Annotated in this window: 59 protein-coding genes and 1 tRNA gene (2 of these 60 only partly in view); 38 read left to right on the forward strand and 22 right to left on the reverse strand. The window is 61.3% G+C overall.

The features are described from left to right. Positions 1-291, forward strand: the 3' end of a protein-coding gene (gene mgtE, locus HX814_RS04025; RefSeq protein ID WP_003214265.1) for a magnesium transporter. The gene continues 1,152 nt to the left of window position 1, outside the view; the window shows 291 of its 1,443 coding nt (coding positions 1,153-1,443); its start codon lies beyond the left edge, outside the window; it ends in the stop codon at positions 289-291. A gap of 104 nt (positions 292-395) precedes the next feature. On the opposite strand, the gene HX814_RS04030 is transcribed toward mgtE, so the two are convergent. From HX814_RS04030 to HX814_RS04040, 3 genes are all read right to left on the reverse strand, one after another. Continuing rightward, a complete protein-coding gene (locus HX814_RS04030; protein ID WP_003175643.1) occupies positions 396-722 on the reverse strand; it encodes an Arc family DNA-binding protein in 327 nt (108 codons plus the stop codon). A 434-nt stretch (positions 723-1,156) separates the two neighbouring features. Next, a complete protein-coding gene (locus tag HX814_RS04035) occupies positions 1,157-1,336 on the reverse strand; it encodes a PA3371 family protein (RefSeq protein WP_003214263.1) in 180 nt (59 codons plus the stop codon). A 20-nt stretch (positions 1,337-1,356) separates the two neighbouring features. Further along, positions 1,357-1,584 (reverse strand): hypothetical protein, encoded by a 228-nt coding sequence (locus HX814_RS04040; RefSeq protein WP_102604982.1) that lies wholly within the window; start codon positions 1,582-1,584, stop codon positions 1,357-1,359. A gap of 336 nt (positions 1,585-1,920) precedes the next feature. Here HX814_RS04040 and HX814_RS04045 point away from each other — a divergent pair. Next, a tRNA-Arg gene (locus HX814_RS04045) sits at positions 1,921-1,997 on the forward strand. A 342-nt stretch (positions 1,998-2,339) separates the two neighbouring features. Beyond that, positions 2,340-3,722, forward strand: coding sequence for an MFS transporter (locus HX814_RS04050; RefSeq protein ID WP_003214260.1), 1,383 nt, complete (start codon positions 2,340-2,342; stop codon positions 3,720-3,722). A gap of 60 nt (positions 3,723-3,782) precedes the next feature. On the opposite strand, the gene HX814_RS04055 is transcribed toward HX814_RS04050, so the two are convergent. From HX814_RS04055 to flgA, 4 genes are all read right to left on the reverse strand, one after another. Beyond that, positions 3,783-4,532 carry a flagellar brake protein gene (locus tag HX814_RS04055; RefSeq protein WP_003214258.1) on the reverse strand — a complete coding sequence of 250 codons (750 nt, stop codon included), beginning with the start codon at positions 4,530-4,532 and terminating at the stop codon, positions 3,783-3,785. A gap of 95 nt (positions 4,533-4,627) precedes the next feature. Then, positions 4,628-5,095: a flagellar protein FlgN gene (gene flgN / locus HX814_RS04060; RefSeq protein ID WP_003214256.1), complete on the reverse strand. Its 468-nt coding sequence runs from the start codon at positions 5,093-5,095 to the stop codon at positions 4,628-4,630. Positions 5,096-5,143: 48 nt separating this feature from the next. Further along, a complete protein-coding gene (gene flgM, locus HX814_RS04065) occupies positions 5,144-5,467 on the reverse strand; it encodes a flagellar biosynthesis anti-sigma factor FlgM (RefSeq protein WP_003214254.1) in 324 nt (107 codons plus the stop codon). A gap of 142 nt (positions 5,468-5,609) precedes the next feature. Next, on the reverse strand, positions 5,610-6,374 hold the full coding sequence (gene flgA / locus HX814_RS04070; protein WP_032899382.1) for a flagellar basal body P-ring formation chaperone FlgA: 765 nt from the start codon (positions 6,372-6,374) through the stop codon (positions 5,610-5,612). Positions 6,375-6,454: 80 nt separating this feature from the next. On the opposite strand from flgA, the gene HX814_RS04075 reads away from it, so the two are divergent. The 6 genes from HX814_RS04075 to flgE all read left to right on the forward strand — a co-directional run bounded on the left by HX814_RS04075 (position 6,455) and on the right by flgE (position 11,455). Continuing rightward, a complete protein-coding gene (locus HX814_RS04075; protein ID WP_003214250.1) occupies positions 6,455-7,387 on the forward strand; it encodes a chemotaxis protein CheV in 933 nt (310 codons plus the stop codon). A 43-nt stretch (positions 7,388-7,430) separates the two neighbouring features. Further along, positions 7,431-8,258, forward strand: coding sequence for a protein-glutamate O-methyltransferase CheR (gene cheR, locus HX814_RS04080; RefSeq protein ID WP_177008427.1), 828 nt, complete (start codon positions 7,431-7,433; stop codon positions 8,256-8,258). A gap of 234 nt (positions 8,259-8,492) precedes the next feature. Beyond that, a complete protein-coding gene (gene flgB, locus HX814_RS04085) occupies positions 8,493-8,900 on the forward strand; it encodes a flagellar basal body rod protein FlgB (RefSeq protein WP_003214246.1) in 408 nt (135 codons plus the stop codon). A gap of 3 nt (positions 8,901-8,903) precedes the next feature. Then, the gene (gene flgC / locus HX814_RS04090; protein ID WP_003214244.1) at positions 8,904-9,356 is read left to right on the forward strand and encodes a flagellar basal body rod protein FlgC; all 453 of its coding nucleotides are present in this window, start codon (positions 8,904-8,906) and stop codon (positions 9,354-9,356) included. A gap of 16 nt (positions 9,357-9,372) precedes the next feature. Continuing rightward, complete coding sequence (flgD, locus tag HX814_RS04095; RefSeq protein ID WP_177008426.1) at positions 9,373-10,101, forward strand: flagellar hook assembly protein FlgD; 729 nt, start codon at positions 9,373-9,375, stop codon at positions 10,099-10,101. Positions 10,102-10,132: 31 nt separating this feature from the next. Continuing rightward, the gene (flgE, locus tag HX814_RS04100) at positions 10,133-11,455 is read left to right on the forward strand and encodes a flagellar hook protein FlgE (protein WP_003214240.1); all 1,323 of its coding nucleotides are present in this window, start codon (positions 10,133-10,135) and stop codon (positions 11,453-11,455) included. A 363-nt stretch (positions 11,456-11,818) separates the two neighbouring features. Here the strand turns inward: flgE and HX814_RS04105 are convergent, their stop codons facing one another. Next, positions 11,819-14,716, reverse strand: coding sequence for a ribonucleoside-diphosphate reductase subunit alpha (locus tag HX814_RS04105; protein ID WP_008435294.1), 2,898 nt, complete (start codon positions 14,714-14,716; stop codon positions 11,819-11,821). A gap of 804 nt (positions 14,717-15,520) precedes the next feature. Between HX814_RS04105 and HX814_RS04110 the strand changes: the two genes are divergently transcribed. Further along, complete coding sequence (locus HX814_RS04110) at positions 15,521-16,246, forward strand: response regulator (RefSeq protein WP_087692787.1); 726 nt, start codon at positions 15,521-15,523, stop codon at positions 16,244-16,246. Continuing rightward, the gene (locus HX814_RS04115; RefSeq protein WP_003214234.1) at positions 16,243-17,853 is read left to right on the forward strand and encodes an ATP-binding protein; all 1,611 of its coding nucleotides are present in this window, start codon (positions 16,243-16,245) and stop codon (positions 17,851-17,853) included. The genes HX814_RS04110 and HX814_RS04115 overlap by 4 nt, the downstream gene beginning before the upstream one ends. Here HX814_RS04115 and HX814_RS04120 read toward each other — a convergent pair. After that, on the reverse strand, positions 17,850-18,566 hold the full coding sequence (locus HX814_RS04120; protein WP_003214232.1) for a 4'-phosphopantetheinyl transferase: 717 nt from the start codon (positions 18,564-18,566) through the stop codon (positions 17,850-17,852). The two genes, HX814_RS04115 and HX814_RS04120, sit on opposite strands and share 4 nt — an antisense overlap. A gap of 180 nt (positions 18,567-18,746) precedes the next feature. Between HX814_RS04120 and HX814_RS04125 the strand changes: the two genes are divergently transcribed. The 3 genes from HX814_RS04125 to HX814_RS04135 are packed head-to-tail and all read left to right on the forward strand — an operon-like array spanning position 18,747 to position 21,094. Continuing rightward, positions 18,747-19,055 (forward strand): hypothetical protein, encoded by a 309-nt coding sequence (locus HX814_RS04125; protein ID WP_003214230.1) that lies wholly within the window; start codon positions 18,747-18,749, stop codon positions 19,053-19,055. 18 nt (positions 19,056-19,073) lie between these two features. Next, complete coding sequence (locus HX814_RS04130; protein WP_003214228.1) at positions 19,074-19,751, forward strand: response regulator transcription factor; 678 nt, start codon at positions 19,074-19,076, stop codon at positions 19,749-19,751. After that, on the forward strand, positions 19,748-21,094 hold the full coding sequence (locus tag HX814_RS04135) for an ATP-binding protein (RefSeq protein ID WP_023659245.1): 1,347 nt from the start codon (positions 19,748-19,750) through the stop codon (positions 21,092-21,094). The genes HX814_RS04130 and HX814_RS04135 overlap by 4 nt, the downstream gene beginning before the upstream one ends. A 129-nt stretch (positions 21,095-21,223) precedes the next feature. Here HX814_RS04135 and HX814_RS04140 read toward each other — a convergent pair whose 3' ends face one another. Next, positions 21,224-22,222 carry an AraC family transcriptional regulator gene (locus HX814_RS04140; RefSeq protein ID WP_003214223.1) on the reverse strand — a complete coding sequence of 333 codons (999 nt, stop codon included), beginning with the start codon at positions 22,220-22,222 and terminating at the stop codon, positions 21,224-21,226. Positions 22,223-22,559: 337 nt separating this feature from the next. Between HX814_RS04140 and HX814_RS04145 the strand changes: the two genes are divergently transcribed. Continuing rightward, positions 22,560-23,894 carry a dicarboxylate/amino acid:cation symporter gene (locus tag HX814_RS04145; RefSeq protein WP_008435307.1) on the forward strand — a complete coding sequence of 445 codons (1,335 nt, stop codon included), beginning with the start codon at positions 22,560-22,562 and terminating at the stop codon, positions 23,892-23,894. A gap of 149 nt (positions 23,895-24,043) precedes the next feature. Then, the gene (locus HX814_RS04150; protein WP_177008425.1) at positions 24,044-25,225 is read left to right on the forward strand and encodes a CaiB/BaiF CoA-transferase family protein; all 1,182 of its coding nucleotides are present in this window, start codon (positions 24,044-24,046) and stop codon (positions 25,223-25,225) included. A 123-nt stretch (positions 25,226-25,348) separates the two neighbouring features. Here HX814_RS04150 and HX814_RS04155 read toward each other — a convergent pair whose 3' ends face one another. Together HX814_RS04155 and HX814_RS04160 are read right to left on the reverse strand one after the other, a co-directional pair. Beyond that, entirely contained in the window at positions 25,349-25,843 is a 495-nt protein-coding gene (locus HX814_RS04155; RefSeq protein ID WP_004371405.1) for a SprT family zinc-dependent metalloprotease, read from the reverse strand. 128 nt (positions 25,844-25,971) lie between these two features. Beyond that, positions 25,972-26,574: a Yip1 family protein gene (locus HX814_RS04160; protein WP_004371402.1), complete on the reverse strand. Its 603-nt coding sequence runs from the start codon at positions 26,572-26,574 to the stop codon at positions 25,972-25,974. A gap of 362 nt (positions 26,575-26,936) precedes the next feature. On the opposite strand from HX814_RS04160, the gene ttcA reads away from it, so the two are divergent. Continuing rightward, the gene (gene ttcA / locus HX814_RS04165) at positions 26,937-27,761 is read left to right on the forward strand and encodes a tRNA 2-thiocytidine(32) synthetase TtcA (protein WP_008435321.1); all 825 of its coding nucleotides are present in this window, start codon (positions 26,937-26,939) and stop codon (positions 27,759-27,761) included. Positions 27,762-27,828: 67 nt separating this feature from the next. After that, positions 27,829-28,500: a DNA-3-methyladenine glycosylase I gene (locus tag HX814_RS04170; RefSeq protein WP_177008424.1), complete on the forward strand. Its 672-nt coding sequence runs from the start codon at positions 27,829-27,831 to the stop codon at positions 28,498-28,500. Between the two features lie 107 nt (positions 28,501-28,607). On the opposite strand, the gene HX814_RS04175 is transcribed toward HX814_RS04170, so the two are convergent. The 3 genes from HX814_RS04175 to arsC are packed head-to-tail and all read right to left on the reverse strand — an operon-like array spanning position 28,608 to position 29,975. Then, entirely contained in the window at positions 28,608-29,027 is a 420-nt protein-coding gene (locus HX814_RS04175) for a DUF2069 domain-containing protein (RefSeq protein ID WP_102604978.1), read from the reverse strand. Further along, positions 29,011-29,625, reverse strand: a complete 615-nt coding sequence (gene wrbA, locus HX814_RS04180) for an NAD(P)H:quinone oxidoreductase (protein ID WP_004371390.1) — start codon at positions 29,623-29,625, stop codon at positions 29,011-29,013. Before wrbA ends, HX814_RS04175 begins: the two co-directional genes overlap by 17 nt. Further along, entirely contained in the window at positions 29,622-29,975 is a 354-nt protein-coding gene (arsC, locus tag HX814_RS04185) for an arsenate reductase (glutaredoxin) (RefSeq protein ID WP_008435325.1), read from the reverse strand. The genes wrbA and arsC overlap by 4 nt, the downstream gene beginning before the upstream one ends. A gap of 115 nt (positions 29,976-30,090) precedes the next feature. On the opposite strand from arsC, the gene HX814_RS04190 reads away from it, so the two are divergent. Continuing rightward, positions 30,091-30,552, forward strand: coding sequence for a TlpA disulfide reductase family protein (locus tag HX814_RS04190; RefSeq protein WP_004371382.1), 462 nt, complete (start codon positions 30,091-30,093; stop codon positions 30,550-30,552). Positions 30,553-30,670: 118 nt separating this feature from the next. On the opposite strand, the gene HX814_RS04195 is transcribed toward HX814_RS04190, so the two are convergent. From HX814_RS04195 to HX814_RS04210, 4 genes are all read right to left on the reverse strand, one after another. Continuing rightward, positions 30,671-31,075, reverse strand: a complete 405-nt coding sequence (locus HX814_RS04195) for an META domain-containing protein (protein WP_004371380.1) — start codon at positions 31,073-31,075, stop codon at positions 30,671-30,673. After that, on the reverse strand, positions 31,072-31,512 hold the full coding sequence (locus HX814_RS04200) for a hypothetical protein (protein ID WP_004371378.1): 441 nt from the start codon (positions 31,510-31,512) through the stop codon (positions 31,072-31,074). The genes HX814_RS04195 and HX814_RS04200 overlap by 4 nt, the downstream gene beginning before the upstream one ends. Positions 31,513-31,583: 71 nt before the next feature. Beyond that, positions 31,584-32,573 carry a 2-hydroxyacid dehydrogenase gene (locus tag HX814_RS04205; RefSeq protein ID WP_177008423.1) on the reverse strand — a complete coding sequence of 330 codons (990 nt, stop codon included), beginning with the start codon at positions 32,571-32,573 and terminating at the stop codon, positions 31,584-31,586. Between the two features lie 215 nt (positions 32,574-32,788). Further along, positions 32,789-35,542 carry a response regulator gene (locus tag HX814_RS04210; RefSeq protein WP_008434994.1) on the reverse strand — a complete coding sequence of 918 codons (2,754 nt, stop codon included), beginning with the start codon at positions 35,540-35,542 and terminating at the stop codon, positions 32,789-32,791. A 206-nt stretch (positions 35,543-35,748) separates the two neighbouring features. On the opposite strand from HX814_RS04210, the gene HX814_RS04215 reads away from it, so the two are divergent. Together HX814_RS04215 and HX814_RS04220 are read left to right on the forward strand one after the other, a co-directional pair. Continuing rightward, positions 35,749-36,477, forward strand: coding sequence for a response regulator transcription factor (locus HX814_RS04215; protein WP_004371371.1), 729 nt, complete (start codon positions 35,749-35,751; stop codon positions 36,475-36,477). Beyond that, a complete protein-coding gene (locus tag HX814_RS04220; protein WP_004371369.1) occupies positions 36,464-37,834 on the forward strand; it encodes a sensor histidine kinase in 1,371 nt (456 codons plus the stop codon). Before HX814_RS04215 ends, HX814_RS04220 begins: the two co-directional genes overlap by 14 nt. 3 nt (positions 37,835-37,837) lie before the next feature. Here HX814_RS04220 and HX814_RS04225 read toward each other — a convergent pair whose 3' ends face one another. After that, complete coding sequence (locus tag HX814_RS04225; protein ID WP_004371367.1) at positions 37,838-38,353, reverse strand: DUF2062 domain-containing protein; 516 nt, start codon at positions 38,351-38,353, stop codon at positions 37,838-37,840. A 147-nt stretch (positions 38,354-38,500) separates the two neighbouring features. Here HX814_RS04225 and HX814_RS04230 point away from each other — a divergent pair, with 147 nt between their 5' ends. Genes HX814_RS04230 through HX814_RS04280 form a run of 11 tightly spaced genes read left to right on the forward strand, consistent with a single transcriptional unit; the run spans position 38,501 to position 47,066 of the window. Further along, the gene (locus tag HX814_RS04230; protein ID WP_177008483.1) at positions 38,501-40,792 is read left to right on the forward strand and encodes a DNA internalization-related competence protein ComEC/Rec2; all 2,292 of its coding nucleotides are present in this window, start codon (positions 38,501-38,503) and stop codon (positions 40,790-40,792) included. A gap of 31 nt (positions 40,793-40,823) precedes the next feature. Next, positions 40,824-41,459 carry a MotA/TolQ/ExbB proton channel family protein gene (locus tag HX814_RS04235; RefSeq protein WP_004371363.1) on the forward strand — a complete coding sequence of 212 codons (636 nt, stop codon included), beginning with the start codon at positions 40,824-40,826 and terminating at the stop codon, positions 41,457-41,459. Then, positions 41,456-41,884: a biopolymer transporter ExbD gene (locus HX814_RS04240; RefSeq protein WP_004371361.1), complete on the forward strand. Its 429-nt coding sequence runs from the start codon at positions 41,456-41,458 to the stop codon at positions 41,882-41,884. Before HX814_RS04235 ends, HX814_RS04240 begins: the two co-directional genes overlap by 4 nt. Next, a complete protein-coding gene (gene lpxK / locus HX814_RS04245) occupies positions 41,884-42,894 on the forward strand; it encodes a tetraacyldisaccharide 4'-kinase (RefSeq protein WP_177008421.1) in 1,011 nt (336 codons plus the stop codon). Before HX814_RS04240 ends, lpxK begins: the two co-directional genes overlap by 1 nt. Positions 42,895-42,918: 24 nt before the next feature. Next, positions 42,919-43,104, forward strand: coding sequence for a Trm112 family protein (locus HX814_RS04250; protein WP_003174668.1), 186 nt, complete (start codon positions 42,919-42,921; stop codon positions 43,102-43,104). Then, the gene (gene kdsB, locus HX814_RS04255; RefSeq protein WP_008434982.1) at positions 43,101-43,865 is read left to right on the forward strand and encodes a 3-deoxy-manno-octulosonate cytidylyltransferase; all 765 of its coding nucleotides are present in this window, start codon (positions 43,101-43,103) and stop codon (positions 43,863-43,865) included. The genes HX814_RS04250 and kdsB overlap by 4 nt, the downstream gene beginning before the upstream one ends. Further along, entirely contained in the window at positions 43,865-44,329 is a 465-nt protein-coding gene (locus HX814_RS04260) for a low molecular weight protein-tyrosine-phosphatase (protein WP_004371338.1), read from the forward strand. The genes kdsB and HX814_RS04260 overlap by 1 nt, the downstream gene beginning before the upstream one ends. Continuing rightward, on the forward strand, positions 44,326-45,345 hold the full coding sequence (murB, locus tag HX814_RS04265) for a UDP-N-acetylmuramate dehydrogenase (protein ID WP_004371335.1): 1,020 nt from the start codon (positions 44,326-44,328) through the stop codon (positions 45,343-45,345). Before HX814_RS04260 ends, murB begins: the two co-directional genes overlap by 4 nt. 7 nt (positions 45,346-45,352) lie before the next feature. Next, a complete protein-coding gene (locus tag HX814_RS04270) occupies positions 45,353-45,496 on the forward strand; it encodes a hypothetical protein (RefSeq protein ID WP_177008420.1) in 144 nt (47 codons plus the stop codon). Further along, entirely contained in the window at positions 45,496-46,482 is a 987-nt protein-coding gene (locus HX814_RS04275) for an XdhC family protein (protein WP_008434978.1), read from the forward strand. The genes HX814_RS04270 and HX814_RS04275 overlap by 1 nt, the downstream gene beginning before the upstream one ends. Continuing rightward, positions 46,479-47,066, forward strand: coding sequence for a nucleotidyltransferase family protein (locus HX814_RS04280; RefSeq protein ID WP_177008419.1), 588 nt, complete (start codon positions 46,479-46,481; stop codon positions 47,064-47,066). Before HX814_RS04275 ends, HX814_RS04280 begins: the two co-directional genes overlap by 4 nt. Positions 47,067-47,133: 67 nt before the next feature. On the opposite strand, the gene rne is transcribed toward HX814_RS04280, so the two are convergent. Then, entirely contained in the window at positions 47,134-50,397 is a 3,264-nt protein-coding gene (rne, locus tag HX814_RS04285; protein WP_177008418.1) for a ribonuclease E, read from the reverse strand. A gap of 738 nt (positions 50,398-51,135) precedes the next feature. Between rne and rluC the strand changes: the two genes are divergently transcribed. From rluC to HX814_RS04300, 3 genes are read left to right on the forward strand one after another with little or no spacing between them, the layout of a single operon-like run. Further along, positions 51,136-52,095, forward strand: coding sequence for a 23S rRNA pseudouridine(955/2504/2580) synthase RluC (rluC, locus tag HX814_RS04290; RefSeq protein ID WP_004371325.1), 960 nt, complete (start codon positions 51,136-51,138; stop codon positions 52,093-52,095). Then, positions 52,082-52,744 (forward strand): HAD-IA family hydrolase, encoded by a 663-nt coding sequence (locus HX814_RS04295; RefSeq protein ID WP_177008417.1) that lies wholly within the window; start codon positions 52,082-52,084, stop codon positions 52,742-52,744. Before rluC ends, HX814_RS04295 begins: the two co-directional genes overlap by 14 nt. A 21-nt stretch (positions 52,745-52,765) precedes the next feature. Continuing rightward, the gene (locus HX814_RS04300; RefSeq protein WP_177008416.1) at positions 52,766-53,758 is read left to right on the forward strand and encodes a S49 family peptidase; all 993 of its coding nucleotides are present in this window, start codon (positions 52,766-52,768) and stop codon (positions 53,756-53,758) included. A 128-nt stretch (positions 53,759-53,886) separates the two neighbouring features. Here the strand turns inward: HX814_RS04300 and HX814_RS04305 are convergent, their stop codons facing one another. Further along, positions 53,887-54,465 (reverse strand): nucleoside triphosphate pyrophosphatase, encoded by a 579-nt coding sequence (locus HX814_RS04305; RefSeq protein ID WP_177008415.1) that lies wholly within the window; start codon positions 54,463-54,465, stop codon positions 53,887-53,889. A 105-nt stretch (positions 54,466-54,570) separates the two neighbouring features. On the opposite strand from HX814_RS04305, the gene HX814_RS04310 reads away from it, so the two are divergent. The 3 genes in view from HX814_RS04310 to plsX are tightly spaced (at most 13 nt apart) and all read left to right on the forward strand, a layout consistent with a single transcriptional unit that may run on beyond the window. Then, positions 54,571-55,098, forward strand: coding sequence for a YceD family protein (locus tag HX814_RS04310; RefSeq protein WP_004371317.1), 528 nt, complete (start codon positions 54,571-54,573; stop codon positions 55,096-55,098). 13 nt (positions 55,099-55,111) lie between these two features. Continuing rightward, on the forward strand, positions 55,112-55,294 hold the full coding sequence (rpmF, locus tag HX814_RS04315) for a 50S ribosomal protein L32 (RefSeq protein ID WP_004371305.1): 183 nt from the start codon (positions 55,112-55,114) through the stop codon (positions 55,292-55,294). Between the two features lie 4 nt (positions 55,295-55,298). After that, positions 55,299-55,470, forward strand: the beginning of a protein-coding gene (plsX, locus tag HX814_RS04320) for a phosphate acyltransferase PlsX (protein WP_080673274.1). It continues 839 nt past the right edge of the window; only the first 172 of its 1,011 coding nucleotides appear in the window; it begins with the start codon at positions 55,299-55,301; the stop codon falls past the right edge of the window.

Below are 55,470 nucleotides of genomic sequence, written 5' to 3' on the forward strand. Positions count from 1 at the left end.
CGTTTGATGCGCAAGGAGCTTGCGGTCGCGCTGATCAACGGCCTGGTGTGGGGCGGTGTCATCGGTATCGTGGCGTACCTGCTGTATGGCAGCTGGTCGCTCGGCGTGGTCATGACGGCGGCCATGACGCTTAACCTGCTGCTGGCAGCGTTGATGGGGGTTCTGATTCCAATGACCCTGGTGCGCCTTGGACGAGACCCGGCGATGGGCGCCAGTGTGATGATCACGGCCATGACCGACAGTGGCGGCTTCTTCATCTTCCTGGGCCTGGCAACCATCTTCCTGCTTTGATTCCTTCCATGGATCGGGGGGCATTTGCCCCTTGATCCTTTCCTGACCAAATCCCGGGCAAAAAAAAGCCAGCGCATGGCTGGCTTTCAGCTTTCAGTTGCCAATCAGTTGGCTTCTGCAGCTGCCTCAACGTCGTGGGCGATCAGCGAGACGAGAGCATTTTGCTGGCGGTGGGAGAGCTGACGAAAACGCTGCAGCAGTTCGCGTTCGTGCAGTGACAGCTCGGGGCTGTCCAGGCGCATGCTCAGCTCGTCGCCCAGCGCACCTTCCTGAATCAGGCTTTGTTCCAGGCGTGCGATGATTTCGGAGTTCATGCTGCGGTGATGATTGCGAGCCACCTCGGCAATGCGTTCCCGCATTCCGTCTGGCAGACGTACGACGAACTTGTCAGCCGTACGGCTGGAATAAATTGCCTGTTTCAATGGGCGCATATATTTAACCGGTTAGTTCAGGGGAGCGGTTTTTGGAATTGGCCGCAAGATGCATGTTAGGACAAGGTTTGCTGCCAAATGTTCAACCTGAATTGCAAAGAGGCCGCATCATGCCTCAGATTTGCCAGTTCCTTGGCGTCAATTCTGTGACAAATATTGAACCGGCTACCGGCTTTATGCCAGTACTCATTTCAAAATTTGCGGACTGGTTGGAAAACTTTCCGCGGACGCACCCAAATGAGTGTTGAGCCCGCAGACCCTGGGCGCAAAAGGCTTTTCGGGCGCACATCCTATAGCAATATGGCCTTTTGCCCTTAACTTTAAGATTAGTGGCAAATTGCCAATTTACGAATGCGGAGCGACATATGGTCGGCTGTCCGGACGGACAAGCCGAGGCGTGGCAGCGATTTTAGCGAGGGCGACGAGCGGGGGATTCAGCGCAGTACGGGATCGAATTTGATGCGGCGACCAATGAAGACTGCCAATACCCACAGGCTGCCAAACACGCCGGCGGCGACGAAGGAGACTGTCTGTACGTCTTGCGACAATACGTTCAGGCCGAGGCCGGCGGCGGCCAGTGCCAGGGTCAGAAACAGCCAGGCGGACTTGTTCATGGAATGCTCCGGTAAGCGGTTCAGAAAACCCAGTGTTCAGCGGCAGGAGCAGCTTGAGTGCCCTGGGTCAGTTGCAGTGGGGATTGCATGTTCGGCTTCATGACAGCCAGTTGCGGGCGCTGTTGCAGGTGATGGGGAATCGCCTGGCTGACCTGCGCGGCGTCGTCGGAAGTGGTGGACTGAAAATGGAACATCACCAGCGCAGCCAGTGCAACGGTATTGAGGGCTAGTAGAAGTGCGCTGTTCATGTGCATGTTCTCCGCAGATGGCTGGGCCGGACTGTATTTGTAGGATAAAGGATTGCAGGTGTCGTGCCAGTCTTTAATTGACAATAAATCCTTTAAAATCAAACATTTATATAGTGTCCAGATTGCCATGCTGTTGCAATTTGCAATGATGGCATTTTGGGGGAGTGCATTTTGCACGATGGTCCGAACCGTCCGTAATCGTTGAGCGGAATACCACCGGCTGTCACTGGCATGGGCCTACACTCAAAAAGCCAACGGACGACATGACAAAATTCACCTGCGCCGTTAACATGCACGCCGTCCGTCGCCGTGCCCATCGCCGGTTGGCTGTCATTAGTCCCAGTAGCTCAATTGGATAGAGCATCCCCCTCCTAAGGGGAAGGTTGGCCGTTCGAACCGGCCCTGGGACACCACTTCACCGTTGCTGCCCAAGCGGCCTCGACGCCCGCAAGCCCCGATCAGATTTATCTGGCGGGGCTTTTTTGTGGCCGGGCGTTTGAGTGCGGCAGTCTTTTCAAACACCAACCGAACCTTGCCCGCGTTTGAGGTTCACACGGGAGGCAAGAGCGGGGCGGCGCAAGTATTCGTCTGCATCCTGTACCTCGCGGGTGACTGGCGAGCGTCTGACACGTAGCCAATTGGCATGAGCAAAATATTCCCCGGCAACCGCATGTTTTGGCTGTCCGGACCCGACGACCCGGGACTATCATTCCGGTAGTCCTGACACCCACAGCAAGGAGCCGCTCGGAACGCCGATGCGCCAGATCTGGAAACCTTTTCGAGCCCTTTATTTTGCTTCCCTGATGATGCTGATCGGCTCTGGCCTGCTCAGTACTTACCTGGCCTTGCGCCTGGCGGCAGATCACGTCGACAGCCTGTGGGTCGGTGCGTTGATGGCCGCCAACTATTTTGGCCTGGTGTTGGGGGGCAAGATCGGTCACCGCCTGATTGGCCGCGTCGGGCATATCCGGGCCTACGCCACCTGTGCCGGGATCGTCGGCGCGGCGGTGTTGGGCCACGGGCTGATCAACTGGCTGCCAGCCTGGATTGTGCTGCGGATGATTGTCGGCCTGGGCATGATGTGCCAGTACATGGTCATCGAGAGCTGGCTTAACGAACAGGCTGAAGCCAAGCAACGCGGTGCGGTGTTCAGCGGCTATATGATCGCCTCGTACCTGGGCCTGGTGCTGGGCCAGTTGATCCTTGTGATGCACCCGCAGTTGGGGCTTGAGTTGCTGATGCTGGTCGCGCTGTGTTTTGCGCTGTGCCTGGTGCCGGTGGCCATGACTCGCCGCATTCACCCGGCGCCGCTGCATCCGGCGCCGATGGAGCCGCGCTTCTTTATCAAGCGGGTGCCGCAGTCCCTCAGTACGGTGTTGGGGGCCGGGCTGATCGTCGGTTCGTTCTACGGTTTGGCGCCGCTGTACGCGTCTCAGCAAGGGCTGACCACCGAGCAGGTCGGCCTGTTCATGGGTAGCTGCATTTTCGCCGGGCTGCTGGTGCAGTGGCCATTGGGCTGGCTGTCCGATCGATATGACCGCGCGCTGTTGATTCGCTGTTTCGCCTTGTGCCTGGCGGTGGCCGCGTTGCCGTTGGCGATCATGACCCAGGTACCACTGGAAGTGCTGTTCGTCGCGGGCTTTCTCTGTTCCCTGGTGCAGTTCTGCCTGTACCCGCTGGCTGTGGCGTTTTCCAACGACCACGTCGAGGGTGATCGCCGGGTGTCGCTCACTGCGATGTTGCTGGTGACCTACGGCATCGGCGCCAGTGTCGGCCCGCTGTTGGCCGGTGTGGTGATGAAGCTGTTCGGCAGCCATATGCTGTATGCGTTTTTCAGCGTGTGCGCATTGATCCTGGTGTGGCGCATCCGGCCCAAGGCGGTCACCAACCTGCATCAGGTGGACGACGCACCGCTGCATCACGTGGCGATGCCCGACAGCATGTCCAGTTCGCCCCTGGTAGCATGCCTCGATCCGCGAGTGGACGAACAGGTGGTGCAGGACCAGATGCAGACCGCCGTTGTGGATCCCGAGCCGGAAGTCGATCCCGAACTGGATCAGCCGGAGCCTGTCACCGAGCCACCAGAGCATCCGGACCCGGATGATCACCCCCACGACTTGAGCAGGGCGCGCCCCTGAAAGCAAAAACGGGCAGCCCCCTTGAGGGACTGCCCGTTTTTTTGTCGCGACCTTTATTGTTTAAAGGTCGTCGTCCTTGTCAAACCGGCGCGCTTCACGCTGCAGTTGATACACAAACCGCTCGACCTGGCGCTGCACCAGCCCGCTCATGTTATGAAAGCGTAGGCCGGCGAAGGTGGTGTTGATCCTTTCTTCGAAGTGCAGGTAACGCAGTTCTACCGAGGTGGTCATGCTGCCAAAGGGTAGCGCGGCGATAAATCGGTCGTAGACCTGGCCCAGTTGCAGGCGCTCGGAAATATCCCCTTCGAAGCGCAATTTGCAGCCGGTGGCGGAAATATCCAGCAACTTGCCGCTGATGGGGGCCTTGAGTTTGTCGCCGCCCAGTTCGACGCTCACCAGTTGCGCCAGCTTCAGCGCCGCGCGGAAGGCGTTGCGACGCTGATGGTAAATCACCTCGCCAGGCATGCTGCCGCGGTAAATACGGTGGCCGCCGGCTTCATCGAGGGTCAGGGTGCCGTTGCTTTCCCAGGCTACCCGCACCCCCTCGTGAAAACCTTCGATCCGGAAAGCTTCGCCATTCTCGAGGTAGCGTTCGCCGTCGCGCGGGACCATTTCGTCCAGGGCCAGTGTCTTGCTGTCCCGGTCGATTTCCACCAGGTAGCTTTGAAACCGCTGGTTGCGTTCATGGAAGGTGATGATCAGCGGATCATGGCTTTCTTGCAGCATCCGCAAGGTGCCAGCGATTTCCAGCGGCGTGGTGAGTACCTTGGGTGGCTGCGGAGCATCTTCCGCGTTAAGGGTGTTGAACACGGTTCTTCCATCTCCAGACAAAATACGACTACACGCAAGTGCTGTCATTTTGCCAGTATGTGGCGCGACTTGGATAGGGCGCGCTCAAACTGGTTTCAGGCTTGGCTGCGGGTGCTTGGCTTGGCCAGGCGTGAGGTGGAGCCTTGAGCGTTGTAGAGAGCCGGAGGCTCGCCGCCGTGGAGGATACGCAACTGATTGGCGGTCGTGGCTTGCTGAAGCTGGATGGCCTGGCCGTTGAGGAGGTTGGTTTCCTGGCACAGGGTCAGCAACTGGTTGAGTTCTTTGCTCTGGGCCAGCAACTGGTCGCCCACCGTGGAGTGGCTGGCGAGTTGTTCCAGGCCCTTGTGGTCGGCCGTGAGGCCCAGGCTGATCAGAATCTGGCTGCGCTTCTTGCCGTGCTGTTCCAGCAGGACGATCAGCGATTGCTTGCGCGCCAGGATTTCTTCCAGCATGCGCATGTCCCGGCCGTACAGGGCCAGTGATTCTTCTCGAAGGAGCTCCAGCAGCTGCTGTGCGGGAGGCAGGTCTTCAATGATCAGTTGTAGCAAGTTTTCGTCGTGCATGGCTGGCCTTGGGGTTTAAGCGTCCAAAAGCCTGGCGCAGGCCTTTGCCTAGCGCTCGGCTTCGAAGTTAAGCAGTTTGCTGGCTACACGGTTGCTGTCGACCTTATAGCTGCCATCGGCAATCGCCTGTTTCAATTCGGCCACACGGGCTTTATTGACAACTGGCTGATCGCTCAGCGAGTCAGTGACCTTCTGCAACTGTTGAGCCTCATTGCTCAGGTGTACCGATTCCCCGCTTTGGCTCGCACCGGCCTGTTCTGTCTTGGCAGGCAGAGGCTGGGACTTGGCTTCAACGCTGTCTTTGGCACCGTTGGTGCGCGAAGAACCTGGCGTTGGCAGGGCGTTATTCAAACGACTGAAATCGATGACCATGTTAAAAAAACCTCTGGGTATTTGGACGCTTGCCATGTTTTCGGCCATACCCGGACAAACTTTAGGCTCGATTGACAATAAACCTATGCGCGATGCCGCTTTGCGCACAGTGTAGGAAAAGCTGGCGTCCGATGCCAGTGATCTATAAAGCCACCTCAACCTGCCCCGGCGCAGTCACCCGGGCCTTGATCACGCGGTTGGAATTCAGGTTCTTGACGCGAATCTGTTCACTCATGCCGCCGTTGGACAGGGCTTCCCCCGGCATTTTTACATTCAGGCCACCGCTGCTGGCGGAAATCACCACCTGGTCACCTTTGCGCACGACTTCGGCCTGCTCGAGATGGACCAGGGTAATCACCTGGTCGGCGACCATTGGTCGGGTAAGTTTCTGCCCGAGTGCCTGGTCAAGGGACGTGAGGTAGCTCTGGGTGATCATGCTGATGTCGCGCTCGCGCATCGCGACGTCATCATAACCAATGATTCCGGTACGTTTCAGCGGGCGCGTCACCACCACCACTTCGCGAAACAGTTTGACCTGGGCGGGCACGAACACCGTCCAGGGCGAGGCGCCTTCGCAGCGCACTTTCACGGTCACGCGCCCGATGGGCTGGGCGGGGCTTTCCAGGGAAGCTGTCAATTCTCTGTCGCACATGGGCATGCGCAGGCGCGGATCCAGCTGGTTGACCTGGATTTCGTAGCGGCCCGGTGTCTGCGTCGTGGCCAGATAATCTTCTACAGTGAACTCAAGAAAGCCTTGAGTGACGCCGATAAGCAGATCAGGCAAGGTGACGTTATCGGCGCGGGCCGGCTGGCCCGTAGCCAAGGCAAGCAACGCCATCGAGACGCAGAGCAATCTGCGGTACTGTGGGGATCGGAGGCGTCGGGAAACTGTCGTTTTGATGTCCATGGCCAATAAAAAAGCAAAGCTCGTGCCGTTTAGTGTTGGGTACGCGTCGTACCCCTAAGTTTTAGCGTAGGAGTCTGGGCATGGCCGGTGTAATGGATTCAGTGAACCAGCGCACACAGCTGGTGGGGCAGAATCGCCTGGAGTTGCTGTTGTTCCGTCTGGACGGCAAGCAGCTGTACGGGATTAATGTCTTCAAGGTTCGCGAAGTGCTGCAGTGTCCCAAGCTGACAATAATGCCCAAGTCCAGCCCGGTGGTTTGCGGTGTGGCGAACATTCGTGGCGCGACCATCCCGATTCTTGACCTGGCAATGGCCACCGGTTCGGCGGGGTTGCAGGACCGCGAGAGCCCGTTCGTGATCATTACCGAGTACAACACCAAGACCCAGGGTTTCCTGGTGCGCTCGGTGGAGCGCATCGTCAACATGAACTGGGAAGAGATCCATCCGCCGCCCAAGGGCACCGGTCGCGATCACTACCTCACGGCGGTGACGCGGGTCGACAACCAGTTGGTGGAAATCATCGACGTGGAGAAAATCCTCGCCGAAGTGGCCCCGACCTCGGAGGCGATATCGGTGGGTGTGGTAGACGCCGAAACCGCGCACAAGGCGATCTCGCTGCGGGTGCTGACGGTGGACGACTCTTCGGTTGCGCGCAAGCAGGTGTCCCGTTGCCTGCAGACCGTTGGGGTCGAAGTGGTCGCGCTCAATGACGGTCGCCAGGCCCTGGATTACCTGCGCAAGCTGGTGGATGAGGGCAAGAAGCCGGAAGAAGAATTCCTGATGATGATCTCCGACATCGAGATGCCGGAAATGGACGGCTACACCCTCACGGCCGAGATACGCAACGACCCGCGCATGCAAAAACTACATATCATCCTGCATACTTCGTTGTCGGGTGTATTCAATCAGGCGATGGTCAAGAAGGTCGGTGCCGATGACTTCCTGGCCAAATTCCGCCCTGATGACCTGGCATCCCGGGTAGTCGACCGGATCAAGGCAGCAGATCACGGCTAGGGGCCTTTTCCCTGGCGGTCACACGATTTAAGAGGCGGTATCATTGTCTACGGGTAATTTGGATTTCGAACAGTTCCGGGTCTTCCTGGAAAAGGCCTGTGGCATATTGCTCGGTGAAAACAAGCAGTACCTGGTATCCAGCCGTCTCAACAAACTGATGGAGCAGCAAGGCATCAAGTCCCTCGGCGAGTTGGTGCAACGGATCCAGGGCCAGCCACGCAGCGGGCTCAAGGAGATGGTGGTCGACGCCATGACCACCAACGAAACCTTGTGGTTTCGCGATACCTATCCGTTTGAAGTGCTCAAGAACAAGGTGCTGCCCGAGGCGATCAAGGCCGCTCCCGGCCAGCGCCTGCGCATCTGGTCGGCCGCCTGTTCGTCGGGACAGGAACCGTATTCGATTTCGATGTCCATCGACGAGTTCGAGCGGACCAACATGGGCCAGTTGAAAGCCGGGGCGCAAATCGTGGCCACGGATTTGTCCGGCACCATGCTCACCAACTGCAAGACCGGCGAGTACGACAGCCTGGCGCTGGGGCGCGGGTTGTCCCAGGAGCGCTTGCAGCGTTTCTTCGATCCCAAGGGAGCAGGGCGTTGGGCGGTCAAGGCGCCGATCAAGAGCCGGGTGGAGTTTCGTTCGTTCAACCTGCTGGACAGTTATGCCAGCCTGGGCAAGTTCGACATGGTGTTTTGCCGCAACGTGCTGATCTACTTCTCGGCCGAGGTGAAGAAAGACATTCTGTTGCGCATCCACGGCACCCTCAAGCGTGGCGGTTATCTGTTCCTGGGGGCGTCCGAGGCGCTGAACGGTTTGCCGGATCATTACCAGATGGTGCAGTGCAGTCCTGGAATCATTTACCAGGCCAAGTGACGAGTGCTTGGACAAAAAGGGAGGCCTGCACAGGCCTCCCTTTTTTTATGGCCGCAAAGCGGCAAGCCCTCATTGCCGCTTTACTGGCGTTTCGCGGAAACCCTTTGCCGCTTTTCTGGCATTGCCGCCGGCAATTCCCTCGCAAACCCTTGATTTACGGGGCTCAAGCAACTTGGCATGGCCCTTGCTAAATCCTTGTTACGAAAAGCAGGTCAGCCCCTAAAGGTTTCCGCCATGAGCATCAGCTTCGATAAAGCGCTCGGTATCCACGAACAAGCACTGGGCTTTCGCGCCCAGCGTGCCGAAGTCCTGGCCAACAACATCGCCAACGCCGACACCCCGAACTACAAGGCTCGGGACCTGGACTTCTCTGCCGTGCTCGCCGCCCAGCAAGACAAGACCAAGAACGGCACCTTCGCCCTGAACATGACCAACAGCCGTCATATCGAGGCGCAAGGCCTGGGCAATGGTGACGAGTCGCTGCTGTATCGCACGCCGATGCAACCGTCGATCGACCAGAACACCGTGGACGCCCAGTTGGAGCAATCGGCCTACGCCGAGAACTCAGTGAACTTCCAGGCCAGCTTCACCCTGCTCAACAGCAAATTCAAAGGGCTGATGTCAGCCCTGCGTGGAGAATAAGCCATGTCCCTCGCCAGTGTTTTCAATATTGCCGGTAGTGGCATGAGTGCGCAGACCACGCGCCTCAACACCGTCGCCAGTAACATCGCCAACGCCGAGACCGTGTCTTCGAGCATTGACCAGACCTACCGCGCCCGGCACCCGGTGTTCGCCACCATGTTCCAGGGCGGCCAGGGCGGCCAGAGTGGCAGCGGCGATTCGCTGTTCCAGAACCAGGATGCCGCAGGCCAGGGCGTGCAGGTGCTCGGTGTGGTCGAAGACCAGAGCAACCTCGAAGCCCGCTACGAGCCGAACCACCCTGCCGCGAACGAAAAAGGGTACGTGTACTACCCCAACGTCAACGTGGTCGAGGAAATGGCCGACATGATTTCCGCCAGCCGCTCGTTCCAGACCAACGCGGAAATGATGAACACCGCCAAAACCATGATGCAGAAGGTCCTGACCCTGGGTCAGTGATAAGGGGCGCCAAATAATGGCCATTGTTGATACCAGTTCGACGAACACGGCAGTCCAGGACCTTTTTAATTCCAAGGTCAAGACGGCGACAGATAACACCAGCGTCGGTGACGCCGCCAAGTCGGCGACGGGCAACCAGGCGATGGGCAAGGACGCGTTCCTGCAATTGCTGGTGACCCAGCTGAAAAACCAGGACCCGCTGTCGCCCCAGGACAATGGCGCGTTCGTCGCACAGTTGGCGCAGTTCAGCAGTCTGGAAGGCATCAACAACCTGAATGACTCGGTGAATGCGATTTCCAGCAACTTCAGCTCCTCCCAGGCGCTGCAGGCTTCGTCGCTGGTGGGGCGTTCGGTCATCACCCAGACCGACAAGGCGATGGTGGATACCAGCAAGAGCATGACCGGTTCCGTGGCGGTGACGGCGGCGACGGGCAACGTCTCCGTCAAGATCACCGACAAGGATGGCAACGTCGTTCGCACCATCGACATGGGCGCCCAGAGCGCCGGCAACTCCAGCTTCGTCTGGGACGGCAAGACCGATGCGGGTGAGACGGCGCCACCCGGCACCTACACCTTCAATGCCACCACCAAGAATGACAAGGGTGACTCGGTGGCCCTCGCCACCTCGCTGCCGGCAACGGTGACCAGCGTAACCCTGGGCACGAACGGCGCTGAAATGGTGCTGAACCTGGCGGGCGGCCTGGGCAGTATCAAGCTGTCGCAAATTCAGACTATCGGTACATAGAGCCGGCTAAATACGGCAAAAGGAGAGAACAATGTCTTTTAACATCGGCCTTAGCGGCCTCTATGCGGCCAACAAACAACTGGACGTGACGGGCAACAACATCGCCAACGTCGCGACCACCGGCTTCAAGTCGTCCCGTGCGGAATTCGCGGATATCTACGCGGCTTCCAAGCTGGGTACCGGCCAGAACAGCATCGGCAATGGCGTGAACCTGGCGGCCGTGTCCCAGCAGTTCACCCAGGGTGACGTCAACAACAGCGGCGGCACGCTCGACATGGCGATCCAGGGCGGCGGCTTCTTCGTGCAGAAGGGCAGCGACGGTTCGCTGGAATACACCCGCAACGGTGCGTTCCGGGCCGACAAGGACGGCTACATCACCAACAACACCGGCACCTCGCGCCTGCAAGGCTACGCAGCGGATGCCGATGGCAACATCCAGAAGGGCGGCTTGACCGACCTGCAGCTCAACCTGTCGTACCTGCCGCCGAAGGCTTCGAGCAAGGTGGATTCCACCAGTAACCTGAACTCCTCCGAGACGGCGATCGACCAGACGGCGCACCCGTTTGATCCGACCAAATCGGACAGCTTCACCACTCAATATTCCACCACGCTGTACGATACGCAGGGCAACGCGCATCCGATGGTGCAGTACCTGGTGAAGACCGACTCCAACACCTGGAAGTCCTACACCCTGATCGATGGGCGCAACCCTGACGGCTCGCCGATCAGCGGCACCGGTACTGACGTGAAAGCGCCAGTCGCCTCGACGCTGTCGTTTGACACCTCCGGCAAGCTGACCGGGATCGTTACCCCGCCAGCCACCGCTTCCAATACCACCCTGACCATTTCCGACTGGAAGCCGGGCGGCCTGGTCAATGGTGTCTGGACGCCTAACGGTGCGGCCGCCAACGCAGACGGCGTGGCCGTCAACATGGGGAACATCACCCAGTACAACTCCGCCACCTACCGCAACCCGCCGACCACCGATGGCTACGCCACCGGGCAAATCACCGGGCTGAAAATCGACGGCAGCGGCGTACTGTTCGCCACGTTCAGCAACCAGCAGAGCAAGGCCATCGGCCAGATCTCCCTGGCCAGCTTCAACAACGAGCAGGGCCTGCAGCCAGCCGGCGGCACCACCTGGAAAGAAACCTTCGCGTCGGGCCAGCCGGGTTTTGATACCCCGCAAGTCGGTACCCTGGGTTCGATCGTGGCCAACTCCCTGGAGAACTCCAACGTCAACCTGACCAACGAGCTGGTGGACCTGATCAAGGCCCAGAGCAACTATCAGGCGAACGCCAAGACCATCTCCACCCAAAGCACCATCATGCAGACCATCATTCAGATGACCTGATGTTGTCGCTTTAACTCGCTTTACCGAAAAGCCCCTCGCGTGAGGGGCTTTTTTTTGGACGTTCAGATAACGCCTATAGGCGGGGGCGTCACAGGCGGATACACGACTGTCGGAACGGTACAAGGCCAGCCGGGCGATATCTGGAGCGGATTCAGTCAGGGCTCCGGCGGCAACTGCATCACTGTTTCAGCGATAACGTCGCCATGATGCACGTCGGCCAGAAGCCCACCGATGTTTTCAAAGAGGTGAAATACCTGCGCGAATCGCGACGGTGTTGTTCCAGGCAAAAGAAAACCCCCGATACGCCGTAGGCCTATCGGGGGTTTTTCAACCTTGGGTGGTTAGACCCAGGGTGTGCTCAGCTTATTGGCAAGCTTCGCAATCCGGCTCGTCGATCGCGCAGGCTTTAGGCACTGGCGCCGGGCCGGCAGGTGCGGCGAGAACCGAATCATCACCGTGGTTGCCGCCGCTGGAAACAGCGTTCAGCTTGCCGGTGTTGATGGTCGACTTCTCGGTGCTGGTGGCAGCCAGGGCACGGAGGTAGTAAGTGGTTTTCAGGCCACGGTACCAGGCCATGCGGTAGGTCACGTCGAGCTTCTTGCCCGATGCGCCGGCGATGTACAGGTTCAGCGACTGAGCCTGGTCGATCCACTTCTGGCGACGGCTGGCGGCGTCGACGATCCACTTGGTGTCCACTTCGAAGGCAGTCGCGTAGAGCTCTTTGAGTTCTTGCGGGATGCGCTCGATCTGCTGCACCGAACCGTCGTAGTACTTCAGGTCGTTGATCATGACCGAGTCCCACAGGCCGCGGGCTTTCAGGTCGCGAACCAGGTACGGGTTGATCACGGTGAATTCGCCCGACAGGTTCGATTTCACATACAGGTTCTGGTAGGTCGGTTCGATCGACTGCGACACGCCAGTGATGTTGGCGATGGTGGCGGTCGGTGCGATGGCCATGATGTTGGAGTTACGAATGCCTTTCTGCACACGGGCACGTACCGGCGCCCAGTCCAGGGATTCGTTCAGGTCAACGTCGATGTACTTCTGGCCACGTTGCTCGATCAGGATCTGTTGCGAATCCAGCGGCAGGATGCCTTTGGACCACAGCGAACCCTGGAACGTCTCGTAGGCTCCACGCTCGTCGGCCAGGTCGCAGGAAGCCTGGATCGCGTAGTAGCTGACCGCTTCCATGGACTTGTCGGCGAACTCGACTGCAGCGTCCGAACCGTAAGGAATGTGCTGCAGGTACAGCGCGTCCTGGAAGCCCATGATGCCCAGACCGACCGGACGGTGCTTGAAGTTGGAGTTCTGCGCCTGGGGTACCGAGTAGTAGTTGATGTCGATAACGTTATCGAGCATGCGAACGGCGGTGTTCACGGTGCGTTCCAGCTTGGCGGTGTCCAGCTTGCCGTTGACGATGTGGTTCGGCAGGTTGATCGAGCCCAGGTTGCAAACGGCGATCTCGTCCTTGTTGGTGTTCAAGGTGATCTCGGTGCACAGGTTCGAGCTGTGGACCACGCCCACGTGCTGCTGCGGGCTGCGCAGGTTGCACGGGTCTTTGAAGGTCAGCCATGGGTGGCCGGTTTCAAACAGCATGGAGAGCATTTTGCGCCACAGGTCTTTGGCCTGGATGGTCTTGAACAGCTTGACCTTGCCCGGGTATTCGGTGAGGGCTTCGTAGTACTCGTAGCGCTCTTCGAAAGCCTTGCCGGTCAGGTCGTGCAGGTCCGGTACTTCGGATGGCGAGAACAGGGTCCACTTGCCGTCATCGAAGACGCGCTTCATGAACAGGTCAGGGATCCAGTTGGCGGTGTTCATGTCGTGGGTACGACGACGGTCATCACCGGTGTTCTTGCGCAGCTCGATGAACTCTTCGATGTCCATGTGCCAGGTTTCCAGGTAGGCACATACAGCGCCCTTGCGCTTGCCACCCTGGTTCACGGCTACGGCGGTGTCGTTCACTACTTTGAGGAACGGTACAACGCCCTGGGACTTGCCGTTGGTGCCCTTGATGTACGAACCCAGCGCACGCACCGGGGTCCAGTCGTTACCCAGGCCGCCAGCGAATTTGGACAGCATGGCGTTGTCGTGGATCGCGTGGTAGATGCCCGACAGGTCATCCGGCACGGTGGTCAGGTAGCAGCTGGACAGCTGTGGACGCAGGGTACCGGCGTTGAACAGGGTCGGGGTCGACGACATGTAGTCGAAGGACGACAACAGGTTGTAGAACTCGATGGCACGGTCTTCTTTCTGCTTCTCTTCGATCGCCAGGCCCATGGCCACGCGCATGAAGAACACTTGCGGCAGTTCGAAGCGGATCCCGTCCTTGTGGATGAAGTAACGGTCGTACAGGGTTTGCAGGCCCAGGTAAGTGAACTGCTGGTCGCGCTCGTGGTTGATCGCCTTGCCGAGTTTTTCCAGGTCGAAGGTGGCCAGGATCGGGTTCAGCAATTCGAATTCGATACCCTTGGCGATGTAGGCCGGCAGGGCCTTGGCGTACAGGTCGGCCATCTCGTGGTGGGTGGCGCTGTCGGCGACTTTCAGGAAGCCCAGGCCTTCGGCACGCAGGGTGTCCATCAGCAGGCGCGCGGTGACGAACGAGTAGTTCGGCTCACGCTCGACCAGGGTACGGGCGGTCATCACCAGTGCGGTGTTGACGTCGGTCAGGGCCACGCCGTCGTACAGGTTCTTCAGGGTTTCGCGCTGGATCAGGTCGCCATCGACTTCTTCCAGGCCTTCGCAGGCCTCGGTGATGATGGTGTTCAGGCGGCCCAGGTCCAGCGGTGCAAACGTACCGTCGGCCAGGGTGATGCGGATCGACGGGTGAGCTTGTACGGCAGCTTCTTCGGCCGGGGAACGTACGGCACGTTCCTTGGCGCGCGAGTCACGGTAGATCACGTAGTCGCGGGCGACTTTCTGCTCGCCGGCACGCATCAGGGCCAGTTCGACCTGGTCCTGGATTTCTTCGATGTGAATGGTGCCGCCCGATGGCATGCGACGCTTGAAGGTTGCGGTGACCTGTTCGGTCAGGCGGGCAACGGTGTCGTGGATGCGCGACGAGGCAGCAGCGGTGCCGCCTTCAACTGCAAGAAACGCTTTGGTGATCGCGACGGTGATTTTGTCATCGGTGTAAGGAACGACAGTGCCGTTACGCTTGATCACGCGCAATTGGCCGGGCGCGGTGGCGGACAGATCCAGGTTTGAATCAGCGGCCTGCGGCACGGAGCCCTGCGGGTTCTCGCGAGTTGTGTCGGTTTGCATGGGGGGTTGTCTCCACATTCTATATTTATTTGGGCACCATCACGGTGCCCACCGTTCCGTCCTGAAGCACTTACAACAGGCCAGGGGCCTGGCATAACAACTTCGGGACAGGAGGAAGGGAGCTGTTCGCGCCGCTTCCATGCCGAAGTCTTCGGTTACAAGCCTTGGGGCTCTTTACCGTATTCCTGGTGGGTGACAGTTTCGTACTGCAACACCCGTACCGTTTTCGCCTGATCGGGGCAGAAAGCGGCTGCCATCCGCGTGCGCGGTTTGGTCTTCTGAAAAAGGCTTAAGTTCACCAAACAGGAGCAAGAAAGAGCTTGAGTTTCTTGTCTGATTTGTGTTTGGTCTTTTCGCTGAAAACCCTACATGTAGGGTTTTTTTGGCGACGACCTACAAGATAATGCGTTTTGGGGGGCTTAGCAACGGACTACCTGTGGATAACGCTGTGGGTAAAATGTGTATGAAACGTGGAATGGCCGTGTAGGCCGCAGTACTGCTGCATTGCGCCGTTTGTCACCGAATATTCCGAGGTAAAAACAACCGGTTGGATTTTTGCGGGCGCGAACCCTATCACAAAAAAACACGATGTCCGAACGCATTTGCGCGCTTGTGGCAGAGGGCCGGCCCGTTGCTACAATCGGCGGTTATCCATACAGTTTATGCCTCGCCTACATGACAACTGTAGGAGCGGGCTTGCCCGCGAAGGACGTCAACGATGACGCTGGAAACCTGAATAAGCGCGGCGCCCTCGAGTTTTCTCGGGCAAACCCGCCCCTACAATAATTAGAACCGAGGTAACGCATGGAGCAAGAAGCCTGGCAGGTATTGATTGTCGAGGACGACGAGCGACTGGCCGAGTTGACCCGTGACTACCTGGAGAGCAACGGCTTGCGGGTGTCGGTGGAAGGCAATGGCGCCCTCGCGGCGGCGCGGATCATCGCCGAGCAGCCGGACCTGGTGATCCTCGACCTGATGTTGCCCGGTGAAGACGGCCTGAGCATTTGCCGCAAGGTGCGCGAGCGCTACGACGGGGTGATCCTGATGCTCACCGCGCGCACCGACGACATGGACCAGGTGCTGGGCCTGGACATGGGCGCCGACGATTACGTGTGCAAACCCGTGCGTCCACGCCTGTTGCTGGCACGCATCCAGGCCCTGCTGCGGCGCAGCGAAAGCGTCGAGCCGGCACTCCCCGAAAAACAGCGGCGCCTGCAATTCGGCCCGCTGGTGGTGGACAACGCCCTGCGTGAAGCCTGGCTGCATGAGGGCGGCATCGAACTGACCAGCGCCGAATTCGACCTGCTGTGGCTGCTGGTGGTGAATGCCGGGCGGATCCTGTCCCGGGAAGAAATCTTCACCGCCTTGCGCGGTATTGGCTATGACGGCCAGGACCGCTCCATCGACGTGCGCATCTCGCGCATCCGCCCGAAAATCGGCGACGACCCGATTCACCCACGCCTGATCAAGACCATTCGCAGCAAAGGCTACCTGTTCGTCCCCGAAGCTGCGGCTGACCTGACGCCGTGAACTCAATCTTCCTGCGCATCTACGGCGGCATGTGCGCGGCGCTGATTCTGGTGGCGTTGCTCGGCGTACTGGCCTTGCACCTGCTCAATGAAGTGCGCAGCGGCCAGTACCGCGAGCGCCTGGCCCACGGCACCTTCGCGCTGATGGGCGACAACCTGCAACCCATGAGTGCCATCGAGCGCCGCCGTGCCCTGGCAGTGTGGGAGCGCTTGCTGGGTATCCCGCTGCAATTGCAGACCGTGGCCGAGGCGCACCTGGACCTGACCCAGCGTAGCCGTCTGCAACGCGGCCAGGTGTTGGTGGAGCAAACCGGGCCTCACGCGGCCAGGGTGCTGCGCTTGGTCAGTGACCAGGAGCAACTGTTGCTGACCGGTGAAGTGCAGCAAATCAGCGAACAACTGGCCCGTGCGACGATCTACCTGCTGGCCGATGAACTGGTGCGTTTCCCGGTGGCGGAGCAACCGCAGAAACTCGCAGACCTGAAGGAAGCCAAGGGCTTCGGTTTCGAGATGCACCTGGTGATGCTCAATCAGGCTGATATGGACGAAGACCAGCGCCGCCGCGTGTCCGAAGGCGATACCGTGATGGCCCTGGGCAAGGGTGGGGATTCGATCCGGGTATTTGCCGGCATGGTCGGCACGCCGTGGGTCCTGGAAATCGGCCCGCTGTATCAGATGAATCCGTACCCGGCGCAATGGCTGATCCTGATTGCGCTGATCAGCCTGACCTTGATCGGTTTGATCGTCTATCTATTGGTGCGCCAGCTGGAGCGGCGTCTGAGTGGCCTGGAAGCCGCCGCCACGCGCATTGCCAAAGGCAGCCTGGAAGTGCGGGTGCCGGCCCGCGGTGCCGATTCGGTGGGGCGCCTGGCGGCAGCGTTCAATGGCATGGCCGAGCACCTGCAACGCCTGTTGGCAATTCAGCGCGAACTGGTGCGGGCGGTGTCCCACGAACTGCGCACTCCGGTGGCGCGCCTGCGGTTCGGCCTGGAGATGATCGGCGACGCGGCCACGCCTGAAGCGCGGCGCAAGTATATGGAGGGCATGGACAGCGACATCCAGGACCTTGATGGCCTGGTGGACGAAATGCTCACCTATGCGCGGCTGGAACAGGGGGCGCCGGCACTGAATTTCCAGCGGGTCGACCTCAATGCGTTGCTGGATCAGGTGATTGATGAACTGTCACCGCTGCGCCCGGAAATCAACGTGGCGCGGGGCATCTGCCTGTCCTCGGCACATTGGGACGATGCATGGGTGGAGGCCGAGCCGCGTTACCTGCACCGTGCCCTGCAAAACCTGGTGAGCAACGCCATGCGCCACGCCCAGGGGCAGGTGCTGATCAGTTACCAGGTGGGCCAGGTGCGTTGCCGCATCGACGTGGAAGACGACGGGCCGGGCGTACCGGAAAGTGCCTGGGAGCGGATTTTCACGCCGTTCCTGCGCCTGGATGACAGCCGGACCCGCGCGTCGGGTGGGCACGGCCTGGGGTTATCCATTGTGCGGCGGATCATCTATTGGCACGGCGGCCGGGCGTTGATCAGCAAGAGCAACAATTTGGGTGGCGCATGTTTCAGCCTGAGTTGGCCACGGGATCAGGAGAAGGTCTAGGCCTGGACGGCCACCAGGCTCAACAACTGCCCCTCATCCACCGCAAACTGCGCCTCCAGTTCCTTGCCATGGCACCATTCTGCGGACAAGTCCGTCAGCAACCGCAGCCGCGCATGGCCGGTATCCGACCACTCCAGCAACTCGGCATGCTCAAAATAAAAGCGCTTCTGCACGATCGGGTAGAGCGCCTTGAACAGGCTCTCTTTCGCCGAAAACGTCAGCGTCACCAGTTGCGCAACCTGCTCCCGCGGCCCGGCGGCCATGCGCAGCAATTCATCCGGTGTGAGGATCTCCCCGGCCAGGCGTTCCGCCCGCTCCAGGGCCAGCAGGTTCTCCAGGTCCATCCCCAGCCCGCGCCACTGTGACTTGTGGGCGACGATGGCCGCTGCATGGCCGGTGCTGTGGGTGATCGAACCACTGATGTGCGCGGGCCAGACCGGCGCGCGGTCCTCGCCGATCGCCGGTACGCAATCCAGCCCGTCCAGCTGTTGCAGGGCCGCGCGGGCGCACAGGCGACCGGCCAGGAACTCCGCCTGCCGCTTGGCCACCGAACGCTGGATGCTCGCGGGTGGCGGCACGGCGCTGCGCTGGAAATCGCCGATGGCCAGCAGGGCCGGGTCAAAACGGGTGCTCAGCAAGACCGTGCCGGGCAAGGCATCGGGCAACGGCCAATGGGCGTCAAGTGGGGTGCAGCAGGCGGGTAGGGAATTCATGCCGGGTATTTTGCCGAGTTGCAGGGCCGCTGGATAGCCTGCGGCCGGGGATACGTAAATAACTCTTTACACAGTAGCCGGCCTCGGTTCAGCCCAGGTTCAGAGAGTGTTCAGGGGGAGTTCAGGGGCGTCTGCGTAGTCTGGCCCCGTACCCAAAGCCCAAGCGTATGAGGTAGCACCATGACTGCGATCAAGAAGCTGATGTTGGCCTTAACCATGCTCAGCGCCACCGCTGGCGTCCAGGCCTCTGATTCGAGTTTCGCGGGTTTCTCCAAGGAGAAGAGCAAAAAGCCCTACAGCCTTCTCCAGCGGGTGAGCTTCGAGGATGCCGGTGAACAGGCGGCTCCATGGGGCCAGTCCCTGGGCCAGCACACCCCGCAGTCAGACTACCGCGTGGGCAACGAAAACCTGTCAGGTCACTTCAACGGCAGTAAATTGCGCCAGCAAGACCTGCAGGGCCGCTATGATATACCCCAGTTGGAAAGTTGATTTGCCTTGGAGAGCTTTATGAAATTGCTGGTTGTCGAAGATGAGGCGTTGCTGCGCCATCACCTGTTGACCCGCCTTACCGACAGCGGTCACGTGGTCGAGGCCGTCGCCAACGCCGAAGAGGCGCTGTACCAGACCGGGCAATTCAACCACGACTTGGCGATCATCGATTTGGGCCTGCCCGGCATGGGCGGCCTGGACCTGATCCGCCAATTGCGCGCCCAGGCCAAGACCTTCCCGATCCTGATCCTGACCGCCCGTGGCAACTGGCAGGACAAGGTCGAAGGCCTGGCAGCGGGTGCCGACGACTACGTGGTCAAGCCGTTCCAGTTCGAAGAGCTGGAAGCGCGGATGAACGCACTGTTGCGCCGCTCCAGCGGATTCACCCAATCCACCATCGTCGCCGGGCCGTTGCTGCTGGACCTCAATCGCAAGCAGGCGTCCCTCGACGAACAGCCACTGGCGCTGACCGCCTACGAATACCGCATCCTCGAATACCTGATGCGGCATCACCAGCAAGTGGTCGCCAAGGACCGCCTGATGGAACAGCTCTACCCCGATGACGACGAGCGTGATCCGAACGTAATCGAAGTGCTGGTGGGCCGCCTGCGCCGCAAGCTGGAAGGCCCGGCGGGTTTCAAGCCGATCGACACCGTGCGTGGCCTGGGCTACCTGTTCAATGAGCGCTGCCGTTGATTCGCTCGCTACGTGTACGTTTGATGCTCGCGGCCACCATCCTGGCCGTGCTGTTTATGCTGGCCTTGTTGCCGGCCATGCAGGGCGCCTTCAGCCTGGCCCTGCAGGACTCCATCGAGCAGCGCCTGGCGTCGGATGTCACGACGCTGATTTCGGCTGCCCGGGTTGAAAACAATCGCCTGCTGATGCCCGCGCAGTTGCCAGACGAGCGTTTCAACCTCACCGACAGCCGCCTGCTGGGCTACATCTATGACCGCGAAGGCCATCTGGTCTGGCGGTCGCGCGCCACCCAGGAAGAAAACATCAACTACAAGCCGCGCTATGACGGGCGCGGTAACGAATTTGCGCGGATCCGCGAGGCCAACGGCCAGGAATTTTTTGTCTATGACGTCGAGGTCAAGCTGCTGGGCGGCAAGAGCGCGGCGTTCAGTATCGTCGCCCTGCAACCGGTGCGTGAATACCAACTGACCCTCGAAGGCCTGCGGGAAAACCTCTACCTGGGCTTCGGCGCCGCCTTGCTGGTGCTGCTGACCCTGTTGTGGCTGGGCCTGACCTGGGGCCTGCAGGCGCTGCGCCGGCTGAGCCAGGAACTGGATGAAATCGAAGGCGGTACCCGGGAAAGCCTCAGCGAGCAACACCCGCGCGAGCTGCTGCGCCTGACCGGCTCCCTGAACCGGTTGCTCCACAGCGAGCGGGAGCAACGCACCCGTTACCGCGATTCCCTGGATGACCTGGCCCACAGCCTGAAAACCCCGTTGGCGGTGCTGCAAGGCGTGAGTGAAGACATGGCCCAGCGCCCCGAAGATCGGGACCAGGCCTGGGTACTGCAATCGCAGATCGAACGCATGAGCCAGCAGATCAGCTACCAATTGCAGCGCGCCAGCCTGCGTAAAAGCGGCCTGGTGCGCCACCAGGTGCGGCTGGAGCCGGTGCTGCAAAGCCTGTGTGACACGCTGGACAAGGTTTATCGCGATAAGGGCGTGAAGGTCGCCTTTGAATTGCCGGACGAATGCGACGTGCCGATCGAGAAGGGCGCCTTGCTGGAACTGCTCGGCAACTTGCTGGAGAACGCCTATCGCCTGTGCCTGAGCGAAGTGCGCATCACCTTGCAGGAAAGCCTGGAGGGCACCGAGTTGTGCATCGAAGACGATGGCCCCGGCGTGCCGCCGGACCAGCGTGCGCGCATCCTGCAGCGGGGCGAGCGGCTCGACCGCCAGCATCCGGGGCAGGGGATTGGCCTGGCGGTGGTCAAGGACATCATTGAAAGCTATGGCGCCCGGCTGACCCTTGGGGATTCACCGCTGGGTGGGGCTGCGTTCAAGATCCACTTCCCGGCTGTTTGATCTTTATTGGCTGTGCCGGCCTCTTCGCGAGCAAGCCCGCTCCCACATTCGATGGCATTCCCAAGGTGGAACTCGGTCAAATGTGGGAGCGGGCTTGCTCGCGAAGAGGCCAGTCGCATCAATACACACCTAGGTTTCTTGTGCTCTATAGGCCCCCGGCGTCAACCCGGTCCACTTCTTGAACGCCCGATGAAACGCCGACGGTTCGGAAAACCCCAGCTGCTCGGCGATTTCCTGCAACGACAAATCCGCCCGCCCCAAATGATAGATCGCAATGTCCCGGCGCAACTCATCCTTGAGCGCCTGAAAGCTGGTGCCTTCCTCCCGCAAATGCCGACGCAGGGTCTGCGGGCTGATATGCAGGTGCTGGGCGACGGCTTCGAGGTCGGGCCAGGGCGTGCGGTCGCGGCTCAATAGGCGGCGCAACTGGCTGCTCAGGCTGTCGCCTTCATCCGGCCGCGACAGCAGGTCGGCCGGGGAGCGTTCGAGGAAATGCTTGAGGGTGCGCTCGTCCTGCAACAACGGCAGGCTCAGGTAGCGGCTGGGGAACACCAGGCTGCTGGTGGGCGCCGCGAATACCTGTGGGCAGGGGAACAGCAAGTCGTACTCACCGGCGTGGGGCGGCGTCGGGTAGCTGAAGGTGGCCTGGTGCAGGCGGATGCGCTGGCCAATCAGCCAACTGCCGAGGCGGTGCCAGATCACCAGCAGGCATTCGCTGAGGAAGTGATCCGGGTCCCAGAGTTGCGAATCGTCCAGGCTCAGGCGGGCCATTTCCCCTTCACGTGTCAGACGCCAGCGCGGACCCTGCGGGAATAGGCTATAAAATAATAAGCCGCGTTCCAGAGCCTTCTCCAGGGTGCGGCAGTGAATCAGCGCGTGGCACATCATAGCGAAGGTGCCGCGCTTGCTCGGGCCTTCGGCGAAGCCCAGGTATTCGTCATCCAGCGCCAGCCACAGCATTTGCAACAACTGGGTGAATTGCTCGGGGGCGATGCGGGCGCGGGGCTCGCTCAGCAGTTCCGCAGTGATGCCGACCTGCTGCAGCAGGCCCGAATAATCGTAGCCGGCCCGGCGAGCACCGCCGAGGGCGGCTCGGGCGTAGTGACTGGCGATGGTTCGTTCACGCATGAGGGGCCTCGTCCATTGAGTGGCGGATGTTAGCCACCCCGGGCGGGTGCAACAAGGCGGATATCCGCCAAATTGTAGGACGAGATCAGGTGAGCAGGCGGAAATCCGCCACTGTCTGTAGGCATAACCTTAAGCTGGAAATCGCCCGAGCGCTGATCTCTAAAGGCCTTCAGGGAGTTTCAGCAGAAGTGGCACGACGCTTGCGATACAGAGCGCAGGGAGACCGCCTCGAGCAGGCTCTCAAACAACAAATCCCTCCAGTGCAGGAGGGTTCGCAATTCAAGTGTCGTGGGCAATGGCGGATATTTGCCACACGGGACGATTGAGGAACTTTGCAATGACGACTCGTCAGCCACTGTACAAATCCCTGTATTTCCAGGTGATCGTTGCAATCGTTATCGGTATTTTGCTCGGTCACTTCTACCCGCAGACCGGCGTGGCCCTCAAGCCACTGGGTGACGGCTTTATCAAGCTGATCAAAATGGTCATCGCCCCGATCATCTTCTGCACCGTTGTCAGCGGCATCGCTGGCATGCAAAGCATGAAATCGGTCGGCAAGACCGGCGGCTACGCGCTGCTGTACTTCGAAATCGTCTCCACCATCGCCCTGCTGATCGGCCTGGTCGTGGTCAACGTCGTGCAACCGGGCGCCGGCATGCATATCGACGTGGCTACCCTGGACGCCTCCAAAGTCGCGGCCTACGTGACTGCCGGTGCCGACCAGAGCATCGTTGGCTTCCTGCTGAACGTGATCCCGAACACTATCGTTGGCGCGTTCGCTACCGGTGACATCCTGCAAGTGCTGATGTTCTCGGTGATCTTCGGTTTCGCCCTGCATCGCCTGGGTGCCTACGGCAAGCCGGTGCTGGACTTCATCGATCGTTTCGCCCACGTGATGTTCAACATCATCAACATGATCATGAAGCTCGCGCCACTCGGTGCCCTGGGCGCTATGGCGTTCACCATCGGTGCCTACGGTGTAGGTTCGCTGGTGCAGCTTGGTCAGCTGATGATCTGCTTCTACATCACCTGCATCCTGTTCGTGGTGCTGGTGCTGGGCGCCATCTGCCGCGCACACGGCTTCAGCGTCCTGAAACTGATCCGCTACATCCGTGAAGAACTGCTGATCGTACTGGGTACTTCCTCGTCCGAATCCGCACTGCCACGCATGCTGATCAAGATGGAACGCCTGGGCGCCAAGAAGTCGGTAGTCGGCCTGGTTATCCCGACTGGCTACTCCTTCAACCTGGACGGTACTTCGATCTACCTGACCATGGCTGCCGTGTTCATCGCCCAGGCGACTGACACCCATATGGACATCACCCACCAGATCACCCTGTTGCTGGTACTGCTGCTGTCGTCCAAGGGCGCTGCTGGCGTGACCGGTAGTGGTTTCATCGTACTGGCCGCTACCCTGTCGGCTGTTGGCCACCTGCCGGTTGCCGGCCTGGCGCTGATCCTGGGTATCGACCGCTTCATGTCCGAAGCCCGCGCACTGACCAACCTGGTTGGCAACGCTGTTGCAACCCTGGTTGTGGCCAAGTGGGTCAAGGAACTGGACGAAGACAAGCTGAAAGTCGAACTGGCTTCCGGTGGTCGCGGTATCTCCGACACCCGTGAAGAAGACGACCTGGGCGTGGCCGAAGGCCCGGCTCCAACTGCCGTCAAGTAAGGCTGCAGCGTTTGTGAAAAACCCATCTTCGGATGGGTTTTTTTATGCCTTCGGGAAGCATCAGTCACTTCGGATGATGGTTTATGTGATTGCCGCCGACCGCCGGGTTTGCCTACTCTGTGGCCAATCGAATCGGAATCGGAGTCCGCATGTCAGGTCCCTTGGCGTCCCTCAAAGTACTGGATTTCTCCACCTTGCTGCCGGGGCCGTTCGCCTCGTTGCTGCTGGCCGACATGGGCGCCGAGGTGTTGCGCATCGAATCCCCCACACGGATGGACCTGCTGCGAGTACTGCCGCCCCATGACCAGGGCGTGTCGGCCAGCCATGCCTATCTGAACCGCAACAAACGCAGCCTGGCCCTGGACCTCAAACAGGCCGAGGCGGTGGCGATCGTGCGGCAACTGGTGGCGGACTACGACATCGTCCTCGAGCAGTTCCGCCCCGGGGTCATGGAGCGCCTGGGCCTGGGTTACGAGGCGTTGAAGGCGATCAACCCAAAGCTGATCTACGTCTCCATCACCGGTTACGGCCAGACCGGCCCCTACAAGGATCGCGCCGGCCATGACATCAATTATCTGGCCCTGGCAGGCATTGCCAGCTACACCGGGCGCCAGGACAGCGGGCCGTTGCCCTTGGGTGTGCAGTTGGCGGATGTGGGGGGCGGCTCGTTGCACGCGGTGATCGGTTTGCTGGCGGCGGTGATTGCCCGGCAGCACAGTGGGGTGGGGCAGTACCTGGACGTGAGCATGACCGACTGCGCCTTCAGCCTGAATGCCATGGCCGGCGCGGGTTACCTGGCGTGCGGCGTGGAGCCTGGGTGGGAGAACCAGGTGCTTAATGGCGGCAGCTTCTATGACTATTACCGCTCGCGGGAAGGACGCTGGTTGTCGGTGGGCAGTCTGGAGCCGGCGTTTATGCAGCAGTTGTGTACGGCCCTTGGCCGCCCTGAATTGGCGGCAATGGGCCTATCGCCCAAACCCGAGCAGCAGAAAGCCCTCAAGCTGGCGCTGCAGGTCGAGTTCGAGAAACGTAGCTTTGATGAGCTGTGTGAGCTGTTTGCCGGGATTGATGCGTGTGTCGAGCCGGTGCTGAATCTGAGCGAGGCCGTTGAACACCCGCAGTTGAAAGCCCGGGAGCTGGTCAGCCAGGTGCCGCGGGGCGATGGTTCCAGCCAGGCGCAAATGGCCTGCCCGCTGAAGTTTTCCGAGGGCTTGCCGGCGGCCAGGCACATAGGCGCGGCGGTGGGCGCTCACAGCGATGAGGTGTTGGCGGAGTTGGGCTTCAGTGCTCAGCAGATAGATGATTTGCGGCGTGCCAAGGTGATTCAGTAGCGCCTGGGCCGGCCCCTTCGCGAGCAAGCCCGCTCCCACATTCAACCGAGTTCCATCGTTGGAATGCGATCAAATGTGGGAGCGGGCTTGCTCGCGAAGAGGGCCATACAAGCACCACAAACCTCACTCGACGCGGGTTTCCCCGGTAAACACCAAAGTCTGCCGGCACCTGCGGCACAAATACCGCCGCCCCTGGCCCACCAACCCGTGACGCTGGGGCGAAAACGGGAAGTCACTGTCGGCACACGGACAGCGGTAGATATACCGCGTGACGCGCCGCCGCTGGATTTCATAGGTGTGGCAGCGGTCCGGCGGCAGTTCGTAAACCCCACGCATGATCAACTGCCATTCCTCGCCATGGGGCTGGATGCGCTCGCCGAACAATTGGTGGGCAATCAGGTGCGCCACTTCATGGGCGACTGTCTGTTTAAGGAAGTGTTGGCTGTTTTCACGGTAGAGCTGCGGGTTGAAGCGCAGCAGGTTCTCGTGCAAATGCGCGACACCGGCCTTCTGGCCCCGCAGCTTGAGGCTGACCTGAGGGCGTTTGAAGCTTCGTTTGAAAAAGGATTCGGCTTGCAGGAAACAATCTTCGACGCGGGTATTGAGTTGCTCGGGCATGCTGTACATATCTCCAGAGATGTCCAGTATGCCGCAAACAAGGGTGTATCCGAATCTGTCAGGCGCCGAATGGTCATGCATAACGCACAAAGCCACCTTGCGGTGGCTTTTCCTGCGGGTAAACCGCGTCAGTTGGTGTAGATCGGGCCTACGCCCAGCCCCCAGACGATCACGGTAAAGGCCATGATCGCCACCAGCACCACCAGGCCTACCGCCAGTACCGAGCTGGAAAACAGGAAGCCCTCGTCCGGGTGGATGTTCATGAAGGTCGGCAGCCCCACGTACAGCAGATACACCGTGTAGCAAATGGCCGCCGTGCCCACCACCATGCCCAGCCACATATGCGGGTACAGCGCCGCCAGCCCGCCGATAAACAGCGGTGTCGCGGTGTAGGTGGCAAACGCCACGCAGCGCGCCATGCTGGGGTTGGCGTCATAGGTGCGGGCCATCCAGTGAATGAACGCGCCCATCACCGCCACGCCGCCGAGCATCGCCGCGTAGGACATGAGGGTCATCCACAACGCGCTTTCCACCGTCAGCATCACCGGGGCGCGGCTGCCGATGACCCAACCCACCTGAGTGGTACCGATAAAGGCTGAGACAGCGGGGATGGCCGCTAGAATCAGCGTGTGGGTGAGGTACATGTGGCCGATGCTTTCTTCTTTATCGCCACGAATTTCCCGCCATTCCTGATCGGGGTGGGTGAAAAGTCCCACGACGTGATGGATCATGCCAGTCACTCCTGTCGTTATTACCATCGCCCCCCAGCGGAGCGCCCACGGGCCAATTGGCCTGAAAGGTCTGGATATATGTGCGACCTTATGTCGCAGTATAGGAAGTGATGACCGGAAAAAGTGTGGGGCTTTAGAGCAAATTGCGCTGTAAACATTGGGCTTAATCGCGGCGGGGTCTGTTGATTGGAATGCGGTCAACTGTGGGAGCGGGCTTGCTCGCGAATGCGGTCTGTCAGCTAAACACCTGGCGAATGACACTTCGCGTTCGCGAGCAAGCCCGCTCCCACATTGGAACTCGGTCGTCCATCCCGGTAAAATACCCGGCTTTTCGTCACACACCTTTCGCGGATCCAAGCGCCATGGGCACTCTTACGGTCAACCAGAACAAACTGCAAAAACGCCTGCGTCGCCTGGCCGGCGAGGCAGTCGCCGATTTCAATATGATCGAAGAGGGCGACAAGGTCATGGTCTGCCTGTCCGGCGGCAAGGACAGCTACACCATGCTCGACGTGCTGATGCACCTGCAAAAGGTCGCGCCGATCAAGTTCGACATCGTTGCCGTGAACATGGACCAGAAGCAGCCGGGTTTTCCCGAGCATGTGCTGCCGGCCTACCTCAAGGAATTGGGGATCGAGTACCACATCGTCGAGAAAGACACCTATTCGGTGGTCAAGGAGCTGGTCCCGGAAGGCAAGACCACCTGCTCGCTGTGCTCGCGCCTGCGCCGTGGCACGCTCTATACGTTTGCCGACGAAATCGGCGCGACCAAGATGGCCCTCGGTCATCACCGCGATGACATCGTCGAAACCTTCTTCCTCAACATGTTCTTCAACGGCAGCCTCAAGGCCATGCCGCCCAAGCTGCGGGCCGATGACGGGCGCAACGTGGTGATCCGCCCACTGGCGTACTGCCATGAGAAGGACATCCAGGCCTACTCCGACCTCAAGCAATTCCCGATCATCCCGTGCAACCTCTGCGGCTCCCAGGAAAACCTGCAGCGCCAGGTGGTCAAGGACATGCTCCAGGATTGGGACCGCAAGACCCCGGGCCGCGTCGACAGCATCTTCCGCAGCTTGCAGAACGTGCAGCCGTCGCAGTTGGCTGACCGTAACCTGTTCGACTTCACCAGCCTGCGTATCGACGAAAGTGCGGCGTCGCGCTTCGTCAACGTAGTGAACCTCTGAGTGTTTTCACCGCTCTGACAGACGGCGCTCCTGGGCGCCGTTTTCATTTCAATCCTTAGGAGAGGGCATGCGCGATTACAAGTGGCTGCACGAATATTGTCTGAACCGGTTTGGTTCGGCGGCCGAGCTGGAAGCCCACCTGCCTGTGCCCCTGACCCCGGCGAAACTGCGCAAGATCAGCGATGACCGCTACCTGTCGACCTTGTCGCTGCGGGTGTTTCGCGCCGGCCTGAAGCACAGCGTGGTGGACGCCAAGTGGCCGGCCTTCGAGCAGGTGTTCTTTGGGTTTGACCCGGAAAAAGTCGTACTCATGGGCGCCGAGCACCTGGAGCGGCTGATGCAGGACACGCGCATCATCCGTCACCTGGGCAAGCTCAAGAGCGTGCCGCGCAATGCGCAGATGATTCTGGATGTCGAGAAGGAAAAAGGCAGCTTCGGCGGGTTTATTGCCGACTGGCCGGTGACCGATATCGTCGGCCTGTGGAAGTACCTGAGCAAGCACGGCCACCAGTTGGGCGGGCTGTCGGCGCCGCGCTTTTTGCGGATGGTGGGCAAGGACACGTTCGTGCCGAGCTATGACGTGGTGGCGGCGCTGAATGCGCAGAAGATCGTCGACAAGGTGCCCACCAGCCTGCGGGACCTGGCCACGGTGCAGGGCGCATTCAACCAGTGGCATGCCGAGAGCGGGCGGCCGATGTGCCAGTTGTCGATGATGCTGGCTTACACCGTGAATCATTGATACCGGGTTGATGCCATCGCAGGCAAGCCAGCTCCCACACTTGGAATGCATTCCTCTGTGGGAGCTGGCTTGCCTGCGATAGCGGCAGGTCAGGCACTACAAAAGCATCAGGCAGGCAATCCTTCCCCCGCCAACCGCCGATTCAGCTGATGCCGGTACCGTACATACATCAACGCCGTGCAGAACACCGCCAGGCTCGCCAGCATCTCGAGCACACCAAACCACTGCCGGTTCGGGTCATAGGCCGCCAGCGCGCCCTTGATGAAATACAGGTTCACCACAAAGCACATCCATGAATGCCCGCGCGCGCTGCCCAGGATCATCCCCGGCGCCAGCAACAGCAGCGGCACCAACTCGATCAGCAGAATCACCCACGGCCGCGCGCCATGCAGATCGGCGAACGCCAGGTAGTAGGCACACAGCAGCCCCACCAATCCCAGGAACGCCAGCAGGCTCAACGCCCGCATCGCCTTGACCCGTGGCTCCAGCCAGGCCTGGGGCGGCAGTACCTTAGGCTTCCTGGCCACGGCCGTTCTCCAGTAGCGCAGCGGTCTTCGCCAGGCGCAGGCCGAGGGCGCGGCACAGGGCGATCTCGTGTTGATCCAGTGCGCGCTTGCCGTCGGCACCGGAATGGTGGCTGGCGCCATAAGGCGTACCGCCGCCCTTGGTGTCGAGCAGCGCCTGTTCACTGTAGGGCAGTCCGGTGATCAGCATGCCGTGGTGCAGCAGCGGCAGCAGCATCGACATCAGCGTGGTCTCCTGGCCGCCGTGCAGGCTGGCGGTGGAGGTGAACACACCCGCCGGCTTGCCGACCAGGGCGCCGGTCAGCCACAGGTTGCTGGTGCCGTCGAGAAAGTACTTGAGCGGCGCGGCCATGTTGCCGAAACGGGTCGGGCTGCCCAGCGCCAGGCCTGCGCAGTTCTTCAGGTCGTCGAGGCTGCAGTACAGCGGGCCGTCGACCGGAATGTCCGGCGCCACGGCCTCGCATTCACTGGAGATGGCCGGCACGGTGCGCAGCCGCGCCTCAAGCCCGGCTTGCTCGATGCCCCGGGCAATCTGCCGGGCCATTTCGCTGACTGAACCGTTGCGGCTGTAATACAACACCAGCACATATGGCGCACTCACGAAACCAGCTCCAGGATGTTCTCCGGTGGGCGGCCGATCACGGCCTTGTCGGCGGTGGCGAGGATCGGGCGCTCCATCAGTTTCGGATGAGCGGCGATGGCAGCGATCAACTGTGCTTCGCTGAGGCTGGTGTCACCCAGGTTGAGGGTTTTATATTCGTCCTCGCCGGTACGCAGCAGTTGCCGCGCGCTGATGTTCAGCTTGCCCAGCAGGGCCTGCAATTGCGCGGCGTCGAGCGGGGTTTCCAGGTAGCGCACCACCGTCGGTGTGAGGCCACGGGCTTCCAGCAGTTCGAGCGCACCGCGGGATTTCGAGCAGCGCGGGTTGTGATAAAGCGTCAGATCGGTCATGTGCGGGTCGCATCTTGCGTAAGGTGGCGGGTATTCTACCCGCGCTGCGCCGCGTCCTTAAACCATGAGAGGCGATAGGCCGCAGCCAACGTTCATTTTTACGAAGGATTACCCCATGACGAGGCGACTGTTAGGCGCATTGGCAATCATCGGCACACTGCTGCTCAGCGGCTGTGGCAATGATTATGGCGTTGACCAATATGGTCAGAAAGTGGCCGCCGAACGCCTGGACAAGCAATGGCTGGTGGTTAACTACTGGGCCGAATGGTGTGGCCCTTGCCGTACCGAAATCCCGGAACTCAACGCCTTGGCCGAACAGCTCAAGGGCCAGTCGGTGGGGGTGTTCGGGGTGAATTTCGACAACGTCCAGGGTGAAGAGCTCAAGAGCGCCAGCGAGAAGCTGGGCATCAAGTTCACCGTACTGGCGCAGAACCCGGACGGGATCTTCGACATTCCCCGCAGTGAAGCCTTGCCGGTGACCTACATCATCGATGACAAGGGCAAGGTGCGTGAGCAACTGATGGGTGAGCAGACGGCGGAAGGGGTGTTGGCCAAGCTCAAGGCGTTGCGCGGATAAAAAATGTGGGAGCGGGCTTGCTCGCGAATGCGGTGTGACAGTCACCGGATACATCGACTGATCCACCGCTTTCGCGAGCAAGCCCGCTCCCACATTTAAACCTGCTGCGCCTTACAGATCAGCCTTCTTCCAGCCACAACCGCAACGGCTTGCCATCCGCCGGCCAGAAGCGGGTCTGTTCGATCGGCGAAATGTCCCAGCGCTGCACGCCCTGCAGGGCCTGGAAGAAGCGGTGCTCCTGCTCCATCAGCGCTTCGGCGCAGAGTTTGCGGGTGCTGCCGACCTTGCCGAAGCTCAGCTTGTCGCCGTCCAGGGTGTAGGGCGCAAACCAATGGTTGCAGCCACCATTGCCATAGGCCCGGCCATCGGCGCCGAGGGTCACGGTCAGGTGGGCGTAATCCATCAGCGGCCGCTCACCGATCCATTCCACCACGTAGCTGTGATCCTGCTTGAGCTTGACCTCGTCGCTGGCGCAGCCCGCAAGGCCTGCACCCAGCACGGCCAGCATCAGCAGGGCTTTCATTGCGCGGCCTGCTGGCATTTCGGGCAGCGGTGCTTGTCACCCAGGGTGGCCCAGCCCAACTCGGTAACCCGTGCAGTGGCGGCCGGTTGCAGCGGTTCCTTGGTCAGCTTGGTTTCCACTGCGAATTCAAACTCCAGCACGTTGTCGCAGCTGTCGCAGTTGACCTTCCAGGTGTGAATCTCCAGTTCGCCGAATTTCGGCCCCTGGGCCATGGCGACCCACTGGCCCGCCGGGCGGATGGAGTAGCGCGCATCGCCTTCGACGGTCAGGCGCATCGACAGGGTTTTGCTGCCGCGCAGGGTGACGATCAGAACGTCGCCGTTCTTGATCGAGCCACCGTTGCCGGTGACTTGATAACGGCCCGGCACCAGGGCGCGGCATTCGATCAGGGTGTGTTGCGGGCTCAGCAAGCTGAAGCGGAAATCGTGTTCGGCCATGGATCCTCCAAATAGGCGCGGCATCCTATCATGCGCCGCTACCCATCATGGCGCGGCTATGTGACCGCTGATCATCCTTCGACGAGGTTTTGCGCCTGCCCGCCAGCCCACGCCGCGATGTTGGCCAGGGTGGTGCCGGCAATCGCCCCCAGCGCCTCGCGGGTCAGGAAGGCCTGGTGCGCGGTGATGATCACATTGGGGAAGGTCAGCAGGCGCGCCAATACGTCGTCTTGCAGGGGCAGGTCCGAGCGGTCTTCGAAAAACAGCTGGGCCTCTTCTTCATACACATCCAGCCCCAGATAGCCGAGCTGGCCATCCTTGAGTGCGTCGATCAGCGCCGGGGTGTCCACCAGGCCGCCGCGCCCGGTGTTGATGAGCATCGCGCCGGGCTGCATATGGGCGAGGCTTTGGGCGTTGATCAGGTGTTTGCTGTCCGCCGTCAGCGGGCAATGCAGGCTGATGATCTGCGATTCGCCCAGCAACTGCGGCAGGCTCACATACCGGGCGCCGAGGGCTTCGATCTGCGGGCTGGGATAGGGATCGTACGCCAGCAACTGGCAGCCGAACCCGGCCATGATCTTGGCGAATGTGGCGCCGATCTGCCCGGTGCCGACCACGCCGACGGTCTTGCCCACCAGGTCGAACCCGGTCAGGCCGTGCAGGCTGAAGTCACCGTCGCGGGTACGGTTGTAGGCGCGGTGCAGGCGGCGATTGAGGGCCAGGATCAACGCGACCGCATGTTCGGCCACCGCATGGGGCGAGTAGGCCGGCACCCGCACGATGGTCAGGCCCAGGCGCTTGGCGGCGGGCAGGTCGACATGGTTGTAACCGGCGGAACGCAGGGCGATCAGGCGGGTGCCGCCGCTGGCCAACTGCTCCAGCACCGGAGCGCTGAGGTCATCGTTGATAAAGGCGCAGACCACTTCGTGGTGTTCGGCCAGGGCCACGGTGTCGAGGTTCAGCCGGGCCGGCTGGAATTGCAGCTGCATGCCTTCGGGCAGCGGTTGGGCGAGAAAGCTGTCGCGGTCGTAGGTCTGGCTGCTGAAGAGGATGATGCGCATCAAATATTCCTTCTTGATGATGGAAAGCTGATTTTGTGGCGAGGGGGCTTGTCTGTGGTGAGTGAGCTTGCTGTGGTGAGGAAGCTTACTGTGGCGAGGGAGCTTGCTCCCGCTGGAGTGCGAAGCGCTCCCAGGATTTTGGGGCCGCTGCGCAGCCCAGCGGGAGCAAGCTCCCTCGCCACAGCAAGCCTCCCTGTCCACATTGCCCCGAAAGTTTACGCGCTGACCCGCGCCTCGCTGGCCAGCCGGGCAATCGCCATGTCCAGTTCATCCAGGGCCGGCATGGCCTTGGCGTCGTCCTGCTTGAGCAGGGTCTCGGCCCGTTGGCAGGCCGCACGCAGTTGCGGCACGCCGCAATACCGGGTGGCGCCGTGCAGGCGGTGCACCCGTTCGATCAGTGCGTTGCGGTCATTGGCGTCACGGGCGACGCGAATCGCTTCACGGTCCGCTTCCAGCGAGGCCAGCAGCATCGCGAGCATGTCTGCCGCCAGATCCGCCTTGCCGGCCGCCAGGCGCAAACCTTCTTCATGGTCCAGCACCGGCAATTGCGTGGCATGCCCGAAACTTTCGGTGCCACGGTCCGGGCCCTGGTTGCGCAGGGCCAGCCCGGTCCATTTCAACACCACCTGGGCCAGTTGCCGTTCGCTGATGGGTTTGGTCAGGTAATCATCCATGCCGCTTTGCAGCAGGGCGCGTTTTTCGTTGGCCATCGCATGGGCCGTCAGCGCGACGATGGGCAGCGGTGTGCCATGGCGTTCGCTTTCCCACGTGCGGATTGCCTCGGTGCTCTGGCGACCGTCCATCCCCGGCATCTGCACGTCCATCAGCACCAGGTCGAAGGCTTCCTGCTTCACTGCCTCGATGGCCGAGTAACCGCTTTCCACCGCCTGGACCTTGGCGCCCATGTCTTCCAGCAGGGTTTGCACCAGCAGCAGGTTGGCCGGGTTGTCGTCGACACACAGCACCCGCGGCGCGCGGCTGGACAGGGGCTCGCCGGGTTCGCTGCGCAGCGGGCGCGGGCTGATCAGGTCGGCCAGGGCGCGACGCAGTTTGCGGGTGCACGCGGGCTTGGCCTGCAACTGGCTGTTGGGGTTGGGCACCGAGGGGTTGAACAGCAGCTGTTCGGTGGTCGGGCACAACACCAGTACCTTGCAGCCCAGGTGTTCGAGGTCCCACAGGTGCTGGTTCAAACGCTCCGGCGGAATGTCATTGGCGGTGATGCCCAGCACGGCCAGGTCAATCGCCTGTTCGGTCTGGTGGGCGCTGGTGATGCCGTTGGTCAGGCTTTCCAGGCTGTTGAACGGGGTGACTTCCAGGCCGCAGTCTTCCAGCTGATGTTGCAGGGCCTGGCGCGCCAGCTCGTGGTTTTCCAGCACCGCGACGCGCCGGCCCAGCAGCGGCGCGGAGGGCAGGTCTTCGATATCGTCACGGGTTTTCGGCAGGTTCAGGCTGATCCAGAATTCCGAGCCTTCTCCCGGCGTGCTGTCGACGCCGATCTCACCGCCCATCTGTTCGATCAGGCGCTTGGAAATCACCAGGCCAAGGCCGGTCCCGCCGGGTTGGCGTGACAGCGAATTGTCCGCCTGGCTGAACGCCTGGAACAGCGCCCGCACATCCTGGTTCGACAGGCCGATGCCGGTGTCCTGCACGCTGATGCGCAGTTGTACGCTGTCTTCCTGTTCGTCTTCAATCATGGCGCGGGCAACGATGGTGCCTTCGCGGGTGAACTTGATCGCGTTGCTCACCAGGTTCGTGAGGATCTGCTTGAGCCGCAGCGGGTCACCCACCAAGGCGAGCGGCGTGTCGCGGTAGACCAGGCTCACCAGCTCCAGCTGTTTGGCGTGGGCGGCCGGGGCGAGGATGGTCAGGGTGTCTTGCAGCAAGTCCCGCAGGTTGAACGGGATGCTGTCGAGCACCAGCTTGCCGGCCTCGATTTTCGAGAAGTCGAGGATTTCGTTGATGATGCCCAGCAGGTTATCGGCGGATTTTTCGATGGTGCCCAGGTAATCCAGCTGGCGCGGTGACAGTTCGCTTTTCTGCAACAAATGGGTGAAACCAAGGATGCCGTTCAACGGCGTGCGGATCTCATGGCTCATGTTGGCCAGAAACTCCGACTTGATGCGGCTGGCTTCCAGGGCTTCCTTGCGGGCCAGGTCCAACTCGATGTTCTGGATCTCGATGGTTTCGAGGTTTTGCCGCACGTCTTCGGTGGCCTGGTCGATGCTGTGTTGCAATTCTTCCTGGGCGTTTTGCAGGGTCTCGGCCATGCGGTTGATGCCCGAGGCCAGGTGATCCAGCTCCTGGCTGCCCAGGGGTGGCAAGCGGGTTTCGAGATTGCCGTCCTTGAGTTGCGCGACGGCCTGTTTGATCAGGCCGATCGGTGAGTTGATCGTACGGCTGATGCGCAAGGCGAGGGCCGCCGTGCAGATCAGGCCGATGGCGATCAGCAGCAGGCTCGCGAACAGGCTGCGGTAGCCACGCAGCAACATGCCGTTGTGGGACAGTTCCAGCTCGACCCAGCCGAGCAGGCGGTCGGATTCATCCGGGATCAGTTCACCGGCGAGGTTGCGATGGCGGCCGAACACCGGCAGCAGATAACGGGTGGCGTCATTGCCGGTGCGCTGCAACAGGTGCGAACTGTTGCCGATGGGCGGCTGGTTGAGCATGGTCGGCCCGGCGTGGGCCAGGGGCGTGCGGTCGGGCCCGAGGAACGATACGGCGCGCACATCGGTTTGTTCCAGGGACTGGGTGGCGATGCGTTCCAGCAGGTCGGTGTTCCTGGTGCCGAGGGCCGGGGCCACCAGCGGCGCCAGTTGCTCGGCGATCATCTCGCCGCGTTGCAGCAACTGCGACTGCAACTCCGAAAGCTGCATCCAGGTGAAGTACCCGCCCAGCAGCAACGCCATCAGGCTGGTAGGCAATAAGGTCAGCAACAGTACGCGGCCTTTTATCCCCATTCTTTTAAGCACGCCACTCTCCTGCTACCACACTGTTGTCGAATTCCACGCAGGCATCCGGCCCGCGCCACCTGCGCAGTGTAGCCATTTGCGCGGCGGGGAATCTTGCAAAATTAATGACCTGAGGCAAACCTTGGGCCGTCGGACGCCCGGCGGCGGTTGCTCATGGGGGGGGCAATCTTGAATAATCAGTCATTGAGAATGACTTGCAGACGCTAATGAATCCCGCAGCACTTGGCTTACCCAGTATCCTGGCGATTGAAGACGATCCTGTGCTTGGCGCCTATGTCCATGAGCAATTGGGCCTCTGTGGCTTCCAGGTGACCTGGTGCCAGAATGGCCAGCAGGGCCTGCAAATGGCCCGCGATCAGCGCTTCGACGTGGTGTTGATGGACATCCTGCTGCCGGGCATGGACGGGTTGTCGGTGCTCACGCATTTGCGCCAGAGCCATTCGATGCCGGTGATCCTGATGTCGGCCCTGGGGGCCGAAGCTGATCGCATCAGCGGTTTTCGCCTGGGGGCCGACGATTACCTGCCCAAGCCGTTCAGCATGGCCGAGTTGCGGGTGCGCATCGAAGCGATCCTGCGCCGGGTCGCCCTGGACCGGCGGCCTTTGCCGGCCCTGGCGGCGGTGCGCGGCGATGCCCGCAGCCTGCGTTTCGATGACGAGCTGTGTGATGTGTTTCACCGGGAGCAGTGGGCCGGCCTGACCCGCAGCGAATATCGCCTGTTGGAAACCCTGCACCGCAACGCCGAAGAAGTCCTCAGCAAAGCCTTCCTCTACCAGCATGTGTTCCAGCGCGGCTATGCGCCCCATGACCGCAGCCTGGACATGCACATCAGCCAGATTCGTCGCAAGCTCAAGGCTGTCGGCTACAGCGAGCGGGAAGTGCGCACGGTGTGGGGCAAGGGCTATGTGTTGAGCGGTCACGATGACGGGCTTTAAAGCCGCGTTCAAACGGCTGCCGGGCAAGCATTCGTTATTCTGGAAACTGGCCTGCCTGCTGATCGCATTCTGCTTGCTGATGATCTGGCTTAGTTGGTCATGGGGCCGGTATATGGAAGAGCAGAATGCCTTTCTGTCCAGCGAGGCCCGCGCCACCCTGAGCGGTTATGCCGCTGGCGCGGAACTGGCCTGGAACAAGGGCGGCAACGCCGGTGTGGACGAATGGTTGCACACCCTGGGCCAGCGCGAGCGCACCTGGGTGGGGGTCATCGGCAACGACCTGCAATCCCTGAGCAGCTACCCACTGACGGACAAGGAGAGCCAGCGCCTGACCTTCCTGCGCGGCCTGGACTGGCCCGTCAGCCGGCATGCCAAGGGCCTGCCGTGGTTGAAAATCCCGTTCCCGCTCGACCCGGGTGCGGGCTCCCTGGTGATCGAATTGCCGCGGCGTTTCATGCCCGGGCAAAACCAGCTGTTCTGGCGGATCGTCACCAATGGCGTGATTCCCGGCCTGTTCACCCTGCTGCTGTGCATCGGCCTCTACCGGCTGTTGATCATGCCCCTCAACCACCTGCGAGAGCAGGCCAACGCCTGGCGTGCCGACCAACTGGGCACCCGGCTTTCCCGCGACACCACCAGCCGCCAGGATGAACTGGGGGAGTTGGGCCGCGCGTTTGACCAGATGTCTGAGCGCCTGCAAGGCACCGTGGCCCTGCAACAGCAGCTGCTGCGGGATTTGTCCCATGAGTTGCGCACGCCGTTGAGCCGCCTGCGCGTGGCCAGTGACAGCGAGCAGGACCTGACCCAACTGCGCGAGCGCCTGGGGAGGGAGATCGACGGCATGCAGCGCCTGGTGGAGGACACTCTGCAACTGGCCTGGCTCGACACCGAACGCGCGCCGTTGCCCAAGGAAGACATCCAGGTGCAGGCGCTGTGGGACATGCTCCGGGAAAACGCCTGTTTTGAAAGTGGCTGGCCGGCTTCACGCTTGCAGTGCGAGCTGGGGGCCGACTGCTGGGTGCGCGGTCATCTGAACCTGCTGGCCCAGGCATTGGAGAACATCCTGCGCAATGCCATCCGGCACTCTGCGCAAGACGGAACGGTGCAATTGGGCGGGCAGCGTGAGGGGGATCACTGGCACTTGTGGCTGGAAGACCAGGGCGGCGGGATCGATGAGGTGGAGTTGGAGCGAATCTTTGCGCCATTCACCCGGCTGGACGGTTCAAGGCCCGGCGACGGCGGCTTTGGCCTGGGCTTGAGCATTGCGCGCAACGCTGTGCAGCGTCAGGACGGCAGCCTGTGGGCGGAAAATACCGGCCAGGGTTTACGTGTGCACATGCGCTTGCTGGCGCGCTAACGGTTACAACCTGCGCTGTTTGCGTTTTTTCCACTGTCGGGCCACCCACCAGCGCCAATAGCCCATGGTCAGGCAATAACCCAGCACCGCCATCACCAGCCCCAGTACTACCGAGCCCAGCAGGAACGGTTGCCACAGCGTCGACAACTGCCCGCTGATCCATTCCCAGGTCAGCTCGTCGGGCATGCTGCGGGGTGGCACATTCATCAGCCAGGCCCCGGTCATGTAGGTGCAGAAAAACACCGGCGGCATGGTAATCGGGTTGGTCAGCCAGACCAGGCTCACGGCAATCGGCATGTTGCCGCGCACGCTGATGGCGAGGACCGCTGCCAGCAGCATCTGCAAGGGAATGGGGATGAATGCCGCGAACAGGCCAACGGCCATGGCCCGCGCGACCGAGTGCCGATTGAGGTGCCAGAGATTCGGGTCATGCAGCAACTTGCCGAGAAAGCGTAAGGACTTGTGTTCCCGAATGCTGGTCGGATCGGGCATGTACCGTTTGAATAAGCGCCGTGGCATAAGGGGTCCAGGTCAGTTCGAGGGGCAAGTATGCCCGCATTCCACGAACGTGAAATTCAGACTTTGTGACAAATAATAATAGGCCACACCGCTAGCCCGGCTAAGACTCAATGGGTCGCTTTCAAGGAAAGATCCATGAGAACAGGGATGTTCGCACTCGCGCTGGGGCTGCTCGCCTTGCGTTTTTTACCCGCGTTGCCGTCCGGCGGCTGGCTGTTGTTGATGCCGGTGCTGGCCCTGATGCTGTTGCCTTTTCGTACCTATCCGCTGGGGTTTTTCCTGCTTGGCCTGGGCTGGGCATGCCTCAGCGCGCAGTGGGCGCTGGATGATCGGTTGGCCCCGCATCTGGATGGCCAGACCCGCTGGGTGGAAGGGCGTGTCAGCGGGTTACCGCAGCAGATGGGCGACGGTGTGCGCTTCGAACTGACCGACAGCCGGTCACGCAAGGACCTGCTTCCCAAGCGCATTCGCGTGTCCTGGCGCGGCGGTCCACCGGTTAAGAGCGGTGAGCGCTGGCGACTGGCGGTGACTCTCAAGCGTCCTTCCGGATTGCTCAATGCCGATGGCTTTGACTATGAAGCCTGGCTGCTGGCCCAGCGGATTGGCGCCACCGGCTCGGTCAAGGACGGCCAACTGCTGGCACCGGCACGACATGCCTGGCGCGACGGGATTCGCCAGCGGCTCCTGGCAGTGGATGCCCAGGGGCGAGAGGCGGGCCTGGCGGCGCTGGTGCTCGGCGATGGTTCCGGGTTGGCCGCCGAGGATTGGCGGGTCCTGCAAGCCACTGGCACCGTGCATTTACTGGTGATATCCGGGCAGCACATCGGCCTGCTGGCGGGGTTGATCTATGGCCTGGTCGCCGGTCTTGCGCGCTACGGGGGTTGGCCGAAACCTTTGCCGTGGCTGCCCTGGGCCTGCGGCCTGGCGTTTGCTGCAGCGCTGGGCTACGGCCTGCTGGCAGGTTTCGAGGTGCCGGTGCAACGGGCCTGTGTGATGGTGGGCCTGGTATTGCTGTGGCGTCTGCGGTTTCGTCACCTGGGAATCTGGTGGCCGCTGTTGCTGGCGCTGGACGCGGTGCTGATCCTCGAACCGTTGGCCAGCCTGCAGCCGGGGTTCTGGCTGTCTTTTGCGGCTGTTGCGGTGCTGATTTTGGCGTTCAGTGGCCGATTGGGCCCCTGGCCCTTGTGGCAAGCCTGGACCCGCGCCCAATGGATGATTGCCATCGGCCTGTTTCCGCTGCTGCTGGTGCTCGGCCTGCCTATCAGCCTGAGCGGGCCGCTGGCCAACCTGGTTGCGGTGCCGTGGATCAGCCTGGTGGTGCTGCCCCTGGCCTTGCTGGGTACGGTGTTATTGCCGCTGCCTTATATAGGAGAGGGGTTGTTATGGCTGGCGGGCGGCACACTGGACGGGCTGTTCAAGGCCTTGGCGCTGCTGGCGCAGTACTTGCCGGCCTGGATACCGGCGCAAGTGCCCATTGGCTATTGGCTGGTGAGCCTGCTGGGGGCGGTGCTGTTATTGCTGCCCAAGGGCGTCCCGTTTCGGCTGCTGGGCTGGCCGATGTTGCTGCTGGCGGTGTTTCCGCCGCGGGAGTCGATACCTCATGGGCTGGTCGAGGTGGTGCAACTGGACGTCGGCCAGGGGTTGGCGATCATCCTGCGTACCCGCAACCATGTACTGCTGTATGACGCCGGGCCGCGCTCCGGTGAGTTCGATCTAGGCGCGCGTGTCGTATTGCCTGCGTTGCGCAAGCTGGGGGTCGCAGAGCTGGACGTGATGCTGCTCAGTCATGCCGATGCCGATCATGCCGGCGGCGCGTTGGCCGTCGCCCAAGGGTTGCCGGTCAAGCGTGTGGTGGGCGGTGAGACGGCACGGCTGCCGGCCTCGCTCGGTACCCAGGCGTGTGTCAGCGGCGAGCAGTGGGAGTGGGATGGCGTGAGGTTCGAGCTATGGCAATGGCCTGATGCGACGGACGGTAACCAGATGTCCTGCGTGTTGCGGGTGCAGGCCAATGGCGAGCGCTTGTTGCTGACCGGGGATATTGACCATGACGCCGAGCGGGCATTGCTGGCCACTCCCATGGGCGCTCCTGTCGATTGGCTGCAAGCGCCGCACCACGGCAGCCGCAGCTCGTCGTCATGGGCCTTTCTACAGCGCCTGGCACCCAAGGCCGTGTTGATTTCCCGGGGGCGCAGCAATGCGTTTGGCCACCCGCATCCACAGGTGCTGGAGCGTTACCAGGCCATGGGCAGCGTGATTTATGACAGTGCCGAGCAAGGCGCACTCCGCCTGCAACTGGGCACCTTCCAGCCGCCGCTGGCCGCGCGCAGCCAGCGGCGTTTCTGGCGCGAGCGTCCACCGCAAAACAGCGTTACCAAAGAGCGGCCCCTGCGACAGGATGCTCTGGGGCAGGCCAGCCCTTCCACCGGACCCTTATGGTAAAGTGGCGCACTTTTTCGAGGGGACATTCACTGTGTGGGAATTGGTCAAATCCGGCGGCTGGATGATGTTGCCGATCATTTTGAGTTCCATCGCCGCACTCGGCATCATCGCCGAACGCCTATGGACCCTGCGTGCCAGCCGTGTAACGCCTGACCACCTGCTGGGCCAGGTCTGGGGCTGGATCAAGAACAAGCAGCTCGACAAGACAAAGCTCAAGGAACTGCGCGCCAACTCGCCCCTGGGTGAAATCCTCGCCGCCGGCCTCGCCAACTCCAAGCACGGTCGCGAGATCATGAAGGAGTGCATCGAAGAGGCCGCCGCCCGGGTCATCCATGAGCTGGAGCGCTACATCAATGCCCTGGGCACCATCGCCGCCATGGCACCGTTGCTCGGCCTGCTCGGTACGGTGCTGGGCATGATCGATATTTTCAGCTCATTCATGGGGTCGGGCATGACCACCAACGCCGCAGTGCTGGCCGGTGGTATTTCCAAGGCCTTGATCACCACGGCGGCGGGCCTGATGGTCGGTATTCCTTCGGTGTTCTTCCACCGTTTCCTGCAACGGCGCATCGACGAACTGGTGGTGGGCATGGAGCAGGAAGCCATCAAGCTGGTGGAAGTGGTACAGGGCGACCGTGACGTGGACCTGGTTGAGGGCAACGCGTGAAATTTCGTCGCAAGCAACGGGAAAACGTCGATATCAACCTGGCGTCGTTGATCGACGTGGTGTTTATCCTGCTGCTGTTTTTTGTCGTCACCACCACCTTTACCCGGGAAACCCAGCTGCGCGTCGACCTGCCGGAAGCCGTCAGCGGTTCGCCGGCGGAAGACCAGCAGGCCAAGCAACTGGACATCGCCATCAGCGCCGATGGCGTGTTCTCGGTGAATAACCAGTTGCTGGAGAAAAACGACCTGGCCAGCCTGATGGAAGCGCTGCAAAAAGAGTCTGGTGGGGACACTAACTTGCCACTGTCCATCAGCGCCGATGGCAACACCAAGCACCAGGCCGTGATCACGGCGATGGACGCTGCCGGCAAGCTCGGCTTCAGCCATTTGCGCATGACCACCGTCGAGGCGGCGAGCCAACCCTGATGGCCATGACTGATCGTTTGCTCAAGGCCTGGTACGAAGGCCATCCTGCACTTGCGTTATTGCAGCCGCTGGAATCCCTCTATCGCCGGGTGGTGCAGCGCAAGCGCGCACGGTTCCTGGCGGGCGAGGGCGAGATCTATCAGTCGCCGGTGCCGGTCGTGGTGGTAGGCAATATCACGGTGGGTGGCACCGGCAAGACGCCCATGATTCTCTGGCTGATCGACCATTGCCAGCGCAGTGGTTTGCGCGTCGGTGTGGTCAGCCGCGGTTATGGCGCCAAGCCGCCACAGTTTCCATGGCGCGTAGAGGCCGATCAAACCGCAGCGGTGGCGGGGGACGAACCCTTGCTGATCGTGCAGCGCAGCGGCGTGCCGCTGATGATCGACCCCGACCGCAGCCGCGCCGTGAAGGCGCTGTTGGCCAGCGAAACCCTCGACCTGATCCTTTCCGACGACGGCCTGCAACATTACCGCCTGGCCCGTGACCTGGAACTGGTGTTGATTGACGCCGCCCGCGGGCTGGGTAACCGTCGCTGCCTGCCGGCGGGGCCGTTGCGTGAGCCGGTCGAGCGTTTGCAGAGCGTCGATGCGCTGCTTTACAACGGCGCAGGTTCTGACCGTGACGACGGCTTTGCCTTCCGTCTGTTGCCTGCCGCGCTGGTCAACCTGCATACCGGCGAGCGTAAACCCGTCGAACACTTCCCGGTGGGGCAGCAGGTACATGCGGTGGCCGGCATCGGCAACCCGCAACGTTTCTTCAATACCCTTGAAACGCTACACTGGCGCCCAATACCCCATGCTTTTGCCGACCACGCGCCGTACAGCGCCGAGGTCTTGAATTTCACACCGGCACTGCCGTTGGTCATGACTGAAAAGGACGCGGTGAAGTGCCGCGCCTTTGCCAGGCCCGACTGGTGGTACCTTGCGGTGGACGCGGCACCGTCACCGGCGTTTATCGCCTGGTTCGACACGCAGTTGATGCGCTTGCTGCCCGCTCGCCTTTTGCCTTAAAACGCTGCTCTCCAGGACATACTCATGGACACCAAACTGCTCGATATCCTCGCTTGCCCGATCTGCAAGGGTCCGCTCAAGCTCAGCGCCGACAAAACCGAGCTGATCAGCAAGGGCGCCGGCCTGGCGTACCCGATTCGTGATGGCATTCCGGTAATGCTCGAAAGCGAAGCCCGCACCCTGACCACCGACGAGCGCCTGGATAAATGACCACCGCCTTCACCGTTGTCATCCCGTCCCGCTACGCCTCCACCCGCCTGCCCGGCAAGCCGCTGCAACTGATCGGCAACAAGCCGATGATCCAGCTGGTGTGGGAACAGGCCTGCAAAAGCAGCGCCGAAAGGGTAGTGGTGGCCACCGACGATCCGCGCATCATCGAGGCCTGCAAAGGCTTTGGTGCCGAAGCGGTGCTGACCCGTGAAGACCACAACTCCGGTACCGACCGCCTGGCCGAAGTGGCCACCAAGCTGGGCCTGGCGGCGGACGCCATCGTGGTCAACGTGCAAGGTGACGAGCCGTTGATTCCGCCCAGCGTGATCGATCAGGTGGCGGCCAACCTGGCAGCCCATGGCGAAGCGCGCATGGCGACCCTGGCCGAGCCGATTGAAGACATCGAGACCCTGTTCAACCCCAACGTGGTGAAAGTGGTCAGCGACATCAATGGCCTGGCGCTGACCTTCAGCCGCTCCACCTTGCCGTGGGCGCGGGATGCGTTCGCCAAACAGCCTGACGTGCTGCCGGCTGGCGTGCCGTACCGTCGCCACATCGGCATCTACGCCTACCGCGCCGGTTTCCTGCACGACTTCGTGAGCTGGGGCCCGTGCTGGCTGGAAAATACCGAATCCCTGGAACAACTGCGTGCCCTGTGGCACGGCGTGCGCATTCATGTGGGCGATGCCCTGGAAGCGCCGCCGGCGGGCGTCGACACCCCTGAAGACCTCGAGCGCGTCCGTCGCCTTCTGGGGGCCTGATGCAGGTTCTGTTCGTCTGCCTGGGCAACATCTGCCGTTCGCCCACGGCCGAAGGCGTTCTGCGCCACAAATTGCGCGAAGCCGGCCTGGCCGATCAGGTTGAAGTGGCCTCTGCCGGTACCGGTGATTGGCACGTCGGCAACCCACCGGACAAGCGTAGCCAGCGTGCAGCGCTGCAACGCGGCTACGACCTGTCGGCCCAGCGTGCACAACAGGTGTCGCGTGCCGACTTTTCCCGCTACGACCTGATCCTCGCCATGGACCAGAGCAACCTGCGCAACCTCAAGGCCATGCAGCCGGCTCAGGGCAAGGCGGACCTGGACCTGTTCCTGCGCCGCTACGACTCGGTGGTGGATGAAGTGCCGGACCCGTACTACGAAGGTGACCAGGGCTTTGAAACTGTCCTCGACCTGATCGAGCGCGCCTGTGACCTGTTGGTGATTGAATTGAAGGGCCGGTTATGACTTTGCAGGTACGGGCACAGGTTTCGCTCAAGCCGTTCAACAGCTTTGGTATCGACGTGCGTGCCCGGCTGTTTGCCGAGGCCCACAATGACGCCGACGTGCGTGAGGCCCTGGCCTGTGCCGCCGAGCAACAACTGCCGTTGCTGGTGATTGGCGGCGGCAGCAACTTGCTGTTGACCCAGGATATTGACGCACTGGTGCTGCGCATGGCCAGCCAGGGCATCCGGGTGTTGCACGACGATGGCGTGCAGGTCGTGGTTGAGGCCGAAGCGGGCGAAGCGTGGCATCCGTTTGTGCTGTGGACCCTGGCCCAGGGCTTTTCCGGCCTGGAAAACCTCAGCCTGATTCCCGGCACGGTCGGCGCCGCACCGATGCAGAACATCGGCGCCTACGGTGTAGAGATCAAGGATGTATTCAGCGGCCTGACCGCCCTTGATCGCCAGACCGGCGAACTGCGGGATTTCAGCCTGGCCGAGTGCAACTTTGCCTACCGCGACAGCCTGTTCAAGCACGAAGTGGGGCGCTGGCTGATCCTGCGGGTGCGTTTTGCCCTGAGCCGCGCCGTGCATCTGAAACTTGAATACGGGCCGGTGCGACAGCGCCTGACCGAGCAAGGCATCGCGCAGGCCACGCCCAGCGATGTCAGCCGCGCGATTTGCAGCATTCGTAGCGAGAAACTGCCCGACCCGGCGGTGCTCGGCAATGCGGGGAGTTTCTTCAAGAACCCGCTGGTGTCCCAGGCACTGGCTGCTGAGTTGCAGCGTCAATACCCGGACCTGGTGGCTTACCCCCAGGCCGACGGGCAGATGAAACTGGCCGCCGGCTGGCTGATCGACAAGGCCGGCTGGAAAGGCTTTCGCGATGGCGATGCCGGCGTGCATCGCTTGCAGGCACTGGTATTGGTGAACTACGGCGCGGCCAGCGGCCAGGACATTGCCGGGCTCGCGCTGCGTATCCAGCAGGACATCGAAAAGCGCTTCAAGGTGGTGCTGGAAATGGAGCCGAATCGCTATTGAACTAAGCTTGTTTTTTGACGTACCAAGCCCTGCATTGCAGGGCTTTTTTATTGCCGGTGAGTTAACTTGGCTGACTACCGATATTTTTGATCAACCCATAGATGCTGTTTATCAAAATCAGTTGCAAGGTTGGCGGGAGGCGAAAGCCTGATGGACAGTGTTGATCTGAATGTATTACGCAGCGTGCTGGAATGGCGCCTCGCCGGGCAGCGAGTGGTGCTGTACAGCGTGGTCCAGACCTGGGGCAGCGCCCCGCGTCCGCCGGGGGCGATGCTGGCCTTGCGCGGCGACGGGGTGGTGATTGGCTCGGTGTCCGGCGGCTGTATCGAGGACGACTTGATCGCCCGGTTGCAGGACGGTCGGCTGCCTGACGACGGGCCGCCGGTGCAGCTTGTCACCTACGGTGTCACCCGGGACGAAGCGGCGCGTTTTGGCTTGCCGTGTGGCGGCACCCTGCGTCTCACCGAAGAGCGGGTGAGTGATCCGGGTTGGGTAGCTGAACTGCTGGCGCGCTGTGAGGCCCACGAGATTGTCGCCCGTGAGTTGGACCTGGCCACCGGCGAGGTGGTGTTGAGCGGTGCGAGCAAGACCGATGTGGTCAGCTTCAACGGCGAGCGTTTGCGCGCGATCTACGGTCCGCGCTGGCGCCTGCTGCTGATCGGCGCGGGCCAGCTGTCACGTTATGTGGCGGAAATGGCTCGGTTGCTGGATTTCGAAGTGCTGATCTGCGACCCACGCCAGGAGTTTGTTTATGGCTGGGAGGAGCAGCACGGGCGCTTTGTGCCGGGTATGCCGGATGAAGCGGTGTTGAATATCCAGACCGATGAACGCACTGCCATTGTCGCGCTCACCCATGACCCGCGCCTGGATGACATGGCGTTGCTGACGGCCCTCAATTCCCGGGCGTTCTACATAGGCGCGCTGGGTTCGCGGGTCAACAGCCAGAAGCGCCGGGAAAACCTCGCGGCACTGGGACTCAGTGCGGACGCCATTGCGCGGCTGCATGGGCCGATTGGCCTGCATATCGGCAGCCATACGCCGGCGGAAATCGCCTTGTCGTTGATGGCGGAAATCGTCGCCATCAAGAACGGGATCGATCTGCTGCAGAAAAAGCCGTTGCAGGCAGCGGTCAGTTGACGGGCATCGCCGTAATCATCCTGGCGGCGGGGCAGGGCAGTCGTTTTCGGGCCGAGGCGGGTGCCGCTCAGGACAAGTTGCTGGCGCCCTGCGTGGGCCGGGATGGCATCACGCGGCCGGTGATCGAGCAGGTATTGGTGAATTTGCCGCCTGTGGCTACGAGACGTTGGCTGGTGACGTCACCGGATCGCACCGAAGTGATTCGGTTGGCTAAGGTGCACGGTTGCGAAGTATTGCTTTTGCGCTCGCCGGGCATGGGTGACAGCATCGCCGCAGCGGTGGCGGCCAGTGGGCCGTCGGCTGGTTGGCTGGTGGTGTTGGGGGATATGCCGTTTATCCTGCCGGCAAGTATCGAGCAAGTGATGGCAGGCCTGGAGGAAGACGGTATCAGCGCCCCGGTGCATGCAGGTCAGTACGGGCACCCCGTGGGGTTTGGCCGTTCATTCGGCCCGGCCTTGATCGCGCTGACCGGAGACCGCGGGGCAAAACCGTTATTTGCCAAGGCTTCGGTGCAGGAAGTCGTAGTCGATGATCCCGGTGTGTTGTGGGACGTCGATGTGCCAGGGTTGTTGGACTACCGCTAACTGATGTAACGGGCATAAAAAAGCCCCGCCTGATCACTCAGGCGGGGCTTTTTAGTGGCCGATGGAATCAGACGAGGGGTTTAGGCTCGTGCTCTTCTTCCTGGGCCTTAGGGTGGTGCTCTACCACTTCTTCAACGGAACGTACGTTCTCGTCGATGGCAGGGGCACTGTGCTCAACCACGGCTTCGGTGACCGGAGCATGGGTTGCTTGGGCAACTTCAGCGACGGCTGGAGCAGCTTCGGCAGCGGCCTTGGCAGCAGCGGCGGCCGCTTCAGCTTCCTTGCGACGACGACGCACTTCGCGTGGGTCGTTCGGCGCACGGCCATTTTCGGTCAGGGCGCTGGCCGGAGCGGCTTCAACCACCGGGGCTGCCACTTCGGCAACCACTGGCGCTTCAACCACTGGCGCAGGCTCGGCAACAACGGCAACAGGTTCAGCAGCGACCACCACTTCAGCGACTGGCACTGGAGCTTCTTCGACCACTGGCGCAGGCGCTGGAGCTTCAACCGCTTCAACCACCGGGGCAGGTTCGGCAGACCACTGGAAGGCGGTCTGTTCTTCGCGAACTTCACGCACTTCAGGGGTTGGCTCGGCTACCGGTGCTTCAACGGCAGCTTCAACCACGGGCGGTTGTTCAACAACCACGGCAGGCTCGGCAACCACGTCGATTTCAGGCTGAGGCTCGCGAACTTCACGAACTTCACGAACGTGACGAGCCGGAGCTACTTCCACTTCCGGAACAACCGGGGCTTCGACCGGGGTCGTTGCTTCAACCACTGGCGCTTCGACGGCTGGCGTCTCTACAACAGTGTTTTCCTGGATGGCAGCGGTGGCTGCTTCAGCTTGCTCGTTGGCCTGGGCTTCAGCAGGTGCGCTGATGACCGAGCTGGCGACAGCAGCGGTAACGGCCAGGCCGGCAGCCAGTTCGGCGCCAGTCGGTTCGCCGGTAGCGGCTGCGTTGGCTTCGCCGGTCTCTTCCGAGCCTTCGATTTCGTTGCCGTTGGCATCACGTTGACGCTCACGACGGTTGCTGCGACGACGCTGGCCACGGGAGCGGCGGCGTGGACGATCGCCTTCGGCGTTGTCCTGGCCGTCTTCCTGTTGCTGGTCTTCGTTGGACAGCAGCTCTTCTTCTTCACCGGCTGGAGCCGCTTGCTCGGCACGTGGTTGACGCTCTTCACGAGGAGGGCGTGGCGCACGTTCTTCACGCGGCTGACGAGCTGGACGCTCTTCAGCAGTGGCAGCGGTGGCAGCAGCAGCGGCTACGGCTGGAGCGGCATCCAACGGCTCGCGCAATTCACGCACGCGTTCTTCACGCTCGCCACGTGGCTTGCGGTCTTCACGTGGAGCGCGTGGAGCACGCGGTGCACGTTCTTCGCGTGGTGCACGCTCTTCACGGGCTACGGTTGGTGTTTCTTCACGGGCTTCGCGCGGTTGGCGCTCTTCACGTGGGGCGCGTTCTTCGCGGGGTGCACGTTCTTCACGAGGCTTGCGCTCTTCGTCACGGCGACCGTTGCGATTGCGGCTCTGCTGGCGACCGTTGCGACGCTCTTCATTGCGTGCAGGACGTTCAGTCACAGGCTTCTCGACCACAACTGGAGCCACTGGCTCTTCCTTGGTGGCGAACAGGCTGACCAGCGACTTCACCAGACCCTTGAACAGGCTTGGCTCAGGCAGGGCAGCTGGTGCGGCAACCGGCGCAGCTGCCTCGACCGGAACCGGTGCGTTGGCACGGGCTGGCGCGGTCTTGACGGCGGCTTCCTGGCGAACCAGGGTGCGGGTCGCAGCGGCTGGCTGGACTTCTTCCACTTCGGCAGCGGCAGCAGCGATTTCGTAGCTGGACTGGTTGACGTGGGCTTCCGGGCTGTCATCACGCAGGCGCTGCACTTCGAAGTGCGGCGTCTCGAGGTGATCGTTCGGCAGGATGACGATACGGGCACGGGTGCGCAGTTCGATCTTGGTGATCGAGTTGCGTTTTTCGTTGAGCAGGAACGCAGCGACCGGGATCGGCACCTGGGCGCGCACTTCGGCAGTGCGGTCTTTCAGGGCTTCTTCTTCGATCAGGCGCAGGATCGCCAGCGACAGCGATTCAACGTCACGGATGATGCCGGTGCCGTTGCAACGCGGGCAGACGATGCCGCTGCTTTCACCCAGGGATGGACGCAGGCGCTGACGGGACATTTCCAGCAGGCCGAAGCGCGAGATGCGGCCGACCTGTACACGGGCACGGTCAGCTTCCAGGCATTCGCGGACTTTCTCTTCCACGGCGCGCTGGTTCTTGGCCGGGGTCATGTCGATGAAGTCGATCACGATCAGGCCACCGATGTCACGCAGGCGCAGCTGGCGGGCGATTTCTTCAGCCGCTTCCAGGTTGGTCTGCAGGGCGGTTTCTTCGATGTCGCTACCCTTGGTGGCACGCGCCGAGTTGATGTCGATGGACACCAGGGCTTCGGTCGGGTCGATCACGATGGAGCCGCCGGAAGGCAGTTCGACGACGCGCTGGAAAGCGGTTTCGATCTGGCTTTCGATCTGGAAACGGTTGAACAGCGGAACGCTGTCTTCGTACAGCTTGATCTTGCTGGCGTACTGCGGCATCACCTGGCGGATGAAGGTCAGGGCTTCGTCCTGGGCTTCGACGCTGTCGATCAGCACTTCGCCGATGTCCTGGCGCAGGTAATCGCGGATGGCGCGGATGATCACGTTGCTTTCCTGGTAGATCAGGAACGGCGCGGAACGATCCAGGGACGCTTCCTTGATAGCGGTCCACAGCTGCAGCAGGTAGTCGAGGTCCCACTGCATTTCTTCGCTGCTGCGGCCCAGGCCGGCAGTGCGCACGATCAGGCCCATGTCGGCAGGAGCGATCAAGCCGTTCAGCGCTTCACGCAGTTCGTTGCGCTCTTCGCCTTCGATGCGACGGGAGATACCGCCGGCACGCGGGTTGTTCGGCATCAGGACCAGATAGCGGCCAGCCAGGCTGATGAAGGTGGTCAGGGCGGCGCCCTTGTTGCCACGTTCTTCTTTTTCTACCTGAACAATGACTTCCTGGCCTTCGCTCAGGACGTCCTTGATGTTCACGCGGCCTTCAGGGGATTTCTTGAAGTATTCGCGGGAGATTTCTTTGAGGGGCAGGAAGCCATGGCGCTCGGAGCCGAAATCGACAAAGGCAGCCTCAAGGCTTGGTTCGATGCGAGTAATCCGGCCTTTATAGATGTTGGCCTTCTTTTGCTCGCGTGCACCGGACTCGATGTCCAGGTCGTAGAGGCGTTGGCCGTCTACCAGTGCAACACGCAACTCTTCGGGTTGAGTTGCGTTAATCAGCATTCTTTTCATGTTGTACCGTCGGTTTCCGGGCTGCCGGAAACGGCGTTCGGCACACACGACTTCTCACGGTCGGTGTCAGGTGCGTCAAGAGTGGTTGGCCACTCCAGTGTCCAGCAATACCCGCCAAAATGGGCGGTATCGCGACGTACGCTTCCTGCTTGCTGTGGTGACTTAAGCACTCAGTCAGGAGGAGGAATCAACCGGCGACTGTGGACGAGATGAAGCGTCTAAATATAAGCCTAGTGCTACACAGTCCGACGGTTGTGCATCTCCACCCTACACGTATCCCTGATAATTCGGGTGCTGCCGCGCGCAGAATCCGCAGCGGGTTGGCATTTACCGTGTTCTCCAATGGGGAGTCCACGCTCATGGCTAAACAAGACCGGGTGTGGGCGATTGTGCTCTCACTCAGCTCGTAACAGGCGTTGTTTCCGAAGCATTCGCCGTGGTCTGGCTCCAGACTGACTGCACTTTGTGAACTGGCCGTAAATATCGGCGCAAAAGGCGAGTAATCACTCTGCTTTTTGCACTCGCTTCAGGCCTCATGTCACCTGCGCTTGTTACAATCTCGAGCCTTCCAGGGTGGCGAAAGCCCCGTAGGACGGCCTCGCGTCCTGATGAATTGCGATGGTCAGGGCCGGCAGTTTGCCGCTAGTCCTCTGTCCAGGCCGCTTTTGGCGGCGTTCGCGACTATAGCAGCAATGATTAAGTGCTTCAATTCCATAAAAAATTGTTATCATCGCCGCCATGACGACTACCGCCCCCCAGACCCCCAGCGTCCAGCTGCTCGAGGTCTCGCCGGAATATGCCGGCCAACGCATCGACAACTTTCTTCTTGCCAGGCTCAAAGGCGTGCCCAAGACCTTGATTTACCGCATTTTGCGTAAAGGCGAAGTGCGCGTGAACAAGGGCCGGATCAAGCCCGAGTACAAGCTGCAGGCGGGCGACATCGTCCGCGTGCCGCCGGTGCGGGTGCCTGAGCGTGACGAACCGGTCCCACTGGCCCAGGGCCTGTTGCAGCGCCTTGAAGCGTCGATTGTCTTCGAAGACAAGGCACTGATTGTGATCAACAAGCCGTGTGGCATCGCGGTCCACGGTGGCAGTGGCCTCAACTACGGAGTGATCGAAGCCTTTCGTCAGTTGCGCCCGGATGCCAAGGAGCTGGAACTGGTCCACCGTCTGGACCGTGACACCTCCGGCCTGTTGATGATCGCCAAGAAACGCAGCATGTTGCGCCACCTGCATGCCGCCCTGCGCGGTGATGGCGTGGACAAGCGCTACATGGCGCTGGTGCGTGGCAACTGGGCCACCTCGATCAAGAGCGTGCGCGCGCCGTTGCAGAAGAGCAACCTGCGTTCCGGCGAGCGCATGGTCGAGGTGGACGAGGAGGGCAAGGAGGCGCTGACCCTGTTCAAGGTGCTGCGCCGCTTTGGTGACTTTGCCACCATGGTCGAGGCCAAGCCGGTCACTGGCCGTACCCACCAGATTCGTGTGCACACCCTGCATGCGGGGCACTGCATTGCCGGCGATACCAAATACGGCGATGAAGATTTCTCCAAGGAAATCCGCGACCTGGGTGGCAAACGCCTGTTCCTGCACGCCTACATGCTGACCGTGCCGCTGCCCGATGGTGGCGAATTGAAGCTGCAAGCGCCTGTCGATGAAATGTGGGCCAAGACCGTGGAGCGCCTGAGTGTCGCACCCTGACTACAAGCTGTTGATCTTCGACTGGGATGGCACGCTGTGTAATTCCATTGGTCGGATTGTCGAGTCGATGCACGCTGCGTCGACCCGTTCCGGTTATGCATTGTGCGACGACCTGGCGGTCAAGGGCATTATTGGCCTGGGCCTGCCGGAAGCGATCCGCACCCTGTACCCGGAGATTGGTGATGACGAGCTGATAGCGTTTCGTCAGCACTACGCCGATCACTACATGGCGCTCGACGCCCAGCCTTCGCCGCTGTTTGAAGGCGTGGCGCAGGCCATGGAAGCATTTCGCGCCGACGGTTATCACCTTGCGGTCGCGACCGGCAAGGCCCGTCGCGGCCTGGACCGGGTGCTCAAGGCCCATGGCTGGGAAGATTATTTCGACGCCACCCGTGCGGCGGATGAAACCGCCAGCAAGCCCCACCCTCTGATGCTCGAGCAGATCCTCGCTCAATGTGGCGTGTCGCCTCGGCAGGCGTTGATGGTGGGTGATGCGTCGTTCGACCTGATGATGGCGCGTAATGCTGGCATGGACTCCGTGGCGGTCAGCTACGGCGCCCAATCTGCTCATGCGTTGCAGGCCTACGAGCCGCGCCTGACAATTGACCGTTTTTCTGAATTGCAGGCCTGGCTCAGCCGGGCCCATTAAGTCTTTGCTGGGGTAGATGGCATGACCGATGAGTGGAAAGCGCCTGAGAAGGCCAATGCCGATAACAATGGCGATGACAGAAGCTGGAAGTTGCTGGAGAAGACCCTGCTAGCCAGTGTCCAGGAGCAGCGTCGCTCCCGGCGTTGGGGGATCTTTTTCAAGCTTCTGACCTTTATTTATCTGTTGGGCATGCTGGTGCTGTTCAGTCCGCTGATGGACATGGAGAAGAGCGCCACCCGAAGCGGTCATTACACGGCGTTGATCGAAGTGCGCGGAGTGATTGCCGACAAGGAGTCTGCCAGTGCAGACAACATCGTCAGCAGCCTGCGGGCGGCCTTCGAGGACTCCAAGGTCAAGGCTGTGATCCTGCGCATCAACAGCCCGGGCGGCAGTCCGGTGCAGTCGGGTTACGTGTACGACGAGATTCGTCGCCTGCGCGCCTTGCACCCGGACATCAAGCTGTATGCAGTGATTTCCGACCTGGGTGCCTCGGGTGCCTACTACATCGCCAGTGCTGCCGACCAGATCTATGCCGACAAGGCCAGTCTGGTGGGTTCGATTGGTGTGACGGCGGCCGGTTATGGCTTTGTCGGCACCATGGAGAAGCTCGGGGTTGAGCGTCGTACCTACACGTCAGGTGAGCACAAGTCGTTCCTGGACCCGTTCCAGCCGCAAAAGGCGGATGAAACCCAGTTCTGGCAGGGTGTGCTGGATACCACTCATCGGCAGTTCATTGCCAGTGTGAAGCAGGGGCGCGGTGACCGGCTCAAGGATAAGGAGCATCCGGAGCTGTTCTCCGGTCTGGTCTGGTCTGGCGAGCAAGCGCTGCCATTGGGCTTGATCGATGGCCTGGGCAGTGCCAGTTCGGTGGCGCGGGACGTGATTGGCGAGAAAGAACTGGTGGACTTCACTGTTCAGGAATCGCCGTTTGATCGTTTCTCCAAGAAGCTGGGTGCCAGTGTGGCTGAGCAGTTGGCGATGTGGATGGGCTTTCAGGGTCCGACCCTGCGCTGAGATCTTGAGCGCGACAAGGCTCAAGTGTGGGAGCTGGCTTGCCAGCGATAGCATCACCTCGGTGCAACTGATGTACCGAGGTGTCTGCATCGCAGGCAAGCCAGCTCCCACATTTGTTTGTGATGTTCTCAGGGAATCTGTGCGCCTTCGGCCAGTAGCATGTCCACCAGTCGGATCAGCGGCAGTCCGACCAGGCTGGTGGCGTCTGGCCCTTCGGTGCTTTGAAACAGGCTCACCCCCAGGCCTTCGGCCTTGAAGCTGCCAGCGCAGTCGTAGGGCTGCTCGATGCGCAGGTAGCGTTCGATGCGTGCGGCGTCCAGCGTGCGCATGTGTACGGTGAAGGGGATGCAGTCGACCTGGCAATGGCCGGTGGCGCTGTTCAGTACAGCCAGGCCGGTCAGGAAGCTGACGCGCTTGCCGCTGGCCGCCAGCAGTTGCTCACGGGCTTTTTCGAAGGTGTGGGGCTTGCCGATGATCTGGCCGTCGAGCGCGGCGACCTGGTCCGAGCCGATGATCAGGTGGCCCGGATGGCTGTCAGCCAGGGCGCGGGCCTTTTCCTCGGCCAGGCGCTTGACCAGCTCCACGGCGGACTCGTCCGGGCGGTGGCTTTCGTCGATATCCGGCGAACTGCAGATGAACGGCAGGTGCAGGCGGTTCAACAATTCCCGGCGATAAACCGAGCTGGAAGCGAGTAATAAAGGCAGCATGGGCGTCTCCTCAAGGCAGTCGCGGATTCTAGCGGGGAGGCCCGGTGACGGACAGGGCTGAATTTCCTTTGACATGGCCGGGTGCATCCCTATAATGCTGCGCCTATGTTGAATGACCCGATTCCACCTCACGTTGACCCGCGCAAATTGGCTGATCGTGGCACCACCCTTCAAGGTGAGCTGCTCCTGGCCGATTTGGAGAGACTCTGCGACCCGCTTTCCGACACTGTCGGTACGGTGCAGGCTAAATTCGTTTTTGAACGAGATGAACGTAAGTCTGTGGTAATCCACAGCTTTATCGACACCGAAGTCAAAATGGTTTGCCAGCGTTGTCTTGAGCTGGTCACCCTGCCGATCCACAGCGAATGCAGTTATGCTGTGGTGAAAGAGGGTGCGAATACCCAGTCGTTGCCGAAAGGTTATGACGTGCTGGAACTGGGCGAAGATCCTTTGGATCTGCAGTCACTGATCGAGGAGGAGCTTTTGCTCGCCTTGCCCATTGTGCCTGCTCATCATCCGGAAGAATGCCAGCAGCCGGCGGGTCTCGATGAGCCCGAACCGAGCGAGGACGAGGTAACGCGGTCCAACCCGTTCAGTGTATTGGCGCAGTTAAAGCGTGACCCAAACGTTTAGGAGTTAATCAATTATGGCTGTTCAGCAGAACAAAAAATCCCGCTCTGCCCGTGACATGCGTCGTTCGCACGACGCCCTGACGGCAAGCACTCTGTCTGTAGAAAAAACCACCGGTGAAGTTCACCTGCGTCACCACGTATCGCCAGAAGGCGTATACCGTGGCCGTAAAGTGATCGACAAGGGCGCTGACGAGTAATCACTTGTCTGCTCAAGTCATCGCGATTGACGCAATGGGCGGGGACTTCGGTCCCCGCAGCATTGTTCAGGCCTGCATTGCTTGCCTGTCTGCCACCCCCTCGCTGCACCTGACCCTCGTCGGTCAACCCTCCTTACTTGAAGAACTGATTGCCAGCCATCCGGCGGTGGATCGCG

The sequence above is a fragment of the Pseudomonas sp. C8002 genome (assembly GCF_013385765.1).
Taxonomy (GTDB): Bacteria; Pseudomonadota; Gammaproteobacteria; order Pseudomonadales; family Pseudomonadaceae; genus Aquipseudomonas.

Coding starts and splice junctions, on each gene's coding strand:
- HX814_RS04030 (WP_003175643.1), bottom strand. CDS start 722: ATGCGCCCATTGAAACAGGCAATTTATTCCAGCCGTACGGCTGACAAG.
- HX814_RS04035 (WP_003214263.1), bottom strand. CDS start 1,336: ATGAACAAGTCCGCCTGGCTGTTTCTGACCCTGGCACTGGCCGCCGCC.
- HX814_RS04040 (WP_102604982.1), bottom strand. CDS start 1,584: ATGAACAGCGCACTTCTACTAGCCCTCAATACCGTTGCACTGGCTGCG.
- HX814_RS04050 (WP_003214260.1), top strand. CDS start 2,340: ATGCGCCAGATCTGGAAACCTTTTCGAGCCCTTTATTTTGCTTCCCTG.
- flgN (WP_003214256.1), bottom strand. CDS start 5,095: ATGCACGACGAAAACTTGCTACAACTGATCATTGAAGACCTGCCTCCC.
- flgM (WP_003214254.1), bottom strand. CDS start 5,467: ATGGTCATCGATTTCAGTCGTTTGAATAACGCCCTGCCAACGCCAGGT.
- flgA (WP_032899382.1), bottom strand. CDS start 6,374: ATGGACATCAAAACGACAGTTTCCCGACGCCTCCGATCCCCACAGTAC.
- HX814_RS04075 (WP_003214250.1), top strand. CDS start 6,455: ATGGCCGGTGTAATGGATTCAGTGAACCAGCGCACACAGCTGGTGGGG.
- flgB (WP_003214246.1), top strand. CDS start 8,493: ATGAGCATCAGCTTCGATAAAGCGCTCGGTATCCACGAACAAGCACTG.
- flgC (WP_003214244.1), top strand. CDS start 8,904: ATGTCCCTCGCCAGTGTTTTCAATATTGCCGGTAGTGGCATGAGTGCG.
- flgD (WP_177008426.1), top strand. CDS start 9,373: ATGGCCATTGTTGATACCAGTTCGACGAACACGGCAGTCCAGGACCTT.
- flgE (WP_003214240.1), top strand. CDS start 10,133: ATGTCTTTTAACATCGGCCTTAGCGGCCTCTATGCGGCCAACAAACAA.
- HX814_RS04105 (WP_008435294.1), bottom strand. CDS start 14,716: ATGCAAACCGACACAACTCGCGAGAACCCGCAGGGCTCCGTGCCGCAG.
- HX814_RS04110 (WP_087692787.1), top strand. CDS start 15,521: ATGGAGCAAGAAGCCTGGCAGGTATTGATTGTCGAGGACGACGAGCGA.
- HX814_RS04120 (WP_003214232.1), bottom strand. CDS start 18,566: ATGAATTCCCTACCCGCCTGCTGCACCCCACTTGACGCCCATTGGCCG.
- HX814_RS04125 (WP_003214230.1), top strand. CDS start 18,747: ATGACTGCGATCAAGAAGCTGATGTTGGCCTTAACCATGCTCAGCGCC.
- HX814_RS04130 (WP_003214228.1), top strand. CDS start 19,074: ATGAAATTGCTGGTTGTCGAAGATGAGGCGTTGCTGCGCCATCACCTG.
- HX814_RS04140 (WP_003214223.1), bottom strand. CDS start 22,222: ATGCGTGAACGAACCATCGCCAGTCACTACGCCCGAGCCGCCCTCGGC.
- HX814_RS04145 (WP_008435307.1), top strand. CDS start 22,560: ATGACGACTCGTCAGCCACTGTACAAATCCCTGTATTTCCAGGTGATC.
- HX814_RS04150 (WP_177008425.1), top strand. CDS start 24,044: ATGTCAGGTCCCTTGGCGTCCCTCAAAGTACTGGATTTCTCCACCTTG.
- HX814_RS04155 (WP_004371405.1), bottom strand. CDS start 25,843: ATGCCCGAGCAACTCAATACCCGCGTCGAAGATTGTTTCCTGCAAGCC.
- HX814_RS04160 (WP_004371402.1), bottom strand. CDS start 26,574: ATGATCCATCACGTCGTGGGACTTTTCACCCACCCCGATCAGGAATGG.
- ttcA (WP_008435321.1), top strand. CDS start 26,937: ATGGGCACTCTTACGGTCAACCAGAACAAACTGCAAAAACGCCTGCGT.
- HX814_RS04170 (WP_177008424.1), top strand. CDS start 27,829: ATGCGCGATTACAAGTGGCTGCACGAATATTGTCTGAACCGGTTTGGT.
- arsC (WP_008435325.1), bottom strand. CDS start 29,975: ATGACCGATCTGACGCTTTATCACAACCCGCGCTGCTCGAAATCCCGC.
- HX814_RS04190 (WP_004371382.1), top strand. CDS start 30,091: ATGACGAGGCGACTGTTAGGCGCATTGGCAATCATCGGCACACTGCTG.
- HX814_RS04195 (WP_004371380.1), bottom strand. CDS start 31,075: ATGAAAGCCCTGCTGATGCTGGCCGTGCTGGGTGCAGGCCTTGCGGGC.
- HX814_RS04200 (WP_004371378.1), bottom strand. CDS start 31,512: ATGGCCGAACACGATTTCCGCTTCAGCTTGCTGAGCCCGCAACACACC.
- HX814_RS04205 (WP_177008423.1), bottom strand. CDS start 32,573: ATGCGCATCATCCTCTTCAGCAGCCAGACCTACGACCGCGACAGCTTT.
- HX814_RS04215 (WP_004371371.1), top strand. CDS start 35,749: ATGAATCCCGCAGCACTTGGCTTACCCAGTATCCTGGCGATTGAAGAC.
- HX814_RS04220 (WP_004371369.1), top strand. CDS start 36,464: ATGACGGGCTTTAAAGCCGCGTTCAAACGGCTGCCGGGCAAGCATTCG.
- HX814_RS04225 (WP_004371367.1), bottom strand. CDS start 38,353: ATGCCACGGCGCTTATTCAAACGGTACATGCCCGATCCGACCAGCATT.
- HX814_RS04230 (WP_177008483.1), top strand. CDS start 38,501: ATGTTCGCACTCGCGCTGGGGCTGCTCGCCTTGCGTTTTTTACCCGCG.
- lpxK (WP_177008421.1), top strand. CDS start 41,884: ATGGCCATGACTGATCGTTTGCTCAAGGCCTGGTACGAAGGCCATCCT.
- HX814_RS04250 (WP_003174668.1), top strand. CDS start 42,919: ATGGACACCAAACTGCTCGATATCCTCGCTTGCCCGATCTGCAAGGGT.
- kdsB (WP_008434982.1), top strand. CDS start 43,101: ATGACCACCGCCTTCACCGTTGTCATCCCGTCCCGCTACGCCTCCACC.
- HX814_RS04260 (WP_004371338.1), top strand. CDS start 43,865: ATGCAGGTTCTGTTCGTCTGCCTGGGCAACATCTGCCGTTCGCCCACG.
- murB (WP_004371335.1), top strand. CDS start 44,326: ATGACTTTGCAGGTACGGGCACAGGTTTCGCTCAAGCCGTTCAACAGC.
- HX814_RS04275 (WP_008434978.1), top strand. CDS start 45,496: ATGGACAGTGTTGATCTGAATGTATTACGCAGCGTGCTGGAATGGCGC.
- rne (WP_177008418.1), bottom strand. CDS start 50,397: ATGAAAAGAATGCTGATTAACGCAACTCAACCCGAAGAGTTGCGTGTT.
- rluC (WP_004371325.1), top strand. CDS start 51,136: ATGACGACTACCGCCCCCCAGACCCCCAGCGTCCAGCTGCTCGAGGTC.
- HX814_RS04300 (WP_177008416.1), top strand. CDS start 52,766: ATGACCGATGAGTGGAAAGCGCCTGAGAAGGCCAATGCCGATAACAAT.
- HX814_RS04305 (WP_177008415.1), bottom strand. CDS start 54,465: ATGCTGCCTTTATTACTCGCTTCCAGCTCGGTTTATCGCCGGGAATTG.
- HX814_RS04310 (WP_004371317.1), top strand. CDS start 54,571: ATGTTGAATGACCCGATTCCACCTCACGTTGACCCGCGCAAATTGGCT.
- rpmF (WP_004371305.1), top strand. CDS start 55,112: ATGGCTGTTCAGCAGAACAAAAAATCCCGCTCTGCCCGTGACATGCGT.